Raw genomic sequence first — 44,477 nt, forward strand, 5'->3', positions numbered from 1 at the left:
GCCCATCAGGCCGGCGCCGAGCACGGTGAAGAGCAGCACCCACAGGATGTTGTCCAGGCCCGGCGGCGCGAACCAGGCCGTCACCAGCAGCACGCCCGCCCCCACCGCCAGGCCGCGCACGATGGCAGCGCCGACATAGGCGACGAACCAGGCCGCAGGCGACAGCGGCGTCAACAGCAGGAAGACGAGGTTGCCGGTGATCTTGCTCTGGATCAGGCTGGACGAGCTGTTCGCGAACGCGTTCTGCAGCACGCTCATCATCACGAGGCCGGGGATCAGGAACTGCGTGTAGCGGACGCTGTCGTAGACCTTCACGTGGTCCTCCAACGTGTGGCCGAAGACGAGCAGGTACATGACGGCCGTCAGCACCGGCGCCGCGACGGTCTGGAAGCTGACCTTCCAGAAGCGCAGCACTTCCTTTCTGAAGAGGGTGGATGTGCCGTTCATGCCGCGGCTCCATTCATGATTTCGAGGAACACGTCCTCGAGGTCGGCGCGGCCGATCTCCAGGTCTTCGACGGGGCAGCCGACCTGGCGCAGCGCAGCCAGCGTGGACTCCACCTCGGCGGCGTCATGCGCGGTGACCTGCACGATGCGGCCGGTCACGCGGGCCCGCGCCGCGATGTCGGCCGGCAGTTGGGCGTCGGTCTTGAAGCGCAGCATCGTCGAGGCGGTGCCGGCCAGCAGCTGCGAGGTGCGGTCCAGCGCGACGATGCGGCCGGCCTTGAGCATTCCGATGCGCTGGCACAGCGCCTCGGCCTCCTCGAGGTAGTGCGTCGTCAGCAGCACCGTATGGCCCTCCTTGTTGAGGCGGGCGATGAACTGCCACAGCGTCTGGCGCAGTTCCACGTCCACGCCGGCGGTGGGCTCGTCCAGCACGATGACCGGCGGGCGGTGCACCAGAGCCTGGGCCACCAGCACACGCCGCTTCATGCCACCCGAGAGCTGGCGCATATTGGCATCGGCCTTGTCGGTCAGGCCCAGGTTGTGCAGCAACTCGTCGATCCAGTCGTCATTGCCCTGCACGCCGAAGTAGCCGCTCTGGATGCGCAGCGACTCGCGCACGCTGAAGAAGGGGTCGAACACCAGCTCCTGGGGCACGACGCCCAGCGCCTTGCGCGCGGCAGCGTAGTCGTCGACGACGTCGTGGCCCATCACGCGCACCCGACCCTCGGTGGCCCGGGCCAGGCCGGCGAGCACGCTGATCAGCGTCGTCTTGCCGGCGCCATTGGGGCCGAGCAGGCCGAAGAATTCGCCGCAGGGGATGTCGAAGCTGACGCCGTCCAGCGCCCTGACCTGCCCTCCCCGGTATGTCTTCTTGACGTTCTCGAAGGAGATGGCGGGTGGCGATGAGGTCGGGCTCGGCATAAGCGCGCAATTCTAAAAGTTGCGTCTAAATCGACGCCGATCACTGCCAGAATGACCCGCGATGCCCACGCCCAAACGCCCCCGCCGCACCGCCGAGCGCATCCTGGAGGTCACGCTGGGCCTCTTCAACGCCTTCGGCGAGCCGAATGTATCGACGACGCTGATCTCGGCCGAACTGAAGATCAGCCCGGGCAACCTCTACTACCACTACCCGGCCAAGGACGAACTGGTCAACGCGCTGTTCGGCCGCTACGAGGTCGAGCTCGGCGAGTTGCTGGCCGCGGCCGAGGGCGTGCGCAACGTGGAGGACGCCTGGCTGTTCTTCCACATGCTGTTCGAGCTGATCTGGAGGCACCGCTTCCTCTACCGCGACCTGAACGACCTGCTGTTCAAGAACCGCCGGCTCGAAACCCACTTCCAGAGCCTGCTCGCCGCCAAGGAGCATGCGATGCGCCATGTGCTGTCGGGCCTGCACCTGGGCGGCGCGCTGAAGATGGAGCTGCGCGAGGCCGCGCCGACGGCGAACGCGATGGTCGTCGTCGTCAGCTACTGGCTGAGCTACGAATATGTGCGCGACCCGCGCCATGCGCTGGAGCCCGACCGCGCCGGCGCAGCGCTGATGCGCGGCGCCTTCCACGCGCTGAGCCTGCTGCTGCCCTACCTCGAGCCGGCGTCCAAGGAACACCTCTTCAAGCTGGCCGGCCAGTACCAGCCCCACCCATCACAACCCTGAAGGAGACAAGCGATGGCCAAGTGGACCGCCTTTCCCTATGACAGCAGTGCCTTCGTCTACACGCCTGCCACGCTGAAGAAGCACTGGGCGCGGCTGCACGCCGGCGACGCCGAGCCCTTCCCCAAGGACGCCGCGGTCCAGCAGGCCTGGATCCACTTCCACGCCGGCGAGTTCCAGGCCGCCTACGACGCCGGACTGGCCGCGGGCGGCGCCGGCATCACCGTCGCCAACAAGGCCCAGGGCATCTACGCCAACTACCTCGAGAAGAAGGAGAAGGCGAAGCTGGAGATGTTCCTGGAGATCTCGGAGCGCGCGGAAAGCCTGCAGGCCGAGGAGCCCAAGAACCCCAATGCCTGGTACTGGCAGGCCTATGCGCTGGGCCGCTACGGCCAGGGCATCAGCGTGGCCAAGGCGCTGGCCCAGGGCCTGGGCAGCAAGGTCAAGAACGCGCTGGAGACGACGATCACGCTCGCCCCCAAGCATGCCGACGCCCACATCGCGCTGGGCGCCTTCCACGCCGAGGTCATCGACAAGGTCGGCAAGCTGCTCGGCCGCACCCAGGGCGCCGACACGGCCACCGGGCTGAAGATGTTCGAGCAGGCCCTGAAGCTCAACCCGAGCAGCGCCATCGCGATGATCGAACGCGCCAACGGCCTCGTCATGCTGGAGGGCGACAAGCGCATGAAGGAGGCCGAGAAGCTCTATGCCGACGCCGCCGCCTGCGAGGCGATGGATGCGATGGAGCTGCTGGACATCGAGCTGGCGCGCGAGGAGCTCGAGGACTGAGCAAGGACCGAGGACAGGACCTGCGTCCTGTCCGACGCCTTGCGAAGGCCTTGCCGCCTGCACGCGGCAAGGCATGAACAAGGACCGAGACGCCTTGCGAAGGCCCAACGGCGTGCAAGCCGTTGGGCATGACGGCGCGGAAGCGGTGAAAACACCGAGGCCGGCGACCATCCGTGATGGATGTCACGGCCTCGTCACCCGTGCTTCCGGGGATGCAGGCCGGCACGCTGCGGCGTAAGCTCCGTTCCGTCGTCACCCCCTCAACGAGACCGCGCCATGAAGTTCCTGATCCCCGCCCTCGCTGCCGTCACCGCCTTCGTGGGTTCTGCCGCCCAGGCCGCCAACAACGCGACGCCAGAGCAGGCCGAGTTGCGCGCCGAGTGCGCCAAGAGCCATGCCGACACCAGCAGCGTCGGCACGCCGGTCGCCGCCAACGAGTACCAGTTCGTCTATGCCAACGGCAAGTACAAGGGCGAGGCCCGGCCGGGCAAGCTGCTGGCCTGCACCGAGCAGCAATACGCCGCCTACCTGGACAAGGCCGACCCGTCCAAGGTGATGGCCGCCTACCCGACCGCCGCCGGCCGCCCGGCCGCTCCGAAGAAGAAGGCCGAACCCTTCCGCCTCTGAAGCGCGCCGGCCTCCGGCACCAGCAAGGCGCCCGATGGGCGCCTTTGTTTTTTCTCCCCCCGAGTCCCGTGGTGACCTCCCTCAGAACTGCGTAGCCCGCGACCGCCCGGCGTTGAAGCGCACTGCCGGGCCACCTAGCCTTGATGCACCGGCGCCCGGCGCGCCGGGGCAACGCCTGAACCCAGGCGCTGCGGCATCACGCAAGGAGGTCCCATGAAGACCCTCTACATCCTTGGCGCCCTCGTCTGCGGCCAGGCCCTGGCCCAGCAGAGCAGCCCCACGACCCCGGACAGCGCCCAGGGCAGCGCCAGCCACACGGCCTGCGCGCAGGCCCAGCCAGGCCACGCCTGCCCGATGCACGCCGAAGCCCGCACCGCCATGGCCGACCCCGACAAACTGCTGGCCTCCGAACCCACCGCGGCGGGACCGATGACGCGCAGCCAGGTCGTTGCCGAAATCGAGCGCGCGCGCCGCGCCGGCGAGATGGATTTCGCGGCCTCCGAGGCGAGCCTGAGCATGGTGCGCCGCCGCTGAGCAGGCGCCATACCGACGCTTCGGGAACCAGGGCGCTGCGGCGCCCTTTTCCTTGCCGGCCGCGCGTGCATTTACGCCGGGCCAGGCGTAACCTCATGAGCGCCACCTTGTCGTACGGAGGTCAGCCATGAGAGCCATCGCATTCGCATTTGCCGCTCTGATTCCCATGCTGCCCGCCTCGGCCGCCGACACCCCCGCCGAGCGCGCCCAGGCCGAACTGCGCGAGGGCTGTGCGCAGAGCTATGCCAGCTACGCCGCCTACTCCCCCAGCGGCAGTCAGGCGCCCAGCTTCAGCGGCGAGCGCTACAAGGGCGACAGCCACTACTACAACGACGCCAAGCCCTGCGGCGAAGCTCAGTACGCGGCCTACCTCGAGAAGGCCGACCCGGGCATGGTCGCCATGGCCTACCCCACGGCCGCCGGCAAGGCCAAGGCGAAGAAGCCCGCCCGCGGCGCATCGGCACCGGCCAAGGGGAAGTGAGACGGCCGCTCAGTCAGCGTCCGGGCCCCAGGGCATCATCAGTGCCAGCAGCAGCAGCTTCTCGAACTCGGGCGCGAAGTTCGCGATGATGGCCTCGGGATCGGGGCACAGGCCCGTGTCGGTGATGAGGCCGAACTGCACCCGGCCGGCATAGGTCAGGATGCTGACGCCCATGCCGATGTCGCCCGACTGCGGCACCCAGAACATCACCTTCTCGACCGTCGAGCCGCAGAACTTCAGCGCCTCGGCCGGGCCGGGCACATTGGTCATCACGGCCGTCGCCTTCTTCGCGAAGATGTTCAGCATCGCGTGCTGCACCGGCTTGATCAGCAGGCCCGCCACCGACAGCAGGCCGAAGGCCATCACCGGCTGGAAGCTGCCCTTGAGCTCGTTCATGCGCGCCCGCACCGCGAACAGCCGCTCCACCGGGTTGGCGATGCCGATGGGCAGCACCAGCGGCACCAGGCCGAAGCGGTTGCCCAGCTGCCAGGCCTGCTCCAGCGGGCGCAGGTTGACGGGCACCATCGCGCGGATCTCCTTGCCCGTCGGGTCCTCGCCCTTGTCGGCCAGGTAGCGGCCGATGGCGCCGGCCGCACAGGCCAGCAGCACGTCGTTGATGGACGCGCCCAGCGCACGGCCCACGACCTTGACCTCGTCCAGCGCCAGGCTGTCGTCCCAGGCCACGGTCTTCTTCGCGCCGGGCTTGCCCTTGAGCCGCGTGTGCGAGTCGTCCGGCATCAGCGCGAAGGCGGCCACGTCGGACACGGCCTGATAGCCCATGCGGGCCATCTCCAGCGACGAGTCCATCGGCGTATGACCGCTCATCATCGCGTCCACACCCTTGGACAGCCCCGAGCCCGTCAGGCCGATGGCCTTGACCGTCATATTGGTCATCGGGCGCAGGAAGGCGTCCAGCAGCCAGTCCGCCTCGTGGTGCTCCTCGGCCGCGCGGGGCGCGCGTCGGGGCGGCGCCTTGCCACCGTCGGTGATGGACAGCATCACCGCGATCAGCGCGATGCCGTCGGCGATGCAGTGGTGGATGCGGGCGATCAGCGCGCTGCTGCCGTCGCCCATGTCCTCGATGAGCTGGAACTGCCACAGCGGATGCGCCGGGTCCAGCGGCTGGGAGCAGAGCTCGCCCACGCGCTCGCGCAGCACCTCGTCGCGACCCTGGCCGCGCAGCGGCAGCGGCACCTCGGCGACGACATGGCGGGCGATGTCGAAGTCGCGATCCACCACCCATTGCGCGCCGGCCAGCGAATCCTCGACGACCTTCTGCCGAAAGCGCGGGTACTGCAGCAGCCGCTCGGCCACGCGCTCGCGCAGGGCGGCCAGCGTGATGCCGGGGCGGATGGACCAGACCCCGACGATCATCATCAGATTGGCCTCGGTGTCCATGCGCAGCCAGGCGGTATCCACCTTGGACATGCGTTCACTGATCTGGCCCAAATCGGTCTCCTCGGATGCGTCGTTCTTGCGGCCTAAACTCATGGGGCCGTTCGATTGATTGTCACCAAGTCGAACCCCACGAATCAGCCTGGAGAACCCCGTGAGCCTGAAAGACCAGTTCGAAGCCGCCGTCGCCGATTCGAAGAACCTGCCCGAGCGTCCGGACAACATGACGCTGCTGAAGATCTACGCGCTGTACAAGCAAGGCAGCGCCGGCGACGTCGACGGCAAGCGCCCCGGCTTCACCGACATGGTCGGCCGCGCCAAGTGGGATGCATGGAATGAGCTCAAGGGCACGAGCAACGACGGCGCGATGCAGCAATACATCGACCTCATCGAGTCCCTGAAGTAAGCCGGCGCCGCCAGGCGCCTCGAAACAACCGGCCCCTCAGGCCGGTTTTTTCTTGGCCGGTGCCTTTTTGCTGCCGGCCGCCAGCAGCGTGTCGAGTTCCTTCTCGATCTCGCTCTCGATGCTCGCCTTGAAGGCGCCGAGCAGGAAGCCGAGCTGGGCGACCAGTTCGAAATGGTCGGCGGTTACGGTCAGCTCGCCCTTCACGCCGCTGCGCGTGAACTCCACGGTGTCCTCGTCCTTGCCCTCGAGCACCGTGCATTCCATGTCGAACTTCTGCTCGACATGCTCGGCCCAGGTCCAGGCAATCTCGCGGGCCTTCTTGAGGCCCAGGTCGTGGTCTCGGTGGATGTGGATTTCGGCCACGGCGGCCCTCCTTGCTGTCGTGCGCTGCACTCTACGCGAGAAGCCTCGCGCTGCCGCCCAACCCGCCGTTTGCGCCGATACTTTGCGCCGCTGGCAAGAGCGGGGCCATCCAAGCCCGCCGCCGCCCAGGGAGGAACCATGCGCCTTGTCGACCCGGCCCCGCACAAACTCGACCCCCTCGACGCGGGGCTGACCTACTTCCGCGCCCCCGAGCCCGACCATGAGCAGGCGGTCTACTGGTTCCGCGTCTCGGCGGACTCGGGCGACACCGAAGGCCTGGCCATGCTGGGCCTGTGCCAGCTCGAAGGCCTGGGCCTGCCGCGTGACCCGGTGCAGGCCCTCGAGCGGCTGGAGCGCGCGTCCGCCGAAGGTAGCCTGACGGCCAAGTTCCACCTCGCCCGCATGCTCGTCGGCGGTTGGGGCGGCGACCCCGACGCGCCGCGCGGCGTGGCCCTCTACACCGCGGCCGCTGCCCTCGGCCATGCCGACGCCAGCTTCAACCTCGCCAGCTGCCTGGAAGCCGGCTGGGGCTGCCAGGTCGACCATCTCGCCGCCAAGGCCCTGTTCATGCGCGCGCGCAGCCTGGGCAGCCGGCTGAAGGCGCCCGGCCTGCGCATCCGCGAGCGCGAACTGGACGCCGTGCGCGACCTTGCACGGCGGCTGGAGAACGGCAACGACCTGCCCCACCTCATCGAGGAACGCCAGCACGAGATCACGCTGATGCACGACCTCGCCCACCGCCCCGCGCGCAAGCCGCGCCTGAGCGCACGGCAGCGGCGCCGGCTGCTGCGCGCGGCCAGCATCACTGCGATCGTCGCCGGCCTCGCGGCTGCCCTGGCCGGCCTGTTCGGCTGGCGCGGCAGCGGGCCGCTGGCGCATGATGCCGGCCCCACCTCCACCGCTTGATCCCTTCCATGACCCGCGCCCTGCCCCTGACCGCCCACCTGACCGACGTCGGCCCCCTCGTCTACGGCTGCATGGCCCTCGGAGGCGACTGGGGCGGCAGCCCCATCAGCGAGGCCGACATCGCCCAGGCCCATGCGGCCGTCGAGGCGGCGCTGGACATCGGAGTCAGGCTCTTCGACCACGCCGACATCTACCGCCGCGGCAAGGCCGAGGCCGTTTTCGGCGAACTGCTCAGGCGCGACGCCGGCCTGCGCTCGCGCATCCGGCTGCAGAGCAAATGCGGCATCCGCTTCGCCGACGACGCCAACGTCGGCCGCTACGACCTCAGCGCCGCCTACATCGAGCACAGCGTCGACGGCATCCTGAAGCGCCTGGACATCGAGCGCCTCGACATCCTGCTGCTGCACCGCCCCGACGCACTGATGGAGCCCGCCGAGATCGCCCACGCCTTCGGACGCCTCAAGGCCGCTGGCAAGGTCGGTCATCTGGGCGTGTCCAATATGCACGCCGGCCAGATGCGCTGGCTGCAGACGGCGCTCGCCGAGCCCCTGGTCGCCAACCAGCTGGAGCTGAGCCTGGCCAAGCTCGATGCCATCGACGTGGGAACCACCTTCAACGACCCGCAGGCGGCGTCACGCCCTGTTGCGGCCGCCTGGGCCGGCACGCTGGAGTACGCCCAGCAGCACGGCGTGCAGCTGCAGGCCTGGGGCTCGCTCGCGCAGGGGCGCTTCAACGACCCGGCCGCATCGGCCGCGGCCAAGGTCGTGCACGAGATCGCCGAGGCGCACCGCACGACGGCCAATGCCGTGCTGCTGGCCTGGTTGCTGCGGCATCCGGCGGGCATCCAGCCGGTCATCGGCAGCGGGAATGCGGAACGCATCCGGGCATGTGGCGACGCAACGAGGATTCTGCTCAGCCGGGAGGATTGGTACCGGCTGTATGTGGCGGCGCGGGGGCAGGCCCTGCCTTGAATGACAAAAGGCCTCCCAGCACAATTGATCGGAATTGCCGGGCCCAGGAGGGCGAATCATGCCGTTGAAGAAGCCGAACTCACTGTTGATCACCGCCTTGCTCTTGCTGGCTTCGGCAAGCGCCTCAGCCGATGGCTCGCCGACACGTCAGGTCAACACCAACGCCGGTGCCGCAAAAGCGGATCGGCAATCCCGCTCGCTGCACTGGGACGGCCTTGACCGCCAGATGCTGCGACGCGTGAGTGAACAGGCCGCGAAGCCAAGGGCTCCGGTATTTCCGGCCGAGAAGCCCTGACAAGACCTTACGGTCAATCGGCGGTATCGCGCACCATCGGCTGCCTCGGATGCAGCCTCGCCATCGCCAGCACATCCTCGTAGACGCCATTGCGCAGCGCATAGGCGCGCATGCGGCCCTCGGGCGCAAAGCCGTGGCGCTCGTAGAGGCGGATGGCGCGCTGGTTGTCGTGGTAGACCGTCAGCTCGATGCGCAGCACCTGCGCCCAGTTGTCGGCGTAGTCGAGCAGCGCCGCCATCAGTGCATTGCCCACGCCCTGCCCCTGCGACGCGGCCGACACCGAGATGCCCAGCGCCATCACGTGGCGGCGGCGCAGCTGGGCGCCGACCGGGTGCAGGCCGGCGCTGCCGATGACCTTGCCGTCGCGCTCGGCCACGAGCAGCAGGTCGGGCGAGCCGGCCACGGGCGGCGTGCTCAGGCGCTGCTGCCACAGCTCCACATGGGCATGGGGCACTTGCAGCAGGCCCGGAAAGATGTCGGGTTCGGCCAGTTGTTCCGCCAGGGCGGCGGCGTCAGCCGGCCGGGCGCGGCGCAGGATCAAGCTCATCAGGACCTCCCAAGCGCCGCAATGTAGCGCGGCGCTCGGCGGCCTCCAAAGGCTTGAGCCGCTCGACGGCGGCGTGGAAGCGCGGCCAGTCGCGCCCCTCGCGCTCGAACAGGCGCAGGAAGGCCGGCACGAGTTCGTCGTAGGCCGACAGGATGGCGAAGCTGGCGTTGTTGGCGCGCTGGAACCAGGTCTCGTAGCCGGGCGCCTCGCCGTGCACGCGGGCGCGCAACTCGGCCATCACGACGGCCTTGGCCGCGGCGCGCTGCGCGGGCGGGCCGGCGTAGACGGCGGCCAGGCGCTCGCGGCCCTGCCGGGCCAGCGCGAGGAAGCGCTCGCGCCGCGCGCGTCCCGCCTCGAAGGTCGCGAGGGCCTCGGGCTTGGCCGCCAGCCATTCGCGCGCGCCCAGCAGCTCGACGGCGCTGGCATAGGCCTCATTGAAGCCGGTGTCGTCGGCCGCGTAGACGCGCTGGTGGGCCAGCTCGTGGAAGAGCATGGCCGCCAGCTCGCCCTCGGGGTCGCGGATGAAGGTGTTCAGCAGCGGGTCGCCGCCCAGCCAGCGGCTCCAGCCCAGGCTGGAATAGGCGGGGATGGCCTGCACCTGCACCTCCCAGCCTTCGGCCTGCAGCGCATCCGCATGCGCCTGGGCCGCGTCGCGGTCGAACCAGCCCTGGTAGCCGGCGCAGCCCATGATGGGATAGCACCAGATCTTCAGTTCGAACCCGAACTCGGGCGCGGCGACGACGTTCCAGACCACGGCCGGGCGGTGCAGGTCGGCGTAGCGGCGGTAGCTGTTGTTGTCGGGCAGGGCCAGGCGGGCGCTGGCGAAGTCGCGCATCTGCTGCGCGAGGCGCAGGCGCTCGGCAAGCTCGGGCGGCGTGGCCGGGTCGGCCAGCCAGTCGTCCACAGGCCGGGCCGCGCGCATGATGGCCAGATGGCCGGCAGCGGCCTGGCCCCAGTGGCTGACGGCGCTGCAGCCACACAGGCACAGCGCCAGCGCCGCGAGCAGCAGGCGCCGCGTCAAGCCGCCTCGACCTGCACCAGGCAGTCGTAGAAGGTCGGCGCATTGCCCATGTCGGTCAGGCGCTGGTGGGTGACCTCGTTGACATTGCTGCCCTCGACGCCCAGCTTGCGCCACCACACACCCAGGCCGTTGACGACGCCGGGCCGCGCCCGCTTGCTGACCTTGAGCCTGGCCACGTAGCGGCCGCGGTCGTTGAAGGCGGCCACCAGCGTGCCGTCGGCCAGCTGCCGCGATGCGGCGTCGTCGGCATGCATCTCGATGATGGGCTCGCCCTCGATGTCGCGCAGGCTCTTCACGTTGACGAAGCTGCTGTTCAGGAAGTTGCGCGCCGGCGGCGAGATCATCGCCAGCGGGTAGCGCGCGGCCAGTTCGGGCGCGCTGGCGGCGCTCTCGTAGTTGGGCACGAAGTCGGCGCCGGCGGCCTGGGCGCGGCCGTTGGGCGTGCGAAAACCCCCGTTGGCAAACGGCGCCTCGGGGATGGGCAGGGGCTGCCAGCCCTGCTCGCGCAGCAGTGCCATGTCGATGTCCGACGTGAAGGCCTGGGCGGCCAACTGCTCGTCGGTCTCGCTGAAGCAGGGGTCGGTCAGGCCCAGGGCCGCGGCCAGCTCGCGAAAGATCTGCGTATTGCTCTTGGCCTCGCCCAGCGGCTGAACAGCCGGCTGATTCATCAGCACATCGGTGTGGCCGTAGCTGGTGTGCACGTCCAGGTGCTCGAGCTGGGTGGTGGCCGGCAGCACATAGTCGGCCAGGTCGGCCGTGTCGGTCATGAAATGCTCGAGAACGACGGTGAACAGGTCCTCGCGCTGGAAGCCCTTCACGACCTTGGGCGACTCGGGCGCCACCGCGACGGGATTGCTGTTGTAGACGACGAGGGCCTCGATGGGCGGCTGCGCCTGCAGCAGCGCGTCGCCGATGGTGCTCATGTTGACCATGCGCGGCTGGCGGCCGGCCAGCAGGTCGGGCCGCTCCAGGTTGGCGCTCTTGAACGGCGCATTCCAGCCCGAGGCCGACAGCAGCGCGCCGCCGCTCTCATGGCGCCAGGCGCCGGTCAGGCAGGGCAACAGCGCGATCAGGCGCACCGCATTGCCGCCGCCGCGCACGCGCTGCAGGCCGTAGTTCATGCGGATGGCGGCGGGCGTCGTGGTGGCGTAGTCGCGCGCCAGGCCGCGCACCTCGTCGGCGCTGATGCCGCAGGTCGCGGCCACGCGCTCCGGCGGCCAGGCCAGGGCCTTCTCGCGCAGCTCGGGCCAGCCGTCCACATGCCTCTCGATGTAGTCGTGGTCCAGCCAGTCGTTGCGGATCAGCTCGTGCATCAGGCCCAGGGCCAGCGCGCCGTCGGTGCCAGGCAGCAGCGCGATGTGCTGATGGCATTTGTCGGCCGTCTCGGTCCTGCGCGGGTCGATGCAGATCAGCTTGGCGCCGTCGCGCCTGGCCTGGTTGGCATAGGTCCAGAAGTGCAGGTTGGACGTGATGCTGTTGCTGCCCCAGATGATGATGAGCTTGGCGCCTGCGAAGTGGCGTGTGTGCATGCCCAGCTTGTGGCCATAGGTGGCGGCCAGGCCGGCGCCGCCGGCGGAGGCGCAGATGGTGCGGTCCAGGCGCGCGGCGCCCAGCGCGTTCCACAGCCGCCCGGCCATGGCCTCGCCCTGGACCAGGCCCATGGTGCCGGCATAGCTGTAGGGCTGGATGGCCTGCGGGTCGCGGGCGGCGATGGCCTTCAGCCGCGCGGCGATGTCGGCCAGCGCCTCGGCCCAGGTGACCTGCACGAAGCGCGGCGCCTCGGTCTTGCTGCTGACGCGCTTGAGCGGGTGCAGCAGGCGCTCGGCGTGATAGGTGCGCTCGGGGTAGCGCGAGACCTTGGTGCACAGCGCGCCATGGGTGTTGGGATGCTCGGCGCGGCCCTGCACCTTGATGACGCGCTCGTTCTCGACGGTGACCTGCAGCGCACAGGTGTCGGGGCAGTCGTGGGGGCAGGCGCCGAAGACGGTGCGGGTGGTCATGTCAGTCAATCGCGGAGCTGGGACAACCCGGCAATTGTCTCAAGACGCGTCGCCCGGCTCAGCCGCGGCCCGGGAAGCCCACCCGGCGTGGAATGGCTTGCGCCAGCGCTTCTTCCGAGGAGCCGCAGGGATGGAGGCGTCGCCCAGGGCTCCGCTCAACTGTCTGTCCGCGCCCGACCACTGAAGCGCTTGCCCGCGCCCAGCCCCGCAAGGGCGGCGGCGACGAGCGCCATCGAACCGGGCTCGGGGAGGGTCGGACCGGCCGCCGGAGCCTGCAGCGTGAGGCTGCTCAGCGTGATGTCGCCGAATGTTCCCGTCTCCCTCCACGGCGTGCAGGTCGGACAGCTGATCGAATACGGGTAGACCGTCGTGTCCTGGAACAGGATGTGGTTGGACCCGCCGGGTGCCAGACCCAGCGCATCCTGAAAGCCGAACCCGCCCAGCCAGGGCTGGGTGGTGTAACGGTCGAAGGTGGCGCTCGAGACCTGGTCGTATACGCCTTCAGGCCTGGACGTCCTCGCCTCCGAATGGAATCGCGTGAATGCCCGGTCCGTCGTGCTGCCGAGATAGTTGTCTTCGACAACGGTCTCGTTGTCGAACTCGGTCTCGCCAGTCAGGTGCCGGGCGGCCGGCAGCAGCGTCGAGGCACCACCGGGCACACCGACATGGATATTGAACGTGGGCATGTCCCAGTTCGTCATCGCCAGGGCGTATGTGCCGGTCGGGGCGGGCTGGTGACTCGGGTCGATGTTCAGCGTCACGTCGCCGAAGAACGCCACGTTGTGCGTGATGATGAAACCACCATCGACCGAGTAGTCGCCCTTGCCGATGAAGGCATAGGTGAGGACGACGTTCGCAGACGCGACCGGCCCCATCGTCATGCCGAACCCGATTGCGGCCGCAGCCGCCCAGAACGTCCGCCTCATGACAGGCCCTCCTGTTACATATCTGCTCAAAATGTCACGATGCCGCAGTGGCGTCAAGCGCATTTCTAGGCCGACGAACACGGCCCTCCCGTGAATCGAGGGTGGGTTTATTTCGAGTGCCGTGGCCGCAGGGTCGGGGCGGTGGCATCTGCCCTCTGCGCACCGACGGGCGCGGCCTTGGCTCGATGAGCGGTCTCAAGGCGCTTGCTTTCCTTTCGAACGCGGCTCGACACGACTCATTGCGCTGCCGGCAGCGGCTTGCGGAAGCCGATGGCGAAGCGGTTCCAGGCGTTGATGGTGGTGATGGCCAGCGTCAGGTTCACCAGCTCGGCGTCGCTGAACTCGCTGCGGGCGAAATCGTAGACGGCATCCGGCGCATGGCCTTCGGTGACGAGGGTCAGCGCCTCCGTCCAGGCCAGCGCGGCCTGCTCGCGGCGGCTGAACAGCTCGGTCTCGCGCCAGGCCGGCAGCACGTAGAGGCGCTGCTCGCTCTCGCCGGTGCGGCGCGCGTCGCGGCCGTGCATGTCCAGGCAGAAGGCGCAGCCGTTGATCTGCGAGGCGCGCATCTTGACCAGCTCCAGCAGGCTGTGCTCCAGACCCAGGCTGCTGGCGCTGGCGGACATGGCGAGCATGGCCTTCACGGCGGCGGGAGAGGCGGTGTAGTAGTCGATGCGAGGGATGTTCATGCGATGCTCCGCGGCGTTTTTGGGATGCGCGAATGGTGGGCTGAGGCCGCTGCCGGGAGCAGTCCAATTCCGAGCAATTCCTTTAGGCCAGGCATGGATCTGCACATCGTCATCGACCCCGGCCAGCCCATCGGCGAGCAGTTGCTGCGCCAGCTGCGCAGCCTGATCCGCAGCGGGCGCCTCGCCGCCGGTGCCCAGCTGCCGCCGTCGCGGCTGCTGGCCGGGCAGCTCGGCCTGGCGCGCCAGACCATCGCCCAAGCCTACGAGCGCCTGGCGCTGGAGCAGCTCATCGAGGCGCGCCGCGGCCGCGGCAGCTTCGTGCGCGCGCTGCCGGCGCTGGCCGAGGCCCCGCCCGCCACACCGGCGCGCCTGGCCAGCGCCGAGCGCATCGCCGCCTTCGGGGCCCTGCCCCTGCCGCTGCTGCGCGTGGCCGACAGCCCGCTGGCGCGCTACGACTTCGTCGGCGGCTCACCCGAGCCGGCGCTGTTCCCGCACGCAGACTGGCGGCGCCACCTGAACGCTGCCCAGCGCCAGCTCGGCCAGGGCAGCGCGCATGCGCCGCCCGCCGGCCTGCCGGCGCTGCGCGAGGCCATCGCCGAGCATGTGGCCTTCGCCCGCGGCGTGCGCTGCTCGGCGGCGGACGTCATCGTCACCCAGGGTGCGCAGCAGGCCTTCGACCTGCTGGTGCGCGTACTCGTCGGCCCGGGCGACGTGGCGGCGCTGGAGTCGCCCGGCTACCCGCCGCTGCTCGCGATGCTGCAGGCCCAGGGTGCTCGCACGGCCCCCGTGCCGGTGGACGGCGAGGGCCTCGTCACCGATGCGCTGCCGGCCGAAGCCCGCCTCGTCTACACGACGCCGGCCCACCAGTTCCCGCTCGGCGTCGCGATGAGCGCGGCGCGGCGACATGGGCTGCTGGCCTGGGCCTCGCGCAGCGGCGCTGTCGTCATCGAGGACGATTACGACAGCGAGTTCCGCTTCGAGGGCCGGCCGCGCGACAGCCTGCAGGGGCTGGACGCCGAGGGCCGCGTCGCCTTTGTCGGCAGCTTCTCCAAGACGCTGGCACCGTCCCTGCGCCTGGGCTATGTCATCGCGCCACCCGCGCTGCGCGAGGCGCTGCTGCACGCCAAGCATCTGGCCGACGTGCACGGCCCCAGCCTGCTGCAGAACGCGCTGGCGCGCTTCATGGCCGAGGGCGGCTACCGCAGGCACCTGCGCCGCTGCGTGGCCGAGTACGGGCGGCGGCGCGAGCGGCTGATGGTGGGCTTCGACACTTTGCTGGCGCCATGGCTGACGCTGCTGCGCGCGGAGGCCGGTTTTCACCAGACGGCGCTGTTCAAGCCCGGCCTGCACATCGACGCGACCCGACTCGCCGCACTGGCGCGGCGCGCGGACGTGGGGCTCTACCCGCTGCAGCGCTTCGGCGCCGGCCCCGATGGCCTGCTGATGGGCTTCGGCCGCGTGGCCGCAGACGACATCGACACGGCCCTGGGCCGCGTGGCCGGGCTGCTGGGCACTGCTGCCTAAGCCAGCGGCAGCGTCAGCCGCGCGATGCAGCCGTGCGGCGCGGCCGGCAGCAGCTCGGCGCTGCCGCCATGGCGCTCGGCGATCTCGCGCACGATGGCCAGGCCCAGGCCACAACCCTCGCCGTTGGGCGCGCCGCGCACGAAGCGCTCGAAGGCGCGCTCGCGCAACTCGGGCACGAGGCCCGGGCCGTTGTCCTCGACGTCGATCCACACGTCGTCGCCCGCCCGCCTGAGCTTCACGGTGATGGTCGCACCGCTGCCGGCGTAGCGCACGGCGTTGTCCACGAGGTTGGTCAGGGCCTCGCGCAGCAGCAGCTGGACGCCCTGCATGCCCAGGGCCCCGGGCGCGATCTCCACGCCCAGGTCGCAGCCGGCGGCCAGCGCGCGCGGCACCCATTCCGAGGCAACTTCCTGCACCAGGCGGGCGCAGTCCACCGCGGCCCAGCCCTGGGCCGCCACCGCCTCGGGCTCGGTACGCGCGAGCACCAGCAGCTGCGATACCAGGCGCGCGCCGCGCACGGCGCTCTCGTGCACGCGCTCCAGGCGCTGGCGCAGCGCGGGGTCGGCCGTCGCGTCCACGGCGGCCAGCGCCAGTTCGCTCTGACTCTTCAGCCCGGCCAGCGGCGTGCGCAGCTGATGGGCCGCGTCGCTGATGAAGCGGCGCTGCGTGGCCAGGCTGTGCTGCACCTGGCCCAGCAATTCATTGACGGCGCCGGCCAGCGCGCCCACCTCGGGCGGCGCGGCCCGCAGCTGCACCGGGTCCAGCGCATCGGCACGCCGGCCCTGCATCTGCCGCTGCAATTCGGCCAGTGGCTGCAGGCCGCGGCGGATGCCGGCCCAGACGCCCATGCTCATCAGCGCGATCAGCAGCGACAGCGGCAGCGCCGTGTCCAGCAGCATGCGCCGCGCCAGCAGCTCGCGCGGCGCGCTGGAGCGTGCCACCTGCACGCGCAGCGTCGAGTCCGCCGCGCCGGCCGCACCCAGGTGCAGGTCCAGCGATACGAGGCGCAGGCGCTCGTTCTTCAGCGTCGCGTCGAAGTACACCGGCTCGTTCAGAAGCGGCCGGCCGGGCGGCGGCGGCAGGCGGGCGTCGCCCAGCAGCAGCGCGCCGGGCGGCGTGCTGACGAGGTAGAGCACGCGCTCGTCGGGGTCGGCGGGATCGACGCTGAGGATGTCCTGGGCCGAGCTCGGCAGGTCCACGAACAGGCCGCTGGCCGTGGGCTTGATCTGCCGCGCCAGCGCGCGGGCCGACTGCAGCAGGCTGGCATCGACCAGTTCGTCGGCATGCCGGCTCGCCAGCCGGTAGGCGCCGAAGGCCGCCACCAGCCACAGCACCAGCTGCGGCGCCAGCAGCCACAGCAGCAGTTGACGGTGCAGGGAGCGGCCGTTCACGGCGAGGCCGTGGCTTCGAGCAGATAGCCCAGGCCGCGCACGGTGCGCACGGCCAGGCCCGAGCCTTCGAGCTTCTTGCGCAGGCGATGGATGTAGACCTCGATGGAGCCGCCCTCGTCGGCCCCCCAGGCCTCGACGATCTGCGCCTTGCTGACGACGCGGTCGCGCTCGGTCAGCAGCAGGTCCAGCAGCGTCCACTCGCGCGGGCTCAGCTCCAGCGGCTGGCCGGCGACGCTGGCGCGGTGGGCCGCGCGGTCCAGGCTCAGGCCGCGCAGCTGCACGGCCGCGCCGGCGGGCCGGCTGCGCCGCAGCAGCGCATGCAGGCGGGCCTCCAGCTCGGGGAAGTCGAAGGGCTTGGTCAGGTAGTCGTCCGCGCCCGCCTGCAGGCCCGCCACGCGATGCTCCAGCGCGTCCAGCGCGGTCAGCACGAGGATGGGCAGCGTGCGGCCGGCCTCGCGCACGCGCCTGAGCACGGTCAGGCCGTCCACCATCGGCAGGCCCAGGTCCAGCACGGCGACGTCGAAATCCTGCTTGCGCAGCAGGTACTCGGCCACCGCGCCGTTCTCGGCCCACTCGACCTTGAACGAGGCGTTCGCCAGTTGCTGCTGCAGCGCGTCGGCCAGCAGGGTGTCGTCTTCGGCGAGCAGCAGGTTCATCGGCACGACTTTAGCGGCGCCCGCCCTCATGGTTAATACGATATTAAGTTTATTAATATTCCGTAATGATGTCGGAAACAGGCCCAGGCCGAGGAGACATCTTGACCCGCGTTCACATCCAGGACCTCAGCATCCGCTTCGGCAACCACGAGGTCATCAAGGGCCTTGATCTCGACGTGCACGGCGGCGAGTTCCTCGTGCTGCTCGGTCCCTCGGGCTGCGGCAAGTCCACGCTGCTGCACACCATCGCCGGGCTCAACCCGGTCAGCGGCGGCAGCATCCATATCGGCGAGCGTGACGCCACCCATGCCGAGCCCAGCCAGCGCGGCGTGGGCATGGTGTTCCAGAGCTATGCCCTCTACCCGACGATGACGGTGAAGGAGAACCTCGCCTTCCCGCTGAAGATGGCCAGGATGCCCAAGGCCGAACTGGAGAAGCGCGTGGCCGCCGCGGCGGAGATGCTGCAGCTCGGGCCCTTGCTGGATCGCCGGCCCGGCCAGCTCTCCGGCGGCCAGCGCCAGCGCGTCGCCATCGGCCGCGCCGTCGTGCGTGAGGCCAAGGTGCTGTTGCTGGACGAGCCCCTGTCCAACCTCGACGCCAAGCTGCGCACCGACCTGCGCCGCGAGCTCAAGACCCTGCACGGCCGCCTGGGCAACACGATGATCTACGTGACCCACGACCAGGTCGAGGCGATGACGCTGGCCACGCGCATCGTCGTCATGCACCAGGGCGTCATCCAGCAGATCGGCACGCCGGCCGAGGTCTACGAAAAGCCGAAGAACCTGCGCGTGGCCGGCTTCGTCGGCTCGCCGGCCATCAACCGCATCGAGGGCCGGGTGGGCGAAGGCGGCCTGTTCGTGTCGCCGGCCCTGACCCTGCCCCTGCCTACCGCGCTGGCCTCGCGCCCGCAGGGCGAGGCGCTGACGCTGGCCGTGCGGCCCGAGAACCTGCGGCTTGGCGCCGGCCAGCCCTTCGCCGCCGAGATCCAGCTCGTCGAACCGCTGGGCAACCAGCATGTGGTGTGGATGAGCAGCGCGGGCACGACGGTGTCGGCCGTGCTGCCGGGCCAGCCCGCGGTGGAAGACGGCGCCAGGGTGGCCTTCGGCTTCGATGCGGCGAAGGCGCTGTGGTTCGATGCCGATGGCGAGCGCATCGAGGCTTGAGCCGAACGCTGATTCTCCTGGCGGTCGACGCCGAGCAGCGCCCAGGCCGGCGAACTTATCTGGTGGCGATCAACATCCCGGCGCTGACCAGAGGGCACAGAAAGCTGTGACCGATCAGCGCGCGGGCCGCGAGGTATTCGGTCCGGTCGTGGTCGTTCAGGGCGTCCAGGTCCACATGCCCTTGCGAGTCGCAAGGGAACTCGAGGGGCGGGTCACCCCTGATGGGCGAAAAGCAGAGCAGGAAGCCCGTGCCATGCCCCGTTGTCGATATGTCGGCCATGATGGCTCCGATGCGCGAATCCGTAGCGCAGTGATATCGCCGCGGGGCGGGAGGCAGCCCCCCGATGTGCGGGCGGATCACCGCGCATTTCCGCGCGGCCGGGCGATCGCTGCAGCGGCCTCAGTTTTCTTTGTAGACCCTGACCCAGTCCACCTGCATCTGCGCCGGGAACACCGTGCTGGCATCGGGCGAGCCCGGCCAGTCGCCGCCGATGGCGAGGTTGAGGACGATGAAGAAGGGCTTCTCGAACACCCAGGTGCCGCCGGCCGGCAGCGAGCTGGGCGTGATGCGGTGGTATTCGACGCCGTCGACCTGCCAGATGATCTCGTTGGGGCGCTTGATCAGCGTGTAGGTGTGGAAGTCGGCCGCCACCGGGCCGCCGAGGTCGTAGGGCTTGCTGAGGCCCGCGGCGCCCGAGTAGCCGGGGCCGTGGGCCGTGCCGTAGACGGTGTTGGGCGTCTTGCCGACGTACTCCATCACGTCGAGCTCGCCGGAGCCCGGCCAGCCGGCCGTGGCGAGGTCAGTGCCCAGGGCCCAGAAGGCCGGCCAGATGCCCGCGCCGGCGGGCAGCTTCATGCGCGCCTCGAGCTTGCCGTAGGTGAAGCCGACCTTGCCGTTGCTGTGGATGCGCGCCGAGGTGTAGCCGCAGGGAGCGCCGTTCCAGCAGGGGCCGGGGTTGGTGGCCTTCTCGGCGCTGATGACGAGATGGCCGTTGCCGTCCGTCTGCACATTGCGCGCATTGGCCGTGTAGTACTCCAGCTCGTGGTTGCCCCAGCCGCTGGCCTCGGCGTTGCCGAGGTCGTAGTTCCAGTTGGCGGGGTTGGGCACGGTGCCGGCCGCGTCGTTGAACTCGTCGCTCCAGACCAGGGTCCAGCTGTTGGACGGCGCCGGCGTGGGCGCAGGAGCGGGCGCCGGCGTGGGCGCGGGTGCCGGTGCGGCGGCGGCCGAGCCGCCTCCGCCACCGCAGGCGGTCAGCACGGCGGCGAAGGCGGGCAGCAGGCCGCGCCAGGGGCTGGGCGGGCGGTTGATGGCGTTCATGCGCTTGTCTCCGGTGTTGTTCAGTTGGTGAGGCTCAGCCTCGCCAGGCGGTGAGGAAGTCGCGGTACCACTCGGCGCTGGCCTTGGGCGTGCGCTTCTGGGTTGCATAGTCGACATGCACGATGCCGAAGCGCTTCAGATAGCCGCTGGCCCATTCGAAGTTGTCCATCAGGCTCCAGACCATGTAGCCGGCCATAGGCACGCCCTGGCGCATCGCAGCGGCGACGGCGGCGATGTGCTCGCGCAGATAGGCGATGCGGTCGTCGTCTTGCACGCGGCCGCGGGCCAGCGTGGCGTCCTTGAAGGCGCCGCCGTTCTCGGTCACGTAGACGGGCGGCAGGCCGGGGTAGTCGCGGTGCAGCAGCACGAGCAGGTCGGTCAGGCCGGGGGCGTAGACCTCCCAGTCCATGTCGGTGACGGGCAGGCCGCGCTCCCTGGCGCCCCACGCCTCTCCGCCGGCCGACACGACGGTGCGGGTGTAGTAGTTCACGCCGAGGTAGTCCATGGGCTGGGCGATCGCGGCCATGTCGCCGGGCTGCACGGCGGGCGCGTCGCCGCCGAGTTCGGCCAGCACCTCGCCGGGGTAGCGGCCCTTGAACAGCGGGTCGGCATACCAGCGGCGGCCGCGCGCATCGGCCATGGCCGCGGCGGCGATGTCCTCGGGCATGGCCGTGGCGGGCACGCAGGACGACAGGTTGAGCACGATGCCGAGCCGGGCCTTCGCGCCGTCGGCCCGCAGCGCCTGCAGCGCCAGGCCGTGGCTGAGCAGCAGGTGGTGGCAGACCTGGGCGGCGGTCCTGCGGCTCCTGATGCCGGGCGCGAAGCTGCCCTGCTCGTGGCCGAGCACGGCGACGACCCAGGGCTCGTTGTGCGTCGTGATGCCATCGAGCCGGTCGCCCAGGCGGGCTTGCACATGGCGGGCGTAGTCGACGAAGCGGTGCACGGTGTCGCGGTCGTTCCAGCCGCCGCGCTCCTGCAGGCCCTGGGGCAGATCCCAGTGGTTGAGCGTCGCGAAGGCGCGGATGCCACGCGCCTTAAGGCCGTCCACCAGGCGCTCGTAGAAGTCCAGGCCCCCGGGGTTGAACTCGCCATGGCCGAGCGCCTGCACGCGCGGCCACGAGATGGAGAAGCGGTAGCAGTTGACGCCCAGCGACGCGATCAGGTCGAGGTCGCTCTCCAGGCGGTGGAAATGGTCGCAGGCGATGTCGCCGTTGCTGGCGTCGGCGATGGCGCCGGGCTGCCGGCAAAAGCGGTCCCAGATGGATTCGCCCTTGCCGCCCTCGTGCGCGGCGCCTTCGATCTGGAAGCTGCTGGTGGCCACGCCCCAGACGAAGTCGGACGGAAACTGGTGGTGCAATGGGCGTTGGGGCATGGTTACTTGACGGCGCCGGCCGTGAGACCCGCGATCAGTTGGCGCGACGAGATGACGAAGAGGACGAGCAGTGGCAGCGTGGCGATGGCCGAGCCGGCCATCAGCGCGCCCCATTCGGTGCTGGTGGTGCTGAACAGGCTGCGCAGCGCGAGCGGCAGCGTGTAGTTGTCGGCGCTGCGCAGCACGATCAGCGGGTTCATGAAGTTGTTCCATGAGCTGATGAAGGTGATCAGCCCGAGCGTGCCGAGCGCCGGCTTCATCAGCGGCAGCGCGATGCGCCAGTAGATGCCGAGCTCGCTGGCGCCGTCGATGCGCGCGGCGCTGAGCAGCTCCCTGGGCACGGTGCTGGCCGCGAACTGGCGCATCAGGAAGATGCCGAAGGCGCTTGCCGCCCCCGGCAGGTAGAGCGCGCGGTGGGTGTCGATCCAGCCGAGCGCGTCCATGACCATGAAGCTCGGGATCATGTTCATGAAGGACGGCACCATCAGCGTGCCCATGACGAGAGCGAACAGCGCCTTCTTGAAGCGGAACTCCAGCATCGCGAAGGCATAGCCGGCCATGGAGCAGAACAACAGCGTCAGCGCCGTGGACATCAGGCCGACGTAGAGGCTCCAGCCGACGTTCCTCCAGAACGGCAGCCGCGTGGTGAGCAGCTTGACGTTGGCCAGCAGCTCGCCGTTGAACCACAGCGGCGGCGGCACGTTGAAGATGTCGGTGCGCGACTGGGTCGCGAACACGAACATGAAGTAGAAGGGCGCGAGCATGAGCAGCGCGCCGATGCCGACGATGGCGTAGGCGAGGAATTTCGGCGTGTGCTTCATGCCTGCACCTGCCGATCCGCGAAGGCCTTGTTCGTCAGCCAGGTCAGCGCCGCGATGAGGCCGAACATGATCCAGGCCAGGGCGCTCGCGCCGCCGAAGTCGCTGAAGTCGAAGGCCAGCCGGTAGAGATACATGGCCACGGTCATCGCGGCCTGGTCGGCGCCGCCCTTGCCGTTGGTCAGGATGAAGGGCTCCTCGAACAGCTGCAGGCCGCCGATGATGGACAGCGTCACGCCGAACAGGATCATGGGCTTGATGCCGGGCAGCGTGATGCGCAGGAACTGCTGCCAGGGGCCGGCGCCGTCGAGCCGGGCGGCCTGGTAGAGATCCTCGGGAAGAGTCTGCAGCGCGGCCAGGTAGAGCACCAGGTTGAAGCCCACGTAGCGCCAGAACACGATGATGGCCACGGCCGGCTTGATGGCCTGGGGCGAGCGCATCCAGTTGATGTTCTCGGTGCCGAAGACGGCATGCAGGGCCTGGTTGACGAGGCCGTAGTCGGTCGAGAACAGCGATCCGAACAGCATCGCGATGGCGACCGTGGACGTGATGTAGGGTAGGAAGTAGGCGCCGGAGAACAGGCCGCGCCAGCGCCCGAAGGCCTGGTGCAGGAACACGGCCAGCGGCAGCGCGACGAGGTGCTGGGGCAGGCCCGAGCCCACGGCCAGCCACAGCGTGTTGCGCAGCGCCTTCCAGAACCAGCCGTCGGTCAGCGCGAAGACAAAGTTGTCCAGGCCGACGAATTTCATGGCCTCGATGCCGCTCGTCGGCTCCCAGGACTGGAAGGCCAGCCAGGCCGAGAACAGCAGCGGGAACAGGCCGAAGACGGCGAACAGGATCAGGAAGGGGCTGACCAGCAGGTAGGGCGCCCAGGCGGTGGGGATGCGCATCGTCATTGGGATGGTGCCGCTTGGCGTTGCGGTGTCGTAGCGGCGAGGCCCATGCCGGGAGTTGGCCCCGGCGGGCGACTCACTTTCTTGTGCGCACAAGAAAGTAGGCAAAGTTCTCGAAGAGCGGCGAAGCCAAAGCGCCCCCGAACCGCCCGGCCCTTAGCTTCGCAGCGGGCTGCCCTGCGCTGCTCAGGCCTTGAGGACTCGCGCGGAACTCGCTTCGCTACGCTGCGCTCAAACAGCCGCGCGAAGTCAGTTCTTGATGCGAGCTTCGCTCGCGCCCTCAAGTCCTTGCGCTGCTCGGCGGTCTCAGAGGGGGGAAGACGAATACCTCGCGGCGAACGGCTTTCGGGTTTGGCTATTGGCTGTTCCCACGGTCCCCTTTGGAGGAGCCGAGAAGCGCAGAACGGCGAGGCGTGCGCGCAGCGCACTTCGACAACTGACTCCGCGCAACTGTCTGAGCGCAGCGTAGCGAAGCGAGTTTTGCGCGGGCCTCGCCGTTCGAGCATCGCAGGGCACCCCTCGAAGAGGGCCGACGGAACAGGGGCGACTTTTTGCCTACTTTCTGGTCGCTCAAAAGGTAGGTCGCCCGCCGGGGCGAACTCCCGGCACGATGCACCGAGCGCCAAGGTCGATGGCAAAAGCAAGCTATCACCGCTCCCTGCCAACAACACAAATTTCGACCAGCCCACCATCACCGATTCGCCCGATGCACCAACAACGCCTGCGCGTCTTCCAGCGCCTGTGCAATCGGCTTGCCGTACTCGAGCACGTTGTCGAGCTCGGCGTTGACGACCTCGTCGGCGAACTTGTGCTGCCTGTGCATCCGCACGACGGGGATGCGCTGCGCCGCCTCGCGCCACAGCTGGCGGGCCTTCTGGCCGCCGAGGAAGGGCAGGGGCTGGTCGAAGAAGGGGCCTTGCTGAGCGGCGAGCAGGGCCGGGAAGGCGTCCTGCGACTTGAAGGCGTCGAGCTGGTGCTGGCGGTCCAGCGTCAATTCCTGGATCAGCTGCCAGGCCAGCTGCTTGCGCTCCGGCGCGGAGCGGCGCGGGATCGCGTAGTAGGTGCCGCCATAGGAGCAGTAGGCGCCCTCGGGCAACTGGGCCACGCGCCATTTGCCAGCGGTGCCGGGCGCCACCCAGTTGGCCATCTGGCCGGCCATCCAGGCACCCGAAATCTCGGTGGCCAGGCGCCCGCGCTTGAGCATCTCGGCCCAGTCGTTGAACCAGACCTCGACGCGCGCGTCCAGCCCCTGCAGCCTCACCTTGCGCGCCAGCTCGAAGGCACGCACGAAGCGCGGCGAGGTGATTTGCGCCCGGCCCTGGGCATCGAAGAACTGGCCCTCGCCCGGCGGCGTGCCGGCGCGCACGACGATGTCTTTCAGCAGGCGCACGTCGCCGATCAGGTAGGCGCCCGTTCTGGCCCTCAGCTCGGTGCCGGCCTCGACATAGGCCTCCCAGGAGCGGGTCAGATCTTCTTCCTTCAGACCGGCGCGGGCCAGCAGGTCGACGCGGTAGAACAGCGAGCCGGGGCCGATGTCGGTCGGCATCGCAACGACATGGCCCTCGCGATTGCGTGCGGTCTCGAAGGCGAAGGGCACGAAGCGCTCCCTGAAGCGCTCCGCACCGAAGGCCGGCGCGGACAGGTCCTCCAGGCCGGCGCCCAGCGAGAAGCGGCCGAGATAGCTGGCTTCCAGCGCGATGACGTCGGGCAGGTGGCCGGACGTGGATAGCGCTGTCGTCATCGCCGTGTGATGGTCGTCGTACTGGCGGCTGATGACCTCGGCATCGACCTCGGGGTGGCTCTGGCTCCAGCCCTTGAGCACGTCCTTGACGATGACGTCGACCAGCGGGAAGGCGGCCACCGTCAGAGGCGGCCGCTCGGCGGCCCGGCCCAGGCCGGCCGCACCGCAGGCGGCAGCGGCAAGCAGATGGCGGCGGGTGATGGCGGGAATGTCTTGCATGGCTTGAAAGCGCTTTCATAATTGTGAGTCACTGCGACCACCGTCCCCAGCCGCACAAACCCTAGGACGCACCAGACCGGGGCCGGGCGGCGGCGGCATGACCCGCGCCTACACTCGTGGCACTGCCTGCCCCGCCCATGAACGACAAGCTGCCTCCTGCGAAGAAAGCGCCTTCAACGCGCCCCGACGGCGTCGTCACGCTGGAACAGGTGGCGGAGCTGGCCGGCGTGTCGCCGAGCACGGTGTCGCGCATCCTGAACGGCACCGCCGCCGTCAGCCAGGCGAAGAAGGACGCGGTGCAGGCCGCCATCCGCGAGCTGGGCTTCCGGCCCAACCCGGTGGCGCGCGGCCTGGCCGGCGGGCGCACGCTATCCATCGGCGTCGTCACGCAGATCATCTCCAGCCCCTTCTACGGCGAGGCCCTGCTCGGCATCGAGCGCGAGCTCGAACGCGCCGGCTATGTGCCGCTGTTCGTGTCCGGCAACTGGCATGAGGACGACGAGCGCAAGGCCATCGAGACCCTGCTGTCGCGGCGCGTGGACGGCGTCATCGTGCTGGCCGGCCGGCTCTCCGACGCCGAGCTGAGCCGGGTCGCCGACAGCCTGCCCATGGTCGTCGTCGGCCGCCAGCTGAGCGGCCCGCAGCTCTACAGCTTCAGCTTCGACAACCGCGCCGGCGCCCGCGCCGCCACCCAGCACCTCATCGATCAGGGCCACCGCCGCATCGCCTTCATCGCCGGCGACCTGCTGCACGACGACGCCGTCGAGCGCCAGAACGGCTATCTCGATGCGCTGGCCGCGGCCGGCATCGCCGCCGACCCCAGCCTCGTCGTGCAGAGCGACTACACCGAGGCCGGCGGCATGCTGGCCGTCAGCCGCCTGCTGGAGCGCGACACCCATTTCACGGCGCTGTTCGCCTCCAACGACCAGATGGCCATCGGCGCCTGCCTGGGCCTGCACCGGCGCAACCTGCGCGTGCCCGACGACGTGTCGCTGGTGGGCTTCGACGACCTCATCATGGCGCGCTACGCGATGCCGCCGCTGACCACCGTGCGCCAGTCGGTCTACGAGATCGGCGCCGAGGCCGCCACCGCCATGCTGGCCCTGCTCGGCGGCGGCAAGCCGCACGTGGAGCTGCCACCGCCCGAGCTGGTGGTACGCGAGAGCACGCGGCGCATGCAGCGCTGAACCCCGGCGAGCCCGGCCGGAGGTCCGGCCGCCCACCCACTGTTGCGCGGCCCGGGAAAACCATGTGGCCGATCACGAAGCCGGGCCGGATGATTTGATGAAAGCGCTTTCATAGCTTTCAGCGCTATATCGCTTTTCAACCCCGAACAACCCCTAGCCGGCTCGAATTCGCGGTTCCGCCCCGACAGGAGCGGCCCTGCGGCCCGATCCGGCCACGGCGAAGTCGGCAGCAATCCCCAAGGCCCGCGTTGCCCGCGTACCGCAGACCAAGGGTGTTGCCTAGGTTGAAAGCGCTGCCAATGACGTATTCTTGAAAGCGCTTTCAGTCCTTCAGTGGACACCCACGACAAGATCACAACTCTGGAGACACGTGAATGAGACAGCCTCGCCCTGCCCTTCGCCTCACAAGCCTGGCCGCCGCCAGCGGCCTGCTGTTCGCCGGCGCCGCAGCCCATGCGCAGGCCACCGCCCCGGCCGCCGCAGCCAGCGCGCCCCAGGCCCAGCAGCTTGAAACCGTCGTCGTCACCGGCATCCGCAAGAGCCTGGAGACCTCGGTCAATCTGAAGCGCTCGGCCTCCGGCCTGGTGGACGGCATCGTGGCCGAAGACATCGGCAAGTTCCCCGACACCAACCTCGCCGAGGCCATGTCGCGCATCAGCGGCGTGTCCATCGACCGCAGCAACGGTGAAGGTACCAAGGTCACCGTGCGCGGCATGGGCCCCGACTTCAACCTGGTGCTGCTCAACGGCCGCCAGATGCCCGGCTCCAACGTCGACGGCACCGCGCCCAGCTCGCGCTCCTTCGACTTTTCCAACCTCGCGGCCGAAGGCGTCGCGGCCCTGGAGGTCTACAAGACCAGCAAGGCCAGCACGCCGACCGGCGGCATGGGCGCGACGATCAACATCCGCACGCCCCGCCCCTTCGACAGCAAGGAAACCATCGCCAGCGTCGGCGTGAAGATGGTGCACGACACCACGGCGCGCAACCTGCCCGCCGAGGAACAGGGCAAGAGCCTGACGCCCGAGCTGTCAGGCATCTACAGCACCCAGTTCGCCGACGGCATGTTCGGCATCGCGCTGATCGGCAGCTACCAGGAGCGCGACTCGGGCTACAACGCGTCCGCGGCCAACAATGGCTGGCACACCTTCAAGGGCAGCGACAGCGGCTGGGGCCCGCTGCCCAACCCGGCGCCCGAAGTGAAGAACCGCCCGCAGGCCGGCGACATCTACAACGTGCCGCAATCGCTGAACTACGCCTTCACCGGCATCCACCGCGAGCGCACCAATGGCCAGTTGGTGTTCCAGTTCCGCCCCGTGAAGGACCTGGTCGGCACGCTGGACTACACGATGTCGGAGCAGAAGTTCCGCCAGAAGCGCAACGACATCTCGGCCTGGTTCAACTTCGGCGGCCAGTTCGGCGAATACACGCCGGGCCCGATCGCCACGCCCCTGGTCTACGGCGAGCACATGAGCGGCCAGGACGTCGCCATGGGCACCTCGCGCACCTCCACCAGCAACAAGAACCGGTCGCTGGGCCTGAACCTGAAGTGGAAGGCGACGGACGCGCTGAGCTTCGAGCTGGACGCCCACCACTCCACCGCCACCTCGGGCGCGGACGACCCGCTGGGCACCAGCGTCACGCTGGGCACGGCCTCCTTCAACCGCGGCGACACCTCGGTGGACTTCAGCAACAAGTTCCCGGTGCTGTCCATCGCCAACGCACCGCTGGACCCGTCGCTGCAGGAACTGCAAGGCTCCGTCTTCGGCAACAGCTACCAGCGCAACGAAATCAACCAGGCCCAGACGCACGGCAAGTGGAAGATCGACGGCGACAGCAGCCTGGACTTCGGCATCAGCCTGACCGACGTGAAGAACCGCTCGGCCTACACCAACGTGCAGCGCAACACCTGGGGCCACAACGCCGGCTCGCCCGGCGGCCCGGCCGACATGCCCGACAACATCTGGCACGCCGACTCCATCAGCAAGTACTTCAGCAACGTGCCGGGCCACGACAGCACCAAGCTCTACAACCAGTTCTTCTATTTCAACTTCGATGACGTGCGCAACGCCGCCATCAAGGCCCTGGGCACCAACCTGCCCTATCTGGCGTCCTTCGACTTCGACAACTCGCAGAACTACGCCGCCAAGCTGGCCGGCCTGCCCAACGTCGGCTACGACTTCAAGGACTACCGCACGACGGAGAAGTCGCGCTCGCTCTACCTGCAATACAACCGCAGCTGGGATTGGGGCGTGCCCATGGACGCCTCGGTCGGCGCGCGCTACGAGAGCACCCGCGTGACCTCGCCGACCAACCAGTCCATCCCGGCCACGGTGGAATGGGCCTCGACGAACGAGCTGTCCATCAAGTCGGGCGGTGCCAGCACCTCCTTCGTCGGCACGGGCAAGTACAGCTATGTGCTGCCTTCGATCGACCTCAGCGCCGACGTGATGCCCGACACCAAGCTGCGCCTGAGCTACGGCGAAACCATCGGCCGCCCGGGCTGGGCCGACATCCAGGGCAGCATCAACCTGAACAACCCGGCGCGCATCGACGGCAACGTGGGCAGCTCCGGCAACCCCAACCTGAAGCCGTTGCACTCGAAGAACTTCGACTTCTCGGCCGAGCACTACTACGCCAAGGGCAGCTACATCTCCGCCGCCTATTTCCGCAAGGACCTGACCAACTACATCGAGGACGTCGCCGTCTCCGCGACCCCCTTCAACCTGCACACCCCGGTGGGCAGCGCGATGTACAACGAGGCGCTCAGCAAGGGTGGCTGCGGCGCCACCGACTCGGCCTGCGTGCGCAACTACATCTTCACGAACTACCCGAACGCGGCCGGCGTGAACGTGGGCACCCAGACCATCGTGGGCCAGCCGGGTGACCCACTGCTGGTCTTCAAGATGGCCAGCAAGGCCAACAGCAGCCGCAAGGCCAGCCTCAACGGCATCGAGCTGAACGCCCAGCACAGCTTCGCCAACGGCCTGGGCTTCTCGGCCAACTACACCCATGTGAAGTCGGCCGCGGCCTACCAGGACGGCATCCCGGGCTCGCAGTTCGCGATCGACGGCCTGGGCGACTCCGGCAACCTGGTGGGCTTCTACGAGGACACGACCTACAGCGCCCGTCTGGCCTACAACTGGCGCGGAAAATACCTGCTGCAGCACTTCCCGGGCACGGACGGCGCCCAGCCGCTCTACGTCGAGCAGCGCGGCCAGCTGGACATGAGCCTGGGCTACAACTTCGACAAGCACCTGTCGCTGCAGCTCGAAGGCATCAACCTGACCGACGCCATCGTCCGCACCCATATGCGGGCCGAGCAGCAGATCGGCTCGGTGACACAGCTGGGCCGCCGCTACATGATCGGGGCGCGGTACAAGTTCTGAGCGGCCCCTGCCGCCTGCCGGCGGCAGGGCATCAGGAACCGGCTGGTTCGGCGGCGCCCGACCTCTCGCGCGCCGTCCTTGTTCGCCGCATTGGCGAGGCCGCGCGAGCGGCCCTTTTTGTTTGAACCTGGATCCGGCAGTGGACGACAGACTTCGCGACGTGGTGGTACTCGGCGGCGGCTCGGCCGGCTGGCTGGTGGCCGCCCTGCTGGCCGCCGTGCATGGCGGCCAGCAGGGCGGGCTGCGCGTCACGCTGGTCGAGTCGAGCGAGGCCCCGCCCATTGGCGTCGGCGAGGGCACCTGGCCGGGCATGCGCGACACGCTGCGCCGCATCGGCCTCTCGGAGGCCGACTTCGCGCGCCGCTGCCAGGTGTCGTTCAAGCAAGGTTCGCGCTTCGACGGCTGGCTGCACGGCGGCGACGGCGCCCAGGGCGACCGCTACTACCACCCCTTCATGCTGCCGGTCGGCTTCGGCGACGCCGACCTCGTGGCCGCCTGGCTGGCCACCCGGCCGGAGCAGGCTTTCGCCGACGCCGTGAGCCCCAGCGTGCAGGTCTGCGAGGCCGGCCTGGCGCCCAAGCAGGTGCAGACGCCCGAGTTCGGCGCCGTCGCCAACTACGCCTACCACTTCGACGCCGGCCTGTTCGGCCAGGTCCTGCGCGAGCACGCCACGGCCCGCCTCGGCGTGCGCCATGTCGTCGACCATGTCGACGATGTGCTGAGCCACGAGAACGGCGACATCGCCGCGCTGCAAACCCGCGCGCACGGCGCCATCGCGGCCGGGCTCTTCATCGACTGCTCCGGTCTCGCCGCGCGCCTCATCGGCCAGCACTTCGGCATGCCGCTGAGGAGCGAGCGCGAGGTGCTGTTCAACGACGCCGCGCTCGCGCTGCAGGTGCCCTACGCCCGGCCTGACGCGCCGCTGCCCTCCTGCACCATCGCCACCGCCTGGGCCAAGGGCTGGATCTGGGACATCGGCCTGCCGGCGCGGCGCGGCGTCGGCGCGGTGTTCTCCCGCACCCATGCCGGCGAGGACGAGGCCCTGGCCGCACTGCAGGCCTACCTGAACGCCACAGGCGCCCCGGCCGAGCGCCCCGCGCCGCGGCTGATCCGCTTCGAGCCCGGCTACCGCGAGCGCTTCTGGGTGCGCAACTGCGTCGCCATCGGCCTGTCCTCGGGCTTCATCGAGCCACTGGAGGCCTCGGCCTTGGCGCTGGTGGAGCTGTCCGCCGCGCGGCTGTGCGACGAGCTGCCGATGCGGCGCGCGACGATGGACGGCGCGGCGCGGCGCTTCAACGACGATTTCGGCTACCGCTGGGCCCGCGTCATCGACTTCCTGAAACTGCACTACGCGCTCAGCAGCCGCCAGGACGAGCCAGGCAGCGACTACTGGCGCGCCCACCGCGACCCGGCCACCTGGCCCGAGCGCCTGCGCGAGCAGCTCGCCGCCTGGCAGCTGCGCCCGCCCGCGCGACACGACTTCGGCCGCATCGACGAGGTATTCCCCGCGGCCAGCTACCAGTACGTGCTCTATGGCATGGGTTTCCGCCCGCACGCCCAACCCCTGCCCGCCCCCAAACTACAGGCCGCCCAGGCCTGCTTCGACGAGGCGGCCCGCCAGGCCCGCCGCTTCCTTTCCGGGCTGCCGGGCCACCGCAGCCTGATCGACCATCTCCACCGCCAAGCCTGAGCCCGATGACCCGCCCCGCCCTGCTCGACAACGTCACCCATCGCCACCTGCGCCTGCACACCGGGCGCTCCGCCGCCCTGGGCGACGCGCGCCAGTCGGCGCTGGCCCTGCCGGCCGAGTTCCGCCAGCTGCAGGCGCATTTCCCCATCATCTTCCAGCATATCGGCGGCCAAGACGGCAGCGGCGGCTTCCAGCCCATCGCACTGTTCGGCCTCGAGGAGGGGCAGAACCTCTTCCTGAGCGATGCCGGCTGGGATGCGCCCGTCGTGCCGATGGCGCTGCAACGCGACCCCTTCATGATCGGCCGCAACGGCGACAGCCTGCAGCTGCACATCGACATGGACAGCCCGCGCATCGTGCGGCCCGAGGAGGGCGAAGTCGGCACCGCCGTCTTCCTGCCCCACGGTGGCCACAGCGAATACCTGGACCATGTCGTCAGCCTGCTCGAGCACCTGCATGCCCACGCCCAGCACCTGCCCGCCTTCATCGAGGCACTGACGCGCCACCAGTTGCTGGAGCCCTTCGTCTTCGACGTCGAATCCGCGGACTGCGAGCAGACCCGCTTGTCAGGCCTATTCACCATCCACGAGGAGCGCCTGGCCGCGCTGCCCGGCGACGCGCTGGAGCGGCTGCAGCGCGAGGGCCATCTGCTGCCGATCTACATGCAGCTCGCTTCGCTGGCCCACTTCCACGATCTGGTCGAACGCCAGAACCGCACGCAATGAGCCCACCCCCTACCGGCTTCGCCGGCCCCCTCAAGGGGGCGCCGCTGGTGGCCCGGCAAAGCCGGCTCCACGGCGGCCGCTGGATGGAGCAGGGCTGATGCGTACCGTGCCCATTTGGGACGAACCGTTCGACCCGAACGACCTGCCCGATGAGCTGCTGACCGCGGTGCGCCCCTATGTCGTGCGCGGCGGCTTCGCGCACTGGCCGGTTGTGCGCGCGGCGCGCCAGTCCGACGCGGCCCTGGCCCGCTACCTGACGGGCTTCTACAACGGCGTGCACGTCGGCCTGTTCCAGCTGCCGCCCGAGGCGCGCGGCCGCGCCTTCTATGCCGACGAGGCCTTGAGCCGCTTCAACTTCACGCGCCACGTCGCCACGCTGGACCAGGTGCTCACCGGCCTGCTCGGCCTGGCCGCCACCGCCGAGCCGCCCGCCCTCTACGTCGGCTCGACGACGGTCGAGGCCGTGCTGCCGGGCTTCCTCGACGCGAACCGCCTGGCCCTGGGCGCGCGCGACTCGCTGGTCAGCCTGTGGCTGGGCAACCGCAGCCGCGTCGCCGCCCACTACGACCTGCCGGACAACCTCGCCGTCGTCGCCGCCGGCCGGCGCCGCTTCACGCTGTTCGCGCCCGAGCAGATCCACAACCTCTACATGGGCCCGCTGGAGCCCACGCCGGCCGGCCAGCCCATCAGCCTGGTGGACTTCGCCGCGCCGGATTTCGAACGTTTCCCGCGCTTCGCGCAGGCGCTGCAGGCCGCCGAGGTGGCCGAGCTCGGCCCCGGCGACGCCCTCTTCATCCCCAGCATGTGGTTCCACCACATCGAGGGGCTGGAGGCCGTCAACCTGCTGATCAACGCCTGGTGGCGCCAGACGCCCGATCACATGGACTCGCCGCTGAGCGCCCTGCAGCTGGCGCTGATGACCATCCGCAATCTTCCGGACCAGGAACGCCGCATCTGGCAGCGCCACTTCCAGCACTTCGTCTTCGAGGCCGACGCCTGCACCTGGGCCCACGTCCCCTCGGCCGCCCGCGGCCTGCTGGAGCTGGCCGACGAAACCACCTCGCGCCGGGCCCGCGCGCAACTTCTGAGCCAATTGAAACGATGAACACGCCCACGACGAACCCCATGCGCCGCATCGTCATCGCCGGCGGCGGCACTGCCGGCTGGATGATGGCCGCGCTGATGAGCAAGCTGCTCGGCCGCCAGCTCGACATCAAGCTGATCGAGTCCGAGGAGATCGGCACCGTCGGCGTCGGCGAGGCCACCATCCCCGCGCTGCTGACCTATCACAACCTGCTCGGCATCAACGAGGCCGAGTTCATGGCGGCCACCAATGCCACCTTCAAGCTCGGCATCAGCTTCGAGGGCTGGAAGAACATCGGCGAGAACTACTTCCACTCCTTCGGCAGCACCGGCACCGACCACTGGAGCGCCGGCTTCCAGCACTTCTGGCTGAAGGGCCGGGCCGAGGGCATCGCCAAGGCCTACACCGACTACAACCCCGAAACGGTCGCCGCCCACGCCAACCGTTTCGCCCACCTGCCGCGCAACGGCCTGAACTACGCCTACCACCTCGACGCCGGCCGCTACGCCAAATACCTGCGCGCGATGAGCGAGGGCTACGGCGTGCAGCGCATCGAAGGCCGGATCGCCGCCGTGCTGCAGGACGGTCCCGGCGGCAAGGCCGGCGACATCACCGCGCTGCAGATGCAGGACGGCTCACGCATCGATGGCGACCTCTTCATCGACTGCACAGGCTTTCGCTCGATGCTGCTCGGCGAGACCCTGGGCGTGGGCTACGAGGACTGGTCCTACTGGCTGCCCTGCGACCGCGCCGTGGCCGTGCAGACGGCCTCGGTGCGCGAGGCCTGGCCCTACACGCGCTCCATCGCCCACCCCTTCGGCTGGCAATGGCGCATCCCGCTGCAGAACCGCGTCGGCAACGGCCTGGTCTACAGCAGTAGGGAACTCAGCGACGCGAACGCGCCCGAGCTTCTGACGAAGAACGTCGAAGGCGAGCTGCTGATCCAGCCGCGGGTGCTGAAGTTCCTGCCGGGCCAGCGCGACAAGGTCTGGGAGCGCAACTGCATCGCCGTGGGCCTGGCCAGCGGCTTCGTCGAGCCGCTGGAGTCCACCAGCATCCACCTGATCCAGCGCTCGGCCATCCGGCTGATGCAGCTCTTCCCGGGCGGCGGCATCAACCCGGCCGATGTCGACGAGTTCAACCTGCAGTCCAGGCGCGAGCTGGAGCACATCCGCGACTTCATCGTCGCCCACTATCACATCAACGAGCGCAGCGACTCCGCGCTGTGGCGGCATGTGCGCGAGATGGAGATCCCCGCCTCGCTGCGCCACCGCATCGAGCTGTTCCGCGAAAGCGCCCGCGTGTTCCGCCCCAGCGACGAGCTGTTCGGCGAGAACTCCTGGGTCCAGGTCATGATGGGCCAGGGCATCCTGCCGCGCAGCCACCACCCGGTGGCCGACCTGATGGGCCGGCCGGAGCTGAGCAACTTCCTCGGCGACATCCAGCTCAAGGTCGCGCGCACCGTGGCCGGCCTGCCCGGCCACCAGGCCTATGTCGAGCAACTGTGCGCACCCTACCGCCATGCGACGACGGCGCAACTGGCTGCGACGCCGCTGCGGGCTTGAAAGCCCCACGCCCGGCCCGACATTTGCGGTAGACCGACAATCGCGCCCATCATGAAGCTCAACCACACGATCCAGGCCCGCATCAACACTTGAGGCGTCTTCGACCGTGTTCGGAAGGCGCACCGCCTTCCGGTCAAACCAACCCCGGCAGGCCCGCACCTCCCGGGGTTTTGTTTTTCTGATCCAAGTTCAACCATGCGCACCTTCGACAAGCTGATCGCCACGATTCCCGAGCGCCGGAGCGCGGCTTCGCTGCGCCTGCGCTTCGGCGTCCTGCCTTTGCGCCAGCCCTGAACGGTGGTTTCCGCCGCGGGCTGGCAACAGTCACCGCATCAGGAATCCACCATGAACTCGAACAACTTCCGCAACCTGCGCAACATCGGCGTCATCGCTCACGTCGACGCCGGCAAGACCACCACCACCGAACGCATCCTGTTCTACACGGGCGAGAACCATCGCATCGGCGACGTCGACGACGGCAGCACGACGATGGACTTCGACCCCCAGGAACGCCAGCGGGGCATCACCATCCACAGCGCGGCCACGACCGTGCACTGGCAGGGCACGCAGATCAACCTGATCGACACGCCCGGACACATCGACTTCAACCTCGAGGTGCGCCGCTCGCTGCGCGTGCTCGACGGCGCCGTCGTCGTCTTCGACGGCGTGGCCGGCGTCGAACCCCAGACCGAGACCAACTGGCGCCTCGCGGACGAGTACCGCGTGCCGCGCCTGGCCTTCGTCAACAAGCTGGACCGCATCGGCTCGGACTTCGCCCGCGTCGTGTCGATGATGCAGGAACGCCTGGCCGTGCGCGCGCTGCCGCTGCAGCTGCCCATCGGCGCGGAAGGCGACTTCCGCGGCGTGGTGGACCTGCTGACGCTGCAGGCCCTGGTCTGGGACCGCGACGACGCGTCGGCGCCGCCGCGCATCGAGGCCGTCCCGCCCGAGCTGCTGGCTGCGGCCCAGGCCGCCCGGGCGCGCCTGGTCGAGGCCGCCGCCGAACAGGACGACGCGCTGCTGGACGCCTGGCTGCGCGGCGCCGAGCTGCCGCTGGACGGGCTGCGCGCGGCACTGCGCCGCGGCACCCTCGCGGGCGCCTTCGTGCCCGTGCTTGCCGGCTCGGCCTTCCGCAACCGCGGCGTCGAACCGCTGCTGGACGCCGTCGTCGCCTACCTGCCTGCACCCGGTGAAGCACCCGGCGCGCTGGACACGCACGGCCCGCTGTCCGCCCTCGCCTTCAAGCTGACCGCCGACGATCACGGCGCGATGGTCTTCGTGCGCGTCTACAGCGGCACGCTGAAGCGCGGCGACACGGTCTTCAACGCCAGCACCGGCAAGGCCGAGCGCGTTGCCCGCCTGTACGAAATCCATGCGGACCGCCGCGTCGAGCGCGACGAACTCGTCGCGGGCGACATCGCCGGCGTCGTCGGCCTGAAGGACGTGCTGACCGGCCACACGCTGGCCTCCGCCAAGGACGCGCCCCTGCTGGAAAGCATCGTCGTGCCCGAGGCCGTCATCGACGTCGCCATCGAGCCCCGCAAGCAGCTCGATGCCGCGGCCCTCGCCAAGGGCCTCTCCGTGCTCGTGCGCGAGGACCCCAGCCTGCGCCTGCGCCAGGATGCCGACTCGGGCCAGACCCTGCTGTCCGGCATGGGCGAGCTGCAGCTCGAGGTGGCGGTCGAGAAGCTGCGCGCACGCTTCGGCATCGAGGTGCAGGTCGGCCGGCCCCAGGTCGCCTACCGCGAGACCATCGCGCAGGCGGCCGAGGTGCAGCACCTGCACCGCAAGCAGAGCGGCGGCCCCGGCCAGTTCGCCGAGCTGACGCTGCGCATCGCGCCGCTGCCGCGCGGCGAAGGCTTCCGCTTCGCGAACACCGTGGTGGGCGGCGCGATCCCGCGCGAGTTCATCCCGGCGGTCGAGGCCGGCATCCGCCGCACCGCGCTGGCCGGCCCCTTCGCCGGACATCCGCTGGTGGACTTCGAGGCGGTGCTCGTCGACGGCAGCCACCACGTGCGCGACTCGTCGGCGCTGGCCTTCGAGCTGGCGGCGGCGGCGGCGCTGCGCGAGGCTGTTCTGAAGGCGGCGCCCGTGGTGCTGGAGCCGCTGATGGCCGTCGAGGTCATCACGCCGGCGGACTACCTGGGCGACGTCATCGGCGACCTGCTGCGCCGGCGCGGCCATGTGCAGGGCCAGGACGCGCGCGGCAACGCGGTCGTCGTGACGGCCCATGTGCCGCTGGCGCAGATGTTCGGCTACATCGGCCAGCTGCGCGCGCTCAGCTCGGGCCGCGCGCAGTTCACGATGCAGCTGCACCACTACGCCGAGGTGCCGGCGCGCGCTGCGCTGGCGGCGTGAGCCTGGAGCGGGAGGCGGGCCGACGGAGGTCTGCCTCCCGCCTGTTCGGGCGCTCGCCTGGCCGGTGGCGGGCGACGCTCCGCTTTGCCAGCGATTGGCGCCGTTGGACGCCAGCCGCCGGCGTCGGCGACCCCGCGTCAGGCCTCGCTGCTCGAAAACTCCAGGTCGCCAATCTTGAAGTCGCCCCCTCCGGCCTCGAGTCGGTATTTGGTGAGGTCCCTGACGAGCGTCATCAACTGCTCGTCCTCCACCCCCGCCTTGGGCGCAGCGACGACGACGTCCTTGCCGAGGGCCGCTTTCAGCTCCCACTTGGCGACCTTCACGAGAGATTCGTTTGGCTTGATCCTCTCGTCGTCAGCGATGCTGCACGCCATCAGGAACACGTGGAAGCTGTCCGTGTCCGGGCTCACCTCCGCGTAGGGTTCCAGGCTCTGAAAGCATGCGCCCCAGTCCGCGCGGTTTCCTGGTGCGATCTCCCGCACGCGCGGCGCCTTGCCGCCGCCTCCCGGCTCCAGCCCCAGGAGCTTGCGCCCTTCCAGAACCTTGGAGTCGTCTCGATCGCTCATGTCGAAGCAGCCGATCCGGCCCAAGCCGACATTCATCGAGTTCGTGCCGCCATGGCCGTACACAACCAGCGTGTCGATGGTCGCATGGGTGTCGGCGCAGTGCTTGGCGATGTACTTGACCATCGAGTTGACCGAACTGCACATGAGCACCCTGGCAGTTGGGATGGCCTTCACCGCGACGATGATCTTTTGAACGATCTTGCGGTTGGCGTTCGCGTCTTGCAGCAGATCCTTGGAAAGTCCTTCCTGCGCCCAATCCTTGAACTTGTATTTGTTGAGTGCGTTGAACCGCCCTTTGTAGAAGTCATCCTTGTCGAGGCCCTGGCCTTTCCAAGGCGACTTGTCGGTCACCTCAGGGAAGGCCTTGAGCCGGGTGCCGTCGGCGTCCAGGACATCCCTTTGCTTGAAGCCCAGCACGCCGGCCCCGTTCTCGACTGCGACGAATGCAACCATCATGGCCTCCTCGTTTGCGACGGCAGTGACGCTATCAGCAGAGGGGCCGGCGCGGTGCGATCAAGGGGCCATTTGTCGCTGGCAAGCCCTAGGTTGAGGTCATCCCTAACCTGGTATCTGGATGTCGACAATACCCGCACGGCAACTCTGGCGCATGGCTGCTCGCGCGGCGCCCAATACGCAGCGGGCCCGCCCCCTTTTCCTCGACACGTCGCACGGAGGTCAACGAGTTCGTCGTCGATGAGTCCACGGGGCGCAGCGGCAGCCCCCGCCCTCGCGGCCTTCAATTCCTGCCGCCTCCCGACAGCCCGGAGCAAGCCTCCAGCAAGCTTGGACTCCCCCGCGAGTCGGGTGGTGGACGCTGCTCGTGGACCCCGGCGGCGCATACTGGCCCGCGGGTGCCGCGTCGATGCGCTGCCCGCTTTTCGCGGATGGGTGCCAGGGCATGGGAGGCGTTGACGCCTGACGCAAGCCCCTCCGATCTGCGATCTCCGATCAAACTGCTCTCGGAGGCAGACATGGGTGGGATGCGACTTGCTCGCGGCGTGTTCGCCGCGCTGGGCCTGGTGATGTTCGGCGCGCTCGCGGCGCCACCCGACGGCCAGCAGGCGCCCAACCCGAACTTCGTCGCCAACCCCCATCCCTTCGGCCTGGCAGGCAAGCCCCATGTACTGCCGATGCGGGCACCCGGGTATTTCGCGGCGCCGCGCTCCGCCCCTGCCGGCGCCCACCTCACCTACTACGGCGGGCGCGTCGTCTCCAATATGCAGGTGGTCCAGGTGCTGTGGGGCACGGGCTCCTATCTGGCCCAGGTGCAGAACACCACCACCCCGAGCATGGCCAGCTTCTACCAGCAAGCGCTGAACAGCACCTATGTCGACTGGCTGTCGGAGTACAACACCAGCGGGCTCGCGGCGCCCACCTCGAACCAGGTCATCGGCCGCGGCTCCTTCCTGGGCCAGTACATCATCACGCCCTCCGTCACCAGCGCCACGGTCGACGACACGCAGATCCAGGCGGAGTTGAGCAGCCAGATCGCCGCCGGCCATCTGCCGGCACCGACCACGGACGCCGCCGGCAACGCCAACACCTATTACGCGGTCTACTTCCCGGCCGGCAAGACCATCACCCAAGGCGGCAGCAGCTCATGCGTCTCGGGTGGCTTCTGTGCCTACCACGGCACCGTGGCGTCCGCGACCGCGGAACTGCTGTACGGCGTGCATCCGGACATGCAGCCGGGCTCCGGCTGCTCGACGGGCTGCGGCTCCGCTTTGACGACCTTCGCCAACCAGACCTCGGTCGCCTCCCACGAAATGGTCGAGACCATCACCGACGCCGAGGTGGGGCTGGCAACCGTGGTCGGCCTGCCGCTGGCCTGGTACGACACGACCAACGGCGAGATCGGCGACATCTGCAATGCCCAGCAGGGCAGCTTCCTGGGCAATGACGGCTTCACCTACACGGTGCAGCTGGAGTTCTCCAACCTGCAGAACAACTGCGTCGTCTCGTCCACCACCGCGACCGACTTCAGCATCTCGGCCAGCCCGGCCTCGGTGAGCATCGTGGCCGGCGGCTCGACCACCAGCACGATCTCGACCAAGGTGACTGCCGGCACGGCCGGCACCGTCAACCTGACCGTCTCCGGCGCCCCGGCGGGCGTGACTGCAAGCTTGAGCCCGACGTCGGTCGGCGCCGGCAACAGCGCGATCCTGACACTGAGCTCCACCGCAGCAGCCGCGGCGGGCACCTATTCCATCGTCGTCAATGGCATCGAGGGCTCGGCCAGCCACTCGACGACCGTCTCGCTGACCATCACCGGCGCGTCGCAGGACTTCAGCCTGTCGGCCAGCCCTGCCTCGGCCTCCGTGGCCTCGGGCGGATCGACCAGCAGCACCATCTCGACGGCAGTGACCACGGGCAGCGCCGGCACGGTGGCCCTGGGCGTGTCCGGCGTGCCCAGCGGTGCGACGGCCTCGCTGAGCCCGACCTCGGTCACGGCCGGCGGCAGCTCGACGCTGAGCGTCAACACAGGCACAGCCGCGGCGGGCAGCTACACGCTGACGGTGACCGGCGTGGAAGGCAGCAAGACCCATTCGACCTCCTTCGCGCTGACGATCACCAGCCTGCCCGACTTCAGCATCGCCGCCAGCCCGGCCTCGGCAACCGTGGCGGCGGGCGGCTCGGCCAGCAGCAGCATCTCCACGGCGGTGACCGCGGGCAGTGCCGCCACGGTGTCGCTGTCCGTCTCCGGCCTGCCCGGCGGCGCCACGGCCGGGCTGAGCCCCCCCTCGGTCACGGCCGGCGGCAGCTCGACGCTGACCGTCAATGCGGGAACCGCCGCGCCGGGCAGCTACACGCTGACGGTGACGGGCGTGGAAGGCACCAAGACCCATTCGACCGCCTTCGTACTGACCATCGCCAGCCCGCCGGACTTCAGCATTGCCGCCAGTCCGTCGTCCCTGGCCCTGGCGGCGGGCGGATCGGGCAGCAGCACGATCTCGACCGCCGTCACCGCGGGCAGCGCCGCGACCGTGGCGCTGGCGATCTCGGGCCTGCCCAGCGGCGCCACCGGCTCGCTCAGCCCCGCGTCGGTGACGGCGGGGAGCAGTTCGACGCTGACCGTGAACGCCGGCACTGCCGCGCCGGGCAGCTACACCGTCAGCGTGACGGGCACCGAAGGTGCCGCAAGCCATTCGACCAGCGTGACCGTGACCATCGGCGGCATCGTCAACGGCGGCTTCGAGACCGGAACCCTGTCCGGCTGGACGCCATCTGGCGCGGCCAACACGGTCGTCAGCGCCGGCTGCAACACCGGCAGCTACTGCGCCCAGATCGGTGCCACCACGCCCAGCAACGGCAATAGTTCGCTGGCCCAGACCTTCGTTGTGCCCAGCGGCAAGACCTCGCTCAGCCTCTTCTACAAGGTGAGCTGCCCGGCGGTGGCCAGCAGGTACGACGGCGTGACCATCACGCTGGCCGACCTCACGCGCGGCAGGACCTCCACCCTGCTCTCACGCACCTGCACCAACACCGGCGCCTTCGCCGCGGTGACGGGGCGGGTCACGGCGGGGCACAACTACACGCTGACCGTCACGACGGTCGACAGCCACAAGGCCCAGCTGGACCTGGTCTACACCCTGCTCGACGACGTCGCCCTGCTGCCATGAAACCGCTGGCCGCCGTACTGCTGGCTGCCGCCCTCGCGCTCGCCGCGGGCGGCGCAGCGGCCCAGCCCAGCTGCGGCGACCTCGTAGCGGCCTACGAGGCGGAACTCGCACTATCCCAGCGCTGCGAGGTCGGGGCACCCGACGCCTGCGGCGCGACGCGCCCCCGGACACCGCAGGACGCCTGCCGCTGCCAGGTCGCCGTGAACCCGGCCCGCACGGCGGAACTGGACCGGCTGCTGGCGCAGTTCGACACGCAGGCCTGCCCGCGCAAGCCGCTCGTCTGCAATCGCGCCTGCACGAAGCCGGCGAGAGCCTGCGCGGCCGCCCCGGGGGCTGCGCCCAGCTGCGCGGGGCGCTGAGGCGCAGGTCCGGTTTTCAGGGCCCGACGGGCACGAAGGCGAGCAGCGGGTCGTCGGTGAGGGCCACGACGACGAGGCCGTCCGCCGTGAATGCGGTCTGCCCGCCTTTCAGGCCCTGGCCGCTGAACTTGTAGCCGCGCAGGAAGGCGCCGTTGGCCGCGTGCAGCCAGAAGTCGTAGGTCCCGTTAGAACTTTGCGCGCCACACAGCACGCGGCCGTCGATCGCGACCGCCACGTTGTTCGGGTAGGCACTGCCTCCCGGCAGGTCGCCGATGTAGCTGCCGGTCGCCCCGTCGTTCACACCGCAGAAGTAGCCGTTCTGTGTGCCGCCGCCGTTGGCCGAGTAGACGCGGCTGCCGTCGGGGCTGATCGTCATGTACGAAGTGCCGCCGCGGTAGCTGTAGCTGACATAAGCGCCGGTCTTCTTCAGGAGCACGCCGCCCGACATCTGCGAGTAATCCATGGTGGTGATCGGGTTCCAGCCGTAGACGCGGCTGCCATCGATCGTGGCCACCTGCGCGCCGGCAACACCGGAGTTGCCGAGGCTTTGCGCCTGGCGGTAGGCCGTGCCATCGCTGAGCAGCACGAAGTCCTCCCCGTTTGCGCGCACGGGCACCAGGGCCGTGCCCTGGTCCACCGCGTTGTCGAGCTTCCAGAGCGTGCCGGCGGTCCCCGCGTCCAGATCGATCACCGCCATCTGCTTGTTGGCCCTGTCCAGCGCGTACAGCTTGCTGCCGTCGTGGGAGAGACCCATGGCGCCCAGCGAGGCGGCCACGTTGTTGAAACTGCCAATCTTCTGCGCGGTATAGGCGTTGTAGACGTCGATGGTCGAGCCGCCGCTGTGCGCGTATGCATAGGGTCGCATGCGGTCGGCAATGATCCAGGTGTAGCCCTGCGCGACCTTGGCGATGCTGGTCAGGCCACTGGCACTCTTCCAGATCGCGACGCGGATGCGGGCCGGGGTAATCTGGCTGCCGGTGCCGGGGCTCACCGTCACCGTGGCGTAGCTGACGGTCTCGGCAGGCAGGGAAGCCGGATTCGCGCTCAGGGTGAGGGTGCTGGTGCCGCCGGTCGTGCCGCTGCCGGTAACGGCCAGCCACGAGGCGTCGGAAGCGGCCGTCCAGTCAACGGCGCCGCCGTAGTTGTCGGCAATCGTCAGCGTGCGCGAAAGCACGCTGCCCGTCGGTGAACTTGCGAAGCCGACGCTCCACATCGAGGCCAGCAGCTTGCGCTGATCGGCGTTCAGATTGACGGTGATCGGCAGAGTCGTCGTGTCGCCGTTGATCTTGGCCGTCACGTTCACGACGGCCGAATACGAGCCGGCCGAGACGGCACCAACCAGCGGCTTCACCGTGACCGGCGTGCCCGCCTGCGACACGGTGCCGCTCATCGTCGTGCTCGACAGCCAGCTTGGCAGACCCGTGAGCGTGTAGGGCCAGCCGTTGCTACCGGTATTGAGGCTGACGTTGAGCGATTGCGCCGTCGTCAGGTCGCGTCCGTAGGTACCGCCCAGCGTCACCGAATTGGCCGGCGCCGACAGCGTGGGCGCCGTCAGTGTGAGCTTGGATGTGACCGTCTTGTTGGCGAGGCCGGTGGCGGTGAGGGTCACGTCGGCGCTGTAGCTGCCGCTGGCCAGGCTGCCCACGCTCGGATTGGGCTGCAGCGTGACCGAAGCCGGGGTCGTGCCACTGAGCACGGACATCGACATCCAGGGCGCGGAGACCGAGCCTTGCCAGGCCATGGGCACGCCGTTGTCGATGGCGAAGGCCAGCGTCTGCGCGGGGATAGGCGCCCCGTTCACGGCCGCGAAACTGGGCACGCCCGAGCTGATCAGGAAGCCGGGCGCCAACACGGTAAGCGAGAACGGCACGGTGGCCTTCTGGCCATCGCTGGAGGTCACCAGGACGTTGCCGGCGTAGCTGCCCAGCGCCAGGGCCTGCGTGGCGTAGCTCACGGTGAGCGAGTTGCCGGTGCCGCTCGTCGCGGACAGCTGCAGCCAGGCGGCATCGGCCGCGGCGGTCCAGCTCGAGCCGCCGCCGCTGACGCCGATGCTGACCGAGCCCGCCAGGTTGCCGCCCTGGTGCGAGGTCAGCGTGGTGGTGGTGGCCGCCGTGGCCTGCAGCGGCGCGTTGGCCACGGTGATGTCGTAGGGCAGCGCGACGGGCGAACCCGGGATCTGCGTGGCGCAGCCGGAGTCCTTACACAGCTGCACCTGCCAACTGCCCTGGTAGTGGCCGGCGGCCAGGTTCGGCGAGGTGTAGACGGTGGCAGACATGGTCGTGCTGTCCACCGCGGCGAGTGACACGGTCGAGGTGATGACGTGGTTGGGGTCGACGATGAAGACGTAGAGCTGACCACTGAACTGCGAGGGGTCCCTCGCCGTGGCGCGTACCGTGAGGCTGGTGGAATGGCCCACCTGTACGTTGCCGGTCAAGATCGAGGGGTTGAAGCTCACGGCGCTGGTGTTCCCGCCTCCGCCACCTCCTCCGCCACCGCCGCCGCATGCAACCAACCCCAGGGCCAGCATCAGGCCCCAGATCGCATTCATCACCCGCATTGTTCGTTCCGTCCCTGTTTGTTTCTGCTTCTTTGAAGCGGGCGGATGTTAGCCAGGCGACGCACCTCCCACGGGCAGGCGGGGTGTGCGATATCACCGATTTTCCTACCCTGTTATTTCAGCGGCACGCAAGGTCCGTCTCAGACCTTGAGAGCATCCCAGGCCCATGACCGCGCCCGGCGTTCGCGAAGAAACGATGGTGTTGTTGCGCTACAAGGCGAACGGCAGCGCCGTCATGACC

The 44,477-nt window shown here is 69.3% G+C and carries 39 protein-coding genes (1 of these 39 running past the window's edge); 20 read left to right on the forward strand and 19 right to left on the reverse strand.

Annotated features, from left to right (window positions below):
- Together EV671_RS14975 and EV671_RS14980 are read right to left on the reverse strand one after the other, a co-directional pair.
- Nucleotides 1-447 carry the 5' portion of an ABC transporter permease gene (locus tag EV671_RS14975; RefSeq protein ID WP_132573103.1) on the reverse strand. 309 nt of this gene lie to the left of the window's left edge, so the window shows 447 of its 756 coding nt (coding positions 1-447); its start codon is at nt 445-447; its stop codon lies off the left edge, out of view.
- A complete protein-coding gene (locus EV671_RS14980; protein WP_132573105.1) occupies nt 444-1,367 on the reverse strand; it encodes an ABC transporter ATP-binding protein in 924 nt (307 codons plus the stop codon). Before EV671_RS14980 ends, EV671_RS14975 begins: the two co-directional genes overlap by 4 nt.
- Before the next feature lie 61 nt (nt 1,368-1,428).
- Here EV671_RS14980 and EV671_RS14985 point away from each other — a divergent pair, with 61 nt between their 5' ends.
- The 5 genes from EV671_RS14985 (at nt 1,429) to EV671_RS15005 (ending at nt 4,528) form a co-directional block, all read left to right on the forward strand.
- On the forward strand, nt 1,429-2,100 hold the full coding sequence (locus EV671_RS14985; RefSeq protein WP_132573107.1) for a TetR/AcrR family transcriptional regulator: 672 nt from the start codon (nt 1,429-1,431) through the stop codon (nt 2,098-2,100).
- A gap of 12 nt (nt 2,101-2,112) precedes the next feature.
- Nucleotides 2,113-2,886, forward strand: coding sequence for a tetratricopeptide repeat protein (locus EV671_RS14990; protein ID WP_132573109.1), 774 nt, complete (start codon nt 2,113-2,115; stop codon nt 2,884-2,886).
- A 276-nt stretch (nt 2,887-3,162) separates the two neighbouring features.
- Nucleotides 3,163-3,513, forward strand: coding sequence for a hypothetical protein (locus EV671_RS14995; protein ID WP_132573111.1), 351 nt, complete (start codon nt 3,163-3,165; stop codon nt 3,511-3,513).
- Nucleotides 3,514-3,726: 213 nt separating this feature from the next.
- Nucleotides 3,727-4,047 carry a hypothetical protein gene (locus EV671_RS15000; protein ID WP_132573113.1) on the forward strand — a complete coding sequence of 107 codons (321 nt, stop codon included), beginning with the start codon at nt 3,727-3,729 and terminating at the stop codon, nt 4,045-4,047.
- Nucleotides 4,048-4,174: 127 nt separating this feature from the next.
- Entirely contained in the window at nt 4,175-4,528 is a 354-nt protein-coding gene (locus EV671_RS15005; protein ID WP_132573115.1) for a hypothetical protein, read from the forward strand.
- Between the two features lie 9 nt (nt 4,529-4,537).
- Here the strand turns inward: EV671_RS15005 and EV671_RS15010 are convergent, their stop codons facing one another.
- Complete coding sequence (locus EV671_RS15010) at nt 4,538-6,019, reverse strand: wax ester/triacylglycerol synthase family O-acyltransferase (protein ID WP_243655742.1); 1,482 nt, start codon at nt 6,017-6,019, stop codon at nt 4,538-4,540.
- A gap of 58 nt (nt 6,020-6,077) precedes the next feature.
- Here EV671_RS15010 and EV671_RS15015 point away from each other — a divergent pair, with 58 nt between their 5' ends.
- Nucleotides 6,078-6,329 carry an acyl-CoA-binding protein gene (locus tag EV671_RS15015; RefSeq protein ID WP_132573117.1) on the forward strand — a complete coding sequence of 84 codons (252 nt, stop codon included), beginning with the start codon at nt 6,078-6,080 and terminating at the stop codon, nt 6,327-6,329.
- Nucleotides 6,330-6,365: 36 nt separating this feature from the next.
- Here the strand turns inward: EV671_RS15015 and EV671_RS15020 are convergent, their stop codons facing one another.
- On the reverse strand, nt 6,366-6,692 hold the full coding sequence (locus EV671_RS15020) for a polyhydroxyalkanoic acid system family protein (RefSeq protein ID WP_132573119.1): 327 nt from the start codon (nt 6,690-6,692) through the stop codon (nt 6,366-6,368).
- A gap of 138 nt (nt 6,693-6,830) precedes the next feature.
- On the opposite strand from EV671_RS15020, the gene EV671_RS15025 reads away from it, so the two are divergent.
- From EV671_RS15025 to EV671_RS15035, 3 genes are read left to right on the forward strand one after another with little or no spacing between them, the layout of a single operon-like run.
- A complete protein-coding gene (locus EV671_RS15025) occupies nt 6,831-7,598 on the forward strand; it encodes a tetratricopeptide repeat protein (protein ID WP_165917581.1) in 768 nt (255 codons plus the stop codon).
- 8 nt (nt 7,599-7,606) lie between these two features.
- A complete protein-coding gene (locus tag EV671_RS15030) occupies nt 7,607-8,569 on the forward strand; it encodes an aldo/keto reductase (RefSeq protein ID WP_132573123.1) in 963 nt (320 codons plus the stop codon).
- A gap of 58 nt (nt 8,570-8,627) precedes the next feature.
- Nucleotides 8,628-8,864, forward strand: a complete 237-nt coding sequence (locus EV671_RS15035) for a hypothetical protein (protein ID WP_132573125.1) — start codon at nt 8,628-8,630, stop codon at nt 8,862-8,864.
- Nucleotides 8,865-8,877: 13 nt separating this feature from the next.
- On the opposite strand, the gene EV671_RS15040 is transcribed toward EV671_RS15035, so the two are convergent.
- From EV671_RS15040 to EV671_RS15060, 5 genes are all read right to left on the reverse strand, one after another.
- Entirely contained in the window at nt 8,878-9,411 is a 534-nt protein-coding gene (locus tag EV671_RS15040) for a GNAT family N-acetyltransferase (protein ID WP_207911172.1), read from the reverse strand.
- Entirely contained in the window at nt 9,377-10,432 is a 1,056-nt protein-coding gene (locus tag EV671_RS15045) for an aminopeptidase (RefSeq protein ID WP_243655743.1), read from the reverse strand. The genes EV671_RS15040 and EV671_RS15045 overlap by 35 nt, the downstream gene beginning before the upstream one ends.
- Nucleotides 10,429-12,432, reverse strand: coding sequence for a molybdopterin-containing oxidoreductase family protein (locus EV671_RS15050; protein WP_132573129.1), 2,004 nt, complete (start codon nt 12,430-12,432; stop codon nt 10,429-10,431). The genes EV671_RS15045 and EV671_RS15050 overlap by 4 nt, the downstream gene beginning before the upstream one ends.
- Nucleotides 12,433-12,587: 155 nt before the next feature.
- On the reverse strand, nt 12,588-13,358 hold the full coding sequence (locus EV671_RS15055; RefSeq protein WP_132573131.1) for a hypothetical protein: 771 nt from the start codon (nt 13,356-13,358) through the stop codon (nt 12,588-12,590).
- Between the two features lie 236 nt (nt 13,359-13,594).
- Nucleotides 13,595-14,044, reverse strand: a complete 450-nt coding sequence (locus tag EV671_RS15060) for a carboxymuconolactone decarboxylase family protein (protein ID WP_132573133.1) — start codon at nt 14,042-14,044, stop codon at nt 13,595-13,597.
- A gap of 93 nt (nt 14,045-14,137) precedes the next feature.
- Between EV671_RS15060 and pdxR the strand changes: the two genes are divergently transcribed.
- Nucleotides 14,138-15,568 (forward strand): MocR-like pyridoxine biosynthesis transcription factor PdxR, encoded by a 1,431-nt coding sequence (gene pdxR / locus EV671_RS15065; RefSeq protein ID WP_132573135.1) that lies wholly within the window; start codon nt 14,138-14,140, stop codon nt 15,566-15,568.
- On the opposite strand, the gene EV671_RS15070 is transcribed toward pdxR, so the two are convergent.
- Both EV671_RS15070 and EV671_RS15075 read right to left on the reverse strand, forming a co-directional pair.
- Nucleotides 15,565-16,959 carry a sensor histidine kinase gene (locus EV671_RS15070; protein ID WP_132573137.1) on the reverse strand — a complete coding sequence of 465 codons (1,395 nt, stop codon included), beginning with the start codon at nt 16,957-16,959 and terminating at the stop codon, nt 15,565-15,567. The two genes, pdxR and EV671_RS15070, sit on opposite strands and share 4 nt — an antisense overlap.
- On the reverse strand, nt 16,956-17,615 hold the full coding sequence (locus tag EV671_RS15075) for a response regulator transcription factor (protein WP_132573139.1): 660 nt from the start codon (nt 17,613-17,615) through the stop codon (nt 16,956-16,958). Before EV671_RS15075 ends, EV671_RS15070 begins: the two co-directional genes overlap by 4 nt.
- Nucleotides 17,616-17,716: 101 nt before the next feature.
- Between EV671_RS15075 and EV671_RS15080 the strand changes: the two genes are divergently transcribed.
- Nucleotides 17,717-18,778, forward strand: coding sequence for an ABC transporter ATP-binding protein (locus tag EV671_RS15080; protein WP_243655744.1), 1,062 nt, complete (start codon nt 17,717-17,719; stop codon nt 18,776-18,778).
- A 55-nt stretch (nt 18,779-18,833) separates the two neighbouring features.
- Here the strand turns inward: EV671_RS15080 and EV671_RS15085 are convergent, their stop codons facing one another.
- From EV671_RS15085 to EV671_RS15110, 6 genes are all read right to left on the reverse strand, one after another.
- A complete protein-coding gene (locus tag EV671_RS15085) occupies nt 18,834-19,058 on the reverse strand; it encodes a hypothetical protein (protein WP_132573143.1) in 225 nt (74 codons plus the stop codon).
- 120 nt (nt 19,059-19,178) lie between these two features.
- Nucleotides 19,179-20,096 (reverse strand): glycoside hydrolase family 16 protein, encoded by a 918-nt coding sequence (locus tag EV671_RS15090; RefSeq protein ID WP_132573145.1) that lies wholly within the window; start codon nt 20,094-20,096, stop codon nt 19,179-19,181.
- Nucleotides 20,097-20,130: 34 nt separating this feature from the next.
- Complete coding sequence (locus EV671_RS15095) at nt 20,131-21,468, reverse strand: GH1 family beta-glucosidase (protein WP_132573147.1); 1,338 nt, start codon at nt 21,466-21,468, stop codon at nt 20,131-20,133.
- A 2-nt stretch (nt 21,469-21,470) separates the two neighbouring features.
- The gene (locus EV671_RS15100) at nt 21,471-22,289 is read right to left on the reverse strand and encodes a carbohydrate ABC transporter permease (protein WP_132573149.1); all 819 of its coding nucleotides are present in this window, start codon (nt 22,287-22,289) and stop codon (nt 21,471-21,473) included.
- Nucleotides 22,286-23,176, reverse strand: coding sequence for a carbohydrate ABC transporter permease (locus EV671_RS15105; protein ID WP_243655745.1), 891 nt, complete (start codon nt 23,174-23,176; stop codon nt 22,286-22,288). Before EV671_RS15105 ends, EV671_RS15100 begins: the two co-directional genes overlap by 4 nt.
- A gap of 694 nt (nt 23,177-23,870) precedes the next feature.
- Entirely contained in the window at nt 23,871-25,139 is a 1,269-nt protein-coding gene (locus tag EV671_RS15110; RefSeq protein WP_132573153.1) for an ABC transporter substrate-binding protein, read from the reverse strand.
- A gap of 137 nt (nt 25,140-25,276) precedes the next feature.
- On the opposite strand from EV671_RS15110, the gene EV671_RS15115 reads away from it, so the two are divergent.
- The 7 genes from EV671_RS15115 to fusA all read left to right on the forward strand — a co-directional run bounded on the left by EV671_RS15115 (nt 25,277) and on the right by fusA (nt 37,134).
- Complete coding sequence (locus EV671_RS15115) at nt 25,277-26,326, forward strand: LacI family DNA-binding transcriptional regulator (protein WP_132573155.1); 1,050 nt, start codon at nt 25,277-25,279, stop codon at nt 26,324-26,326.
- Between the two features lie 374 nt (nt 26,327-26,700).
- On the forward strand, nt 26,701-29,712 hold the full coding sequence (locus tag EV671_RS15120; RefSeq protein WP_132573157.1) for a TonB-dependent receptor: 3,012 nt from the start codon (nt 26,701-26,703) through the stop codon (nt 29,710-29,712).
- Between the two features lie 139 nt (nt 29,713-29,851).
- Nucleotides 29,852-31,402: a tryptophan halogenase family protein gene (locus tag EV671_RS15125; RefSeq protein WP_132573159.1), complete on the forward strand. Its 1,551-nt coding sequence runs from the start codon at nt 29,852-29,854 to the stop codon at nt 31,400-31,402.
- Nucleotides 31,403-31,407: 5 nt separating this feature from the next.
- Nucleotides 31,408-32,127 carry a SapC family protein gene (locus EV671_RS15130; RefSeq protein ID WP_132573161.1) on the forward strand — a complete coding sequence of 240 codons (720 nt, stop codon included), beginning with the start codon at nt 31,408-31,410 and terminating at the stop codon, nt 32,125-32,127.
- Nucleotides 32,128-32,224: 97 nt separating this feature from the next.
- Nucleotides 32,225-33,232 (forward strand): cupin-like domain-containing protein, encoded by a 1,008-nt coding sequence (locus tag EV671_RS15135; protein WP_132573163.1) that lies wholly within the window; start codon nt 32,225-32,227, stop codon nt 33,230-33,232.
- Complete coding sequence (locus EV671_RS15140) at nt 33,229-34,776, forward strand: tryptophan halogenase family protein (RefSeq protein ID WP_243655746.1); 1,548 nt, start codon at nt 33,229-33,231, stop codon at nt 34,774-34,776. The genes EV671_RS15135 and EV671_RS15140 overlap by 4 nt, the downstream gene beginning before the upstream one ends.
- 345 nt (nt 34,777-35,121) lie before the next feature.
- Complete coding sequence (gene fusA / locus EV671_RS15145; protein ID WP_132573165.1) at nt 35,122-37,134, forward strand: elongation factor G; 2,013 nt, start codon at nt 35,122-35,124, stop codon at nt 37,132-37,134.
- 137 nt (nt 37,135-37,271) lie between these two features.
- Here fusA and EV671_RS15150 read toward each other — a convergent pair whose 3' ends face one another.
- The gene (locus EV671_RS15150) at nt 37,272-38,153 is read right to left on the reverse strand and encodes a hypothetical protein (protein ID WP_132573167.1); all 882 of its coding nucleotides are present in this window, start codon (nt 38,151-38,153) and stop codon (nt 37,272-37,274) included.
- 527 nt (nt 38,154-38,680) lie between these two features.
- On the opposite strand from EV671_RS15150, the gene EV671_RS15155 reads away from it, so the two are divergent.
- On the forward strand, nt 38,681-41,320 hold the full coding sequence (locus EV671_RS15155) for a beta strand repeat-containing protein (RefSeq protein ID WP_132573169.1): 2,640 nt from the start codon (nt 38,681-38,683) through the stop codon (nt 41,318-41,320).
- Complete coding sequence (locus tag EV671_RS15160; RefSeq protein WP_132573171.1) at nt 41,317-41,679, forward strand: hypothetical protein; 363 nt, start codon at nt 41,317-41,319, stop codon at nt 41,677-41,679. The genes EV671_RS15155 and EV671_RS15160 overlap by 4 nt, the downstream gene beginning before the upstream one ends.
- 16 nt (nt 41,680-41,695) lie before the next feature.
- Here the strand turns inward: EV671_RS15160 and EV671_RS15165 are convergent, their stop codons facing one another.
- Nucleotides 41,696-44,227 (reverse strand): BACON domain-containing protein, encoded by a 2,532-nt coding sequence (locus EV671_RS15165; RefSeq protein ID WP_132573173.1) that lies wholly within the window; start codon nt 44,225-44,227, stop codon nt 41,696-41,698.
- Nucleotides 44,228-44,477 lie beyond the last annotated feature (250 nt).

This window comes from Roseateles saccharophilus (assembly GCF_004342485.1).
Lineage (GTDB): Bacteria > Pseudomonadota > Gammaproteobacteria > Burkholderiales > Burkholderiaceae_C > Pelomonas > Pelomonas saccharophila.

What these genes read in the sequence shown, in the direction of transcription:
- EV671_RS14980 (WP_132573105.1), bottom strand. Translation starts at nt 1,367, where the DNA reads ATGCCGAGCCCGACCTCATCGCCACCCGCCATCTCCTTCGAGAACGTC.
- EV671_RS14985 (WP_132573107.1), top strand. Translation starts at nt 1,429, where the DNA reads ATGCCCACGCCCAAACGCCCCCGCCGCACCGCCGAGCGCATCCTGGAG.
- EV671_RS14990 (WP_132573109.1), top strand. Translation starts at nt 2,113, where the DNA reads ATGGCCAAGTGGACCGCCTTTCCCTATGACAGCAGTGCCTTCGTCTAC.
- EV671_RS14995 (WP_132573111.1), top strand. Translation starts at nt 3,163, where the DNA reads ATGAAGTTCCTGATCCCCGCCCTCGCTGCCGTCACCGCCTTCGTGGGT.
- EV671_RS15000 (WP_132573113.1), top strand. Translation starts at nt 3,727, where the DNA reads ATGAAGACCCTCTACATCCTTGGCGCCCTCGTCTGCGGCCAGGCCCTG.
- EV671_RS15005 (WP_132573115.1), top strand. Translation starts at nt 4,175, where the DNA reads ATGAGAGCCATCGCATTCGCATTTGCCGCTCTGATTCCCATGCTGCCC.
- EV671_RS15010 (WP_243655742.1), bottom strand. Translation starts at nt 6,019, where the DNA reads ATGAGTTTAGGCCGCAAGAACGACGCATCCGAGGAGACCGATTTGGGC.
- EV671_RS15025 (WP_165917581.1), top strand. Translation starts at nt 6,831, where the DNA reads ATGCGCCTTGTCGACCCGGCCCCGCACAAACTCGACCCCCTCGACGCG.
- EV671_RS15030 (WP_132573123.1), top strand. Translation starts at nt 7,607, where the DNA reads ATGACCCGCGCCCTGCCCCTGACCGCCCACCTGACCGACGTCGGCCCC.
- EV671_RS15035 (WP_132573125.1), top strand. Translation starts at nt 8,628, where the DNA reads ATGCCGTTGAAGAAGCCGAACTCACTGTTGATCACCGCCTTGCTCTTG.
- EV671_RS15040 (WP_207911172.1), bottom strand. Translation starts at nt 9,411, where the DNA reads ATGAGCTTGATCCTGCGCCGCGCCCGGCCGGCTGACGCCGCCGCCCTG.
- EV671_RS15050 (WP_132573129.1), bottom strand. Translation starts at nt 12,432, where the DNA reads ATGACCACCCGCACCGTCTTCGGCGCCTGCCCCCACGACTGCCCCGAC.
- EV671_RS15055 (WP_132573131.1), bottom strand. Translation starts at nt 13,358, where the DNA reads ATGAGGCGGACGTTCTGGGCGGCTGCGGCCGCAATCGGGTTCGGCATG.
- EV671_RS15060 (WP_132573133.1), bottom strand. Translation starts at nt 14,044, where the DNA reads ATGAACATCCCTCGCATCGACTACTACACCGCCTCTCCCGCCGCCGTG.
- pdxR (WP_132573135.1), top strand. Translation starts at nt 14,138, where the DNA reads ATGGATCTGCACATCGTCATCGACCCCGGCCAGCCCATCGGCGAGCAG.
- EV671_RS15075 (WP_132573139.1), bottom strand. Translation starts at nt 17,615, where the DNA reads ATGAACCTGCTGCTCGCCGAAGACGACACCCTGCTGGCCGACGCGCTG.
- EV671_RS15085 (WP_132573143.1), bottom strand. Translation starts at nt 19,058, where the DNA reads ATGGCCGACATATCGACAACGGGGCATGGCACGGGCTTCCTGCTCTGC.
- EV671_RS15090 (WP_132573145.1), bottom strand. Translation starts at nt 20,096, where the DNA reads ATGAACGCCATCAACCGCCCGCCCAGCCCCTGGCGCGGCCTGCTGCCC.
- EV671_RS15095 (WP_132573147.1), bottom strand. Translation starts at nt 21,468, where the DNA reads ATGCCCCAACGCCCATTGCACCACCAGTTTCCGTCCGACTTCGTCTGG.
- EV671_RS15100 (WP_132573149.1), bottom strand. Translation starts at nt 22,289, where the DNA reads ATGAAGCACACGCCGAAATTCCTCGCCTACGCCATCGTCGGCATCGGC.
- EV671_RS15105 (WP_243655745.1), bottom strand. Translation starts at nt 23,176, where the DNA reads ATGCGCATCCCCACCGCCTGGGCGCCCTACCTGCTGGTCAGCCCCTTC.
- EV671_RS15110 (WP_132573153.1), bottom strand. Translation starts at nt 25,139, where the DNA reads ATGCAAGACATTCCCGCCATCACCCGCCGCCATCTGCTTGCCGCTGCC.
- EV671_RS15115 (WP_132573155.1), top strand. Translation starts at nt 25,277, where the DNA reads ATGAACGACAAGCTGCCTCCTGCGAAGAAAGCGCCTTCAACGCGCCCC.
- EV671_RS15120 (WP_132573157.1), top strand. Translation starts at nt 26,701, where the DNA reads ATGAGACAGCCTCGCCCTGCCCTTCGCCTCACAAGCCTGGCCGCCGCC.
- EV671_RS15130 (WP_132573161.1), top strand. Translation starts at nt 31,408, where the DNA reads ATGACCCGCCCCGCCCTGCTCGACAACGTCACCCATCGCCACCTGCGC.
- EV671_RS15135 (WP_132573163.1), top strand. Translation starts at nt 32,225, where the DNA reads ATGCGTACCGTGCCCATTTGGGACGAACCGTTCGACCCGAACGACCTG.
- EV671_RS15140 (WP_243655746.1), top strand. Translation starts at nt 33,229, where the DNA reads ATGAACACGCCCACGACGAACCCCATGCGCCGCATCGTCATCGCCGGC.
- fusA (WP_132573165.1), top strand. Translation starts at nt 35,122, where the DNA reads ATGAACTCGAACAACTTCCGCAACCTGCGCAACATCGGCGTCATCGCT.
- EV671_RS15150 (WP_132573167.1), bottom strand. Translation starts at nt 38,153, where the DNA reads ATGGTTGCATTCGTCGCAGTCGAGAACGGGGCCGGCGTGCTGGGCTTC.
- EV671_RS15155 (WP_132573169.1), top strand. Translation starts at nt 38,681, where the DNA reads ATGCGACTTGCTCGCGGCGTGTTCGCCGCGCTGGGCCTGGTGATGTTC.
- EV671_RS15160 (WP_132573171.1), top strand. Translation starts at nt 41,317, where the DNA reads ATGAAACCGCTGGCCGCCGTACTGCTGGCTGCCGCCCTCGCGCTCGCC.
- EV671_RS15165 (WP_132573173.1), bottom strand. Translation starts at nt 44,227, where the DNA reads ATGAATGCGATCTGGGGCCTGATGCTGGCCCTGGGGTTGGTTGCATGC.